The organism is Burkholderia sp. Bp9031 (assembly GCF_003857965.1).
Lineage (GTDB): Bacteria > Pseudomonadota > Gammaproteobacteria > Burkholderiales > Burkholderiaceae > Burkholderia > Burkholderia ambifaria_A.
The window spans coordinates 1-57,671 of the sequence record NZ_QTPW01000038.1; the positions used below are offsets into that span (position 1 = coordinate 1).

Genomic DNA, 57,671 nt, shown 5'->3' on the forward strand with positions numbered 1-57,671 from the left:
GCGCACAGTGCGAACGTGGTGTTGCAGACTTCCGTCCACAGACCGGATACGACCACCTTCTTGCGGCCGTTCGCGGCAAGCGCGTCGCGCACCTTCTGGTCGTCCCACGAGTTCATCGACGTGCGTTCGAGCGTCTTCTGGTTCGGGAACACGTCGAGCAGCTCGGGATAGGTATGACCCGAAAAGCCTTCGCTTTCGACCGTCGTGATCGTGGTCGGGATGTTGAATACCTTCGCGGCCTTCGCGAGGCCAACGACGTTGTTCTTCAGCGTCTGGCGATCGATCGACTGCACGCCGAACGCCATCTGCGGCTGCTGGTCGATGAAGATCAGCTGGCTGTTCTGCGGGGTAAGAACTTCAAGCTTCGGATTGCTCATGGCGGTGATGTCCTTTGACGTGGAGAAAAATAAAGCCTGCCTCGCCGGCAAGGCGGGAGTGAGGGCGCCCGATGCGCCGTGCTGGGAGGTCTTCCTGCCAACGTCCATCATTCAATACGGAAACCTGCAGCAATGCCAATTAATCGTTCTGTTTTAAAACGCCCGCAAAACAGATCCTGAAAAAAACTTAAATCAATTGAATTCTCGCACCGCGCCTGGCGTGGCCTGATAGGCTCTTTTCCAACTTCGTCCGTTCCTCGGCCGTGATTTGTCCGCATCCTTCACACGGTTGTCATTCACTTCAATTTATCTTATGAAACCGTACATTGCCTCGATACTTGCCGGCATTCTCGCTGGCGTCGTCTACACGCTGATCGGCGTGCAATCGCCCGCTCCGCCCACCATAGCGCTGGCCGGCCTGCTGGGCATCCTTGCCGGCGAACAGATCCTGCCGGTCGCTCGCCGGATGCTCGCAGGCATCCACCTGAAGACCGCATGGAGCGAGGCGAAGTGCAGCCAGCACATGTTCGGCTCGCTGCCCGGCGCGCAGCCGTCCGGTGCCGCGACGAAGCGCCACGAATCGACGCCGACGTGACGAACCGTCATTGACTGGACAAAGCGGTTCACGGCGTTGACATGGCAGCGCGACGCCTCGCCTGTGGAATGCATCGGAATGTGCTGCGAGAGACCCGCCATCGATGGCAGGTCATGCTCCGTTGCGGACGTGCATCTTCAAGTGTGAGAATCTTCAGCCTTTAGGCGGGGAAGACGTCAACATGAAGCTGTCATTCGAAGCGCTCGAAGCGCTGGACGCGATCGACCGCACCGGCACGTTCGCCGAAGCCGCGGAACTGCTGCATCGCGTACCGTCGGCCCTGACTTACCTCGTGCAAAAGCTCGAAGGCGACCTCGGCGTCACCCTGTTCGACCGCAGCGGGCGCCGGGCGAAGCTCACGCATGCGGGTCGCGTCGTCGTCGAAGAAGGCCGGCGGCTTCTGCATGCGGCGGAACAGCTCGAACTCAAGGCGCAGCGCGCGCAGCAAGGCTGGGAAACCGAGGTGCGCATCTGCATCGACGAGATCCTGCCGTTCGACGCACTCTGGCCTTACGTGCATGCGTTCGACGGGCTGGAAATGGACACGCGGCTGCGGCTGTCCACCGAAGTCCTCGGTGGCACCTGGGACGCACTGGTTTCGCGCCGCGCGGATCTCGTCGTCGGTGCGGCGGGCGAGCCGCCGGAACTGCCCGGCATCGTTGCGCGGCCGATCGGCACGCTCAGGCACGTGTTCGCAATCGCCCCCACCCATCCGCTCGCGGCGATGCCCGAACCGCTGTCGATGGCGTCGGTCGTCGCGTATCGCGGCGCCGTCATCAGCGATACGTCTCGCGAACTGCAGCCGCGCTCGGTCGCTGTCGATGCTGGGCAGCCGACGCTCGCGGTACCCACCCTCGCGGCAAAACTGGCCGCGCAGTGCGAAGGGCTCGCGGTGGGCACGCTGCCGGATTGCATCGCGGCCCGCGCGATCGCGCAGGGCAAGCTGGTCGCCCGCCAGGTGACCGGCATGCGCGACACCACGCATTGCTACCTGGCGTGGCGCGGCGACGAAGCCGGCCGTGCGTTGCTCTGGTGGGTCGAGCAGCTCGATCGCCCCGATCTCGTCGACCGGTTCCTCGCGCTGGCGTGATCCCGCCGTGACCGCCGGCACCCATCGCGAACGCACCGCATCGCCTTCTCGCGCCGCGCGTCCAGGCCGCGCATCGGTCTGACATAGCGTGATTGCGCCGGCCACGCGCGCCGTTACGGTTCGCGCGGCAGCGGCCCGGCCCCGTCTGCTTCACCGGCTTCACCGGCCTCGCATGCAAGCGCGTTCGCTTCCGGCCACGCATCGTGCACGCCCCACGTCGATCCGGAGGTACGTTCGGGCGCGGCGGCGTACGCGGCCAGCAGGCGAACGCGCGCATCGGCACGGAGCGACGCCGCGTCCCGATCCCGCATCGCATCGAGCGCCGCGCGCGCGCGTTCCCGACACTCGCCGACAAGCGACAGCTCGAACAGGCACGGCACCGCCACGGCCGCCAGCGCGATGCCCGTCCGGGCGTCGCCGTCCGGCGAGAATGCCCAGTCGAGCGCCGCGCGCAGATTGCCGAGTTCGCGACGAACCAGATCGAGCCGCGCGTCGGCCGGCAAACCGCCGCCGCCCGGCGCCCGCGTGAACAACCGATGGAAGTAGTGCGCATGCGCAAGTGCGGCCGCCGCGCATTCGCCGTTGTCCGCGAGTTGCTGCAGGGCGTAGGCGCGCGTCGTCGTCAGCAGCCGGTAGCGCGGCGCGCCGTGCGCATTCTCGACGCTCACGAGCGACTTCGACGCGAGGCCGGCGATCGTGTCGAGCAGATCCGCATCGCCCCCGCCCCTCGTTCCGACGACATCCCGCACCGCCTCGATCGAAAAACCGTCGCGGAACACGCCGAGCCATCGCAGCAGCACACGCTCCGCGTCGCCCAGCAAGCGGTAGCTCCAGTCGTACATGGCCTGCAGTGTCCGGTGGCGCGGCAATGCGGTGCGAAAGCCGCTGGTCAGCAGCCTGAAATGGTCGTCGAGATGCGCGGCCAGCACGTCGATACCGAGCACGGCCGCACGGGCAGCGGCCAGCTCGATGGCGAGCGGCAGGCCGTCGAGACGCCGGCAAACCGACGCCATCAGGGACACGCTGCGTTCGTCGAGCGGAAAGCGCGGGTCGGCGGCGCGCGCGCGTGCCGCGAACAATTGCACGGCGCTCGTGCCCAGCATCTCGGCTGCGCCGGCGCGCTCGTCGGGGACATCGAGCGGGGCAACCGGACACTGCCGCTCCCCGTGGATGCGAAGCGCCTCGCGGCTCGTCGCCAGCACACGCAGCCCGGTATCGGACTCGGTCAACACGGCCGCGATGCGCGCCGCCGTATCGAGCAGATGCTCGCAATTGTCGAGCACGAGCAGCATCCGGCGACGCGCGACGCTCGCCAGCACCGCTTCGAGCGTCGCCGACCGGGCCGGCAGCGCGATGTCCAACGCGTCCGCCAGCGCATCGGGGACGAATTGCGGGCACGCAACCGTCGCCAGCGACACGAACGCCGCGCCATCCGCGAAGCGTGCCTCGGCCCGGATCGCGGCTTCGATCGCGATGCGCGTCTTGCCGGTGCCGCCGGCACCGACCAGCGTCACGACGCGCGACACATCGAGCGCCGCGAGGACTTCGGCGACCATCTGCTCCCGCCCGACGAGCGCCGTCGGCGCGGGCGCGAGCCGCGACGGCGCGGGACGCACGCGGGTGCCGCCTTCGCCTCGGGCTTGTGCCTGGGCTTGTCCGCCGACGAGCCGATAGCCGCGCCCCGGCACCGTGACGATCAGATTCCGGTCGCAGGCGAGCGCCTTGCGCAACGACGCGATATGCACCTGCAGGTTGTTTTCCTCCACGATCGTGTGTGGCCACACACGCCGCATGATCTCGTCTTTCGAGACCAGCGCGCCATTTGCCTGAATCAGGATTTCGAGAATTTCGAAGGCTCGGCTGCCGATGCGCAACAGTTTTCCGTTCGCGCGAATTTCACGTCTGTCGAGAAAAACGTGAAGTGTTCCAATGCGGATCATGGGCGTTTCTAATCGATGGCATTTATCGATGCGCTATCCAGAGCGACTTCGATTTGGCCCCCCATGCTACGGCATCTGCTGCGTATATTGATTCGAATTATCGGAACGATAAGCGCAAATTTTTTGAATCGTCGGAATCCGCGCGCCGCGTGCCCTCTCTACGCGACACGACACGGTGCCATTCATGCGGGACATGAGAAGCCGTAATTCACCGATGAATCGTTTTTTTACGACAGAACGATTACCGATTCGGAATCCGTTTTTTCCCGCGCCGACTGACGCGGGAATCCGTGCGCACGCAGGACGATCGCCGAACGCGCCTCCGCAGCCTCGTGCACGGTTCGAAACGGGCGTGGCGGGCACGCCCGCCCGCCATGTCACGCGCGCACGAACGCCAGCAGTTCGTCGTTCAATCGCTGCGCATGCGTCAGATACAGCGCGTGCGGGCCGCCCTCGTAGACGCTCAGCGTCGCATGCGGCACGCGCGCCGCCGTGGCGGCCCCCGTCAATGCGAGCGGCGCCGTCTGGTCGTCGTCGCCGTGAATCACGCGTGTCGGTACGTCGAACTGGTCGAGATCCGCCCTGAAATCGGTTTCGGAAAATGCCCGGACGCAATCGAGCGTGCCCTTCAATCCGGCCTGCAACGCCATGAACGAAGTCCAGTCGAGCGCGGCGCGCGAGATCGTCGAATCCGCCCGGTTCGAACCGGTGAACAACGGCCAGAATTGCTCGAAGAATGCCGCACGGTCCGCCACGATGGCCGAGCGAATGCCGTCGAACACCGCGACGTCGACGCCGTCCGGATGATCGTCGCGCCGCGCGACCAGCGGCGTCACCGATCCGATCAGCACGGCCTTCGCGACGTGGCGCGCGCCGTGCCGGCCGATGTATCTGGCCACCTCGCCGCCGCCCATCGAAAAACCGACGAGCGTCACGTCGCGCAATCCGAGCGTCTCGATCAGCGTCGCGAGATCGTCCGCCAGCGTATCGTAGTCGTAGCCCGTCCACGGCTGGCCGGACCGGCCGAAACCGCGCCGATCGTACGCGATGCAGCGAAAGCCGTTCGATGCCAGGTGATGCATCTGGACGTCCCACATGTCCGCATTCAGCGGCCAGCCGTGAATGAACACGACGGGGCGCCCCGCGCCCCAGTCCTTGTAGTGAATCGAGACGCCATCGCGTGTCGTGAACGTACTCATGAAGTTTCCTCGGCGATGAAAAGTGTTGCGGCCGCCGCCCGCGGCCGATGAACGGTATGTCCCGCCCCCGGTCAGGAACGGGACATACCGACGATGAACCGGTCCAGTTCGGACGCGAGGATCGCCTCCCGGCAATTCGCGGGACGCTTCGATCCGCGCCACTGCGGCTTGTAGATCGCATCGCCGGTGCGAATCGGCTGGCCGGTCAGCGCGCAACGCCCCAGCGAGCGGGACTTTGCGCTGATCCAGCGCTGCTCGTCGTACCGGCAGTACGTCGGATCGCTCCACGACACGAGTACCGACGAATCGGTCTGCCGCTCGATCGCGACGATCGCGCACCGGCGGCGCGCGGCGCCGCTTGACGCACCTCGTGCATCGTCGCGATGACGGTGGCGCGCGACCTCCCGGTCGCGAAGCGGCGACGACGCGCGGCAGCTTGCACCGGGCGACGGATCGAGCAGCGTCATCACGTGCTCCCAGCGATCGAATGCGTCCATGGCGGCATATCCAGGCAAATGGCGAGAGATTCGGACGTTTCGTACCCGTGCCATCACGATCGTCACCCGCCGATGCGAACCGGCGGCGACCCGCGACGGGACGACTCGATGATGACAATAGCGGGCGGCCGCTGAAGAGTCTTGATGCGCGGCTTAATTCTTCTGGCCGCCCCGCACGCGCGCGCGGCACGACCGGTTCATGACAATTCAGCCGGATTTCAGTACAGGCCGCATGGCCCCGCGATAGGCTCCCGTCGACGTTCGTTCGCTCCCCTCATGCGCCTGCCGGCGCACGAGCGAACGCACGCCGTCTGCCCGCGAGATTGCCGCATGCGGGCAGAGCCGGACCACCCATTCCACGCGGCATCGTTCCACCGCACGTTCAAGGAGCTTCAATGCGACCCGCAGACATCGACGCCGTCCCCTCGGCACGCCGCCGAGACATGCTGCTTGCCGGCGCGACCGCCGTTGCAGCCGCCGCGCTGCCGGCCGCCGCCGCCGCTGCCGCCCCCAAACACGTCTCTTCCGCCCATCAAGGAGCCCATGCGATGAACACCATCACCACGAAAGACGGTACGCAGATCTATTTCAAGGACTGGGGCAGCGGCCGCCCGGTCGTCTTCTCGCACGGCTGGCCGCTGTGCGCCGATGCCTGGGACGCACAGATGCTGTTCCTGGTGCAGCACGGCTACCGCGTGATCGCGCACGATCGCCGCGGTCACGGCCGATCGAGCCAGCCGTCGCAAGGCAATGACATGGATACCTACGCGGACGATCTCGCCGCGCTGATGGATGCGCTCGACCTGCGCGAAGCGACGCTCGTCGGCCACTCCACCGGCGGCGGCGAAGTCGCGCACTACATCGGCCGTCACGGCACGAAGCGCGTGTCGAAGGCCGTGCTGATCGGCGCCGTGCCGCCGCAGATGGTGAAATCCCCGTCCAATCCCGGCGGCCTGCCGATGGACGTGTTCGACGGCATCCGCAAGAACGTCGCCGAGAACCGTTCGCAGTTCTACAAGGATCTCGCCGTGCCGTTCTTCGGCTTCAATCGCGCCGGTGCGAAGGCATCGCAGGGCACGATCGACGCATTCTGGGCACAGGGGATGATGGGCGGCGTGTATGGCCAGTATCTGTGCGTGAAGGAATTCTCGGAGGTCGACTACACCGAGGACCTGAAGAAGATCGACGTCCCGACGCTGATCCTGCATGGCGACGACGATCAGATCGTGCCGATCGACGATTCCGCGCGCCTGTCCGCGAAGATCGTGAAGCACGCGCAACTCAAGATCATCCCCGGCGGCGCGCATGGCATGTGCGTGGTCGACGCCGAGCGGATCAATGCCGAACTGCTCGCATTCCTGAAGGCGTAAACGTCGCCGCACGGCGCGCCGGGCCGGCGCGCCCTTCAGCTCGGTTCAGGATTTTTCAGGCCGGCGCCGGTTTCGCCGTTCCGTTGCCGCGCGCGTCGATACGCCCCTCACCGATCCAGCGCCGCTCGCCCGTGGCCGGCGCGCCGGCTCATTCGGGCGCGCCGCCCGGGCGCACGCCCAGCGCTTCGGCCTGCCGCACGAGGTCGGGCAGCGTGCGCACCTGCATCTTCTTCATGACCTGCGCCCGGTGCACCTTCACCGTGATTTCCTGCAGGCCGAGATGCGACGCGATCTGCTTGTTCATCAGGCCGGCGACCACATGGCTCATCACTTCGCGTTCGCGCGGCGTCAACGACGCATAGGCGTGACGCAGCGTACGCAGTGCGCGATCGCGCGCGAGACGCTCGCGATCCCCGGCCAGCGCGCGGCCGACGGCCTCGAGCATCGCGTCGTCGTCGAACGGCTTCGTCAGGAAGTCGAGCGCGCCGCCCTTCATCGCCTTGACCGTGGTGGCCACGTCACCGTAGCCCGTCATGAACAGGATCGGCACGTTCAGCCCCGTGCGCACCGCTTCCTCCTGAACGGCCAGCCCGCTCTCGTCGGCAAGACGCACGTCGAGGATCAGGCAGCTCGCCACGTCGGGCCGCTCGAACGCGAGAAACGCCCGCGACGACGCGAAGGTCTCGACGTGAAAACCGGCCGAACGCAGCAGCGCGCTCAATGCGCGCCGCAGCGTTTCGTCGTCGTCGACCACATAGACGATCGACGTCATGTCCGGCGTGCTTGCCATTGCGTTCCCTGTGTAGGCGTTCCGTTCATTATCGAATGGTAAACGAGCCGGGAGCCGCGCGAAATGCCGCGCAACCGTGGCGCGGCCGGTCGACGGCGTCAGGCAGGGCGCCCGCCCGCTGCAACCTGGTCGATCAGATCGATCATATCGTCCGATGGAAACGGCTTGCGCAGAAACGCGACCGCGCCTTGCGCGAGCGCGCGACGGACCGATTCGTCGTCGCCGTGCGACGACATGAAGATGACCGGAAGCGTCGCGTTGCGCTGAACCAGCAGGCGCTGAACGTCGAGGCCGCTCATCCCCTTCATCTTCAGGTCGATCAGCACGCAAACCGCATCGTCCGGCGGGCCGCTCGCGAGGAATTCCTCGCCCGATGCAAACGGCAACGCCGAATAGCCAGCCGATTTCAACAGGCTGGCAAGACTTTTGCGGACCGACGCATCGTCATCGATGATGCAAACCATGCCCATGAAATGAGAACCCGAAATCTGTGTCAATCCACAACGTCGCCATACCGCTCGAGCGGTATCGACAGACGTATCACGCCCACCGCCTGAGCTCGGACACCGGTTGCGCGGACGCGACCGCCGCCGGCTGCGGCGCATCCGCGCGCTCCTCCGCCACGAACGACGCATACCGGGCATGAACGCGACCGGCCTCGCCGGACTCCGCCAGCTTCTCGAGCGCATAGGCGCGCACGACCTCGAGCAGCGAGTAGCGCTTCGAAAGCCCGACGGAATGGACGACCAGCAGCGATTTCGACGCCAGGCTGACCACGCAGTCGAGCACCTGATCGGCGGCCGGTTCATCGCAGGCGGCAAGCGTGCACGCCGCGTCGAGCTGGAATGCATCCGGAAACACCGCGAGACGGCAAAGCACGATGCGCTCCGCGTCGTCGAGCAACCGGTAGCTCCACTCGATCGTGGCCCTGAGGGTCTGCTGGCGCGGATGGGCCGTACGCAGGCCGCCGGACAGCGACAGGACGGACTTGTCGAGATCGGTGGCCAGCCCCTGGATCCCGAGCGATGCCACACGGGCCGCGCCGAGCTCGAGGGCGAGCGGCAGGCCGCTCAGGCGGCGGCAGATGGTCGCGATCGCGTCGAGCGTCTGCCTATCCGCGGGAATGTCGGTGCCCATCGCGCGCGCGCGCGCCAGAAACATGCGGACGGCACCGCACGCGAGGATCTCGTCGCCGTTCGCACCGGCCGGTGGCACCGGCAGCGGCCCGACCCGATACACGCGCTCGCTGGCGACCCGCAGCGGTTCGCGACTCGTCACCACGAGCAGCGCGCCGGTATTTCCCGCCGTGATCGCTTCGCAGAGGTCCGCGAGTTCATCAATGTGCTGCTCGGCGTTGTCGAATACCAGCATGACGCGCCGCCCGCCGATCGCGCGCACGACATCCGCCGGCTCGGCGGCCGGGTCGCCCGGCGCGCCGAGTGCGTCCAGCACCGCGGATTCGAGCGTCGCACCGCCCGGCCGGCCGGCGAGATCGATCCGGATCGACTCGATGCCGCAACCCGCCGACCAGGCCGCGACGACCTCCTGCGCGAGATGCGTCTTGCCGACACCGCCGGGCCCGACCAGCGTGACGAGCGCCTCGCGTTCGAGCAGCGTGTGCAGCTCGGCCGCTTCGCGCTCCCGACCGATCAGCGGACATTTGCGCGATACGCCGCCGGCGCGTGCGCCGGGCGCCGTATCGAACCGCTCCGGCTCGCGCTCGGTGCGGGACAGGTCGACCGGCGCCGCCAGGCGATATCCGCGGCCCGGTTCGGTCCGGATCCAGCCGTGCTTGCCGCCGAACAGCTTGCGCAGCGTCGACACGTGCACCTGGATGTTGTTCTCGACGACGATCGTGTGCGGCCACACGACCTGCATGATTTCTTCTTTCGATACGAGCCTGCCGGCCGCCTTCACCAGCAGCTCGAGGATCTCGAACGCGCGGGCACCGATATATCGCGGCTGCCCGTCGACGTAGACTTCGCGGCACTCAAGGGATACCGTCACCCGACCGAACCTGTACATGATCCGCACCCGCCCATGCTGCGTCAAACCGTGCGCCGCCTCGCGAGGCGGCCCCCTCTGCTCTGCCCCTTCGGCCGCATCGCGGCACGTCGAGGCGCATAAACGGATCGTATGGCCCGACAGGCGCGCCGACCATTATCCATAGGTTTAGTGCGGCGCCGGCTTCGGCCGTCGAGCCTGCCGCGGTTACTGCAAATTCTCGCGAGCTGACGGACAATGCACGGGCCGCCGCCACGCGCGCATTCAGCCCGGCCGATGCCGTTCTCGAGCCGCTTACACTCTGCTTCAACCCGCCTGTTACGCCATCGTGAACCCAGCCTTGCGCGCCCCGGACAACGCGAATCGAATGGATGCCGACTGGTTCGCGCGTGCCAGCCTGTCCAATGCGGTCCGCTGCGGCGACATCCTGAAGTTCGACCTGACGGACGCCGATACGGGACGCGTGTGGTCGGCATGCCAGACCCGCTGGGAATTCGATCTGCGCTGCCGGCAATTCGAGCGCGAGTTCGCATTGAACGACGTACTGGACCCGGCGTGGGCGCTGATTCCCGCCGCGCTGATCCGCGCGGCCGACGGCCCGGTGCTCGTTTATCCGCGCGTCGACGTACGGGCGTTCGACACGCTGGCCGACGAGCCGCTGCCGCTCGAGGTCTTTCTCGATACCGCGATCCAGGCCGCGCGCACGCTCGGTGAACTGCATCGGCGCGGCTGGCTGCACGGCGATCTGCAGCCGGCCAGTTTCGTCGTCGCGCCGAACGGCACGGTCATGCTCCGCTCGTTTGCCCATGCCCGCGACCGTCGCGCGGAACACGTCGCCGAACGCACGATCCGCACGGATTTCGCGGCGTTCGCCGCGCCCGAGGTATCGGAAGGCGCGTGCGTCGACGAGCGCTCCGATCTCTATGCGTTCGGCATTACGCTGTTTCGCCTGCTGACGGGCGCGCTGCCGTACCAGGCCACGTCGACGTCCGAATGGGTTTATGCGCACGTCGCCATGCAACCGACGGCGCCCACGGCCTTTCGCGAAGACGTGCCGGCCATCCTGAGCGAGCTGATCCTGAAGCTGATCGCGAAGGAACCTGCCGACCGCTACCCGTCCTGCGAAACGGTGCAGCGCGATCTCGAACGCATCCGGCACGACGGGCTGGCCTCTGGCCTCGTGGAGCCGTTCACGCTCGGCGGCAGCGATCCGCTCGCCGGCTTGCACACGGCCGACCTGCTGGTCGGCCGCGAGCACGAGTCCCGCCGGCTCGATGCGATACGCGCGACCGTCGCGCGGACCGGCGAGGCGGCCATCGTCCTGATCGACGGAGCGGCCGGCATCGGCAAGACCGCGCTGATCGAGGCTTTCACGCGCGACGTGCGTGCCGCGTCGCGCACCGCATGGTGCGCGTCGGCGAAGGTCGACCAGTTCCAGCCCGCCCGGCCCTACGCGCCCGTGCTGCAGGCGTTGCGCGCGCTGTTCGGCAGTACGCTGGCCCGGCACGACGAAATGGCGGCGATCGCCGCGCGGCTGCACGACTGCGTGGGCCGTCAGGCCAGCCTGCTGGCGCGCATCTTCCCGGAGATCACATGGCTGCTCGATGTCGAGCCCGTCGTGTTCGACCATGCCGATGCGATTCCGGCATTCCGGCTCTGCCAGATCGTCGTGAACGCTTTCCGCGCGTTCGCGGCGCCGGCCGAACCGCTGGTCGTGACGCTGGACGACATCCAGTGGGCCGACGACGCGACGCTCGCGCTTCTCGCATCGATCGCGGCCGACCCGCCGGCAAATTTCTGTATCGTCGCCGGTTATCGGAGCGGGCCGCAGCACGATCTCACGCCGGCCTTCCGCCGCTTCCTGCAGCAGCTCGACCGCACGCGCGTGTCGACCCTGACGCTCGCGCCGCTCGGCGCCGCCGAGGTCCCTCACATGCTGGCCGCCATGCTCCGCGACACGCCGGATCGGCTGTCCGGGCTGAGCGACATCGTTCACCGCAACACCGGCGGCAATCCGTTCCACATCCAGCAACTGCTGCGTACGCTGATCGACGAGCGGCTGCTCGACTACGACGCGGCGCGGCAGACATGGCAATGGTCTTCGGTCGATATCGACGCGCGCTCCCTGAGCGAGAACGTCGTCAGCCTGCTCGAGATCCGGATGCGGCGGCTGCCGCACGAATCGAGAATGCTGCTGTCGCTGCTGGCCTGCATCGGCATCGACGCCGACGATGCGCTGCTGTGCGCCGCCGCCGGCAAGACGCGCGCGGAACTCAGTTTCTGGATGGACCCGGCGCGTCAGGCCGGCCTCGTGTCGCATGCCGGCAACCGCTGGCGTTTCGTTCACGACCGCATCCTCGAGGCCGTGTACGCGCTCACCGACCGCGCGGAGCGCGCGCTGCGCCATACCCGGATCGCCGCCGCGATGCTCGCCCGCCTGGACCGTTCGTCGACCGACTGCCTGCTCGCCCTGGCCACCCAGATCGAGCAGGCGAAAGCCGCGCCGCTCGAGCACACGCTCGCGCTCGCGTTCGCGGAGGTGCTGGTCGCGGCCGCGCAGGCGGCAGCGCCGGCCGCCGCGCGCGATCGCGCGCTGTCGTTTCTCGCGTCCGCGCAATCGCTGCTCGGCCCGCAGGCGTGGCCGCAGCATTATGGTCTCGCGAGCCGGATCGGCATCCTTCGCTGCGGCCTGCTCCTCGCCACCGGCGAAACCGCGCAGGCGGCCACCGCGATCGACGAGCTCATGGCGCGTACGCGCACGCCGGCCGACCGTGCCGAGGCCCACCGGCTGAAAGCCGCGCAACTCACGGTGGAGTCGCGCTACCGGCAGGCCGTCGACGTCGCGCTGGCCGGGCTGGCGCTGCTCGGCGTGGAACTGCCCGCCGAACCGGTCGAGGCCGATCTCGCGGCGGCCTGCGACGCGGTGCAGGAGGCGCTCGACGGCCGCGCCATCCGCACCCTCGTCGACTTGCCCGTGATGACCGACACGCGCGTGGAAGCCACGATGGCGCTGTTGACCGCGCTCGAAGCCGCGATGTTCTATCCGAGCGGCGGGCTGATGCTGCTGCATTTCGCGACCATGGTCCGGCTGACCCTGCGCCACGGCGTCACCGCCGCGTCGGTGCAGGGCCTCGCGTGGTACGGCGTCAGCATCGCCCAGCATCGCGATGCGTACGAAGAGGGTTTCGAATTCGCGCAGGTCGCGCTCGCGCTGGTCGACCGCCACGGGTTCGAGCGCTATCGCTCCGCGACGTTGATCGCGCTCGACCAGGTCAGCGTCTGGACCCGGCCGCTGTCGTATGCACTCGAATGCGCGCGCGATGCGAAGGCGGCGGGCAACGCGAGTGCCGAGCTGCGCTGGATGTGCTACAGCTGCAACCACATCGTCAGCGACCTGCTGTCGATGGGCGAAGCGCTGCCCGCGATCCGCGACGAGATCGATCCGCTGCTGAAGATCGCGCGCGGCGCGCGTTACGACGACATCGTCGACCTCGTTTCCACGCAGTCGGAATTCGTCGACGCGCTGCAGCTCGGCTTCGACCGGCCGATCGGCACCTGGCGCACCCGTGCGTCGACCAGGACGCCGATGTCGGTGCTGCAGTTCTGGACCGACGTGCTCGCCGGCCAGGCGGCGTTCATCTTCGGCGACGCGGACGCCGCGCGCGCCTCGCTCGATGCGGCCGCACCTTTCGCGTGGTCGACGCCCGCCCACATCATGCAGTCCGACTTCCAGCTGTTCGGCGTGCTGGCGGGCATCGCGAGCGACGGCGGCACCACGCCGCCCGACCGGCTGCTCGAACGCTTCGCGCCGCAGCGCGCGCGCTTCGCCGCGTGGAGCGAACGGAATCCGGCGACGTTCCGCAACAAGCTCGCGCTGATCGACGCCGAGTTCGCGCGCGTGCGCGGCGAGCATGTCGTCGCGATGCAGCAGTACGAAGCCTCCGCCAGCCTCGCGGCGGAGCGCGGTTTCGTGCATGAACAGGCGCTCGCGCATGAGCTGGCCGCGCGCCACGCCGCGTCGCTCGGGCTGAGCGGTCCGGGCCGCCATCACCTGCGGCTCGCGCATGCGTGCTACCGGCGCTGGGGCGCGACCGGCAAGACGCAGGCGCTGGAGTCGCAGCACCCGTTCCTCGTGATGGATCCGTTGCCGGGCGAGCCGGCCGTGCCCGCGCGCGAGGATCTCGATCTAGCGCTCGCGATGCGCGCCGCGCACTCGCTGTCCGAGGAAATCGTGCTGGAGCGCCTGATCCAGACGCTGATGCGCAACATGATCGTCTATGCGGGCGCGCGCTACGGCCTGCTGCTGCTCGCACGGCACGACCGGCTGACGATCGAGGCAACCGCGCGCATCGCCGGCAGCGATGTCAACGTCGACATTGCGCGCCGCGAACCCACCGACGACGACGTGCCGCTGTCGATCCTGAACACCGCCGTGCGAACCCGCAAGCCGGTCGTGCTCGCGAACGCGCAACGCGAAGGCTCACCCGATCACGTCGACAGCCTGCGCGCGCATCCGACGCGCTCGCTGGTCTGCCTGCCGCTGCTGAAACAGGGCGCGCTGATCGGCGTGCTCTATCTCGAGAATGCGTTGACCAACGGCGTGTTTTCCCCGCGGCGCATCGCGATGCTGGAAGTACTGGCGCCGCAGGCGGCCAACGCGCTCGAATCCGCACGGCTCTATGCGGAACTGATCGACGAGAACGCGCGCCGGCTCGAGACGGAGGCCGCGCTGCGGCACGCGCGGACCGAGCTCGCACGCACCGCGCACGTGACCGTGATGGGTGAACTGGCCGCGTCGATCGCGCACGAGATCAACCAGCCGCTCACCAGCATCGTGACGAGCGTGGGTGCCTGCATGCGCTGGCTGCGCGGCACGCAGCCCGACCTCGGCGAAGCGCTCGCGAGCCTCGAGGACATTCGCGCGTCCGGCGTGCGGGCCGCCGACATCGTCCGCGCGTTGCGATCGCTCGCCCGCCAGGCGCCGCTCGCGCTGGCCCCGCTCGCGATCGACGCGCTGATTCGCGACATGCTGCATCTCACGGCGCCCGAAATCGACGCCAAGCAGGTCGCACTGCGCGTCGACCTGCACTGCGACGACATCCGCGTGATGGCCGATCGCACGCAGATCCAGCAGGTGATCCTGAACCTGGTCACCAACGCGCTCGACGCGATGGACGGCCCGGCCGCGTCGCGCGAACTCGACGTCGCGTCGCACGCCGGAGACGGCCACGTGATCATCCGCATCGCCGATCGCGGTGCCGGCATCGACGCCGGCATCGCCGGCCAGATCTTCGATCCCTTCTTCACGACGAAGTCGCACGGCATGGGGATGGGCCTCGCGATCTGCCGCTCGATCATCGAGGCGCACGGCGGCACGCTCGAGGCCGCGCCGCGCACCGGCGGCGGTACCACACTGACGTTCCGGCTGCCGGTAACCACGACGCGCTAACTTCAGAACGTTTCAGCGCAGCTTCAGGAAATGGTGCCAGCGCACGCGTAGACTGCTTTCACGAGCCGTCGCGCGGGCGTTTGCCTGCGCCTGGCGCCCATCCTGGAGTGACGCATGATTTCAGCCGCACATCGTCCCGCACGTCGAATCAGGCACGAGCAGCCGATTCGCGCGGAGCGCGCATGAAGCACAAACGACTCTGGTCCGGCTTGGCTGGCGTCGCGGTCGCCGGCCTGGCGATCGCGGCAGCCGTCATGATCCGACCGTCGATCGCGCCGATCGATCCGCCCGCCCGTGCGTCGTTCGATCCGCAACTCGTGCGGGCCGGCGCGCGCGTGGTCGCACTCGGCGATTGCGTCGTCTGCCATACGGCGAAGGACGGCAAGCCGTTCGCCGGCGGGCTGCCGCTCGCGACGCCGTTCGGCACGATCTACGCGACCAACATCACGCCGGACGCCGATACCGGCATCGGCCGCTGGTCGCGCGACGCCTTCGCGCGTGCGCTGCGCACCGGGATCGCCCGCGACGGTCATCCGCTCTACCCGGCCTTCCCGTACATTCATTTCACGCGCATGTCCGACGACGACATCACGGCCGCCTACGCGTACCTGATGACGCGCGAGCCGGTTCAGGCAAGGACACCGAAGAACGCGCTGATCTTCCCGCTCAACTTCCGTCCGCTGGTCGCGTTCTGGAACGTCCTGTTCCTGCGCGAAGGTGCGTACGCGCCGGACCCGTCGCAATCCGCGCAGTGGAATCGCGGCAAGATGCTTGTCGACGGTCTCGGCCACTGCGCATCCTGTCATTCGCCGCTGAATGCGATCGGCGGCGAACAGGCGGGCAAGGCGTTCGACGGCGGCATCGTCGACGGCTGGGAAGCGCCGCCGCTCAATACGCTCGCCAATGCGGCACGACCGTGGACGCAGGCGCAACTGGTGACGTACCTGCGCACCGGCCGCGCGAGCGAGCACGGCGCGGCCGCCGGACCGATGCTGCCCGTCACGCGCGATCTCGCGACCGTGCCCGTGGACGACGTCGAGGCGATCGCCGCGTACATCCTGTCGATCCAGAAGCCGGCCAGCCCGCGAGCCAGCGCAGTCGAAGCCGCGCGCCCGCCCGCGACGCCCGCCGGACAACGCGGTGCGGTCCTGTTCCAGGCATCGTGCGCGCAGTGCCACGGGCCGGCGGCGCCGATGCAGTCGATCGGCGAGCGGCCGACGCTCGCGTTCAGCACGGCGGTCGCCGCGGACACGCCGCGCAACGCGATCCAGATGATGTTCAACGGCATCGGCTGGCATGGCGAGGACACGCTCAACTACATGCCGTCGTTCATCGACCAGTACGACGACCGCCAGATCGCGGACCTCGCCGCCTATATCCGCGAAGCGTACTCGGATCGCCCCGCGTGGAACGGCATCGAAGCCATGGCGGCGAAGCTCAGAAAGGAGGACAGCACGCGATGATCACCCTCACCGTCAACGGTGCGCGGCACACGCTCGACATCGATCCGTCCACGCCGCTTCTCTATGCGCTGCGCAACGACCTGCACCTGCACGGCGCAAAGTTCGGCTGCGGCCTCGGACAGTGCGGCGCCTGTACCGTGATCGTCGACGACAAGCCGACGTTCTCGTGCCTGCTCCCGGTCTCCGCGGTCGGCGCGCGCAGCGTCAGAACCCTCGAGAGCCTCGGCACCGCCGAGCGGCCGGGCAAGCTTCAGCAGGCGTTCATCGATCACCAGGCGGCGCAGTGCGGCTATTGCATCGCCGGCATGATCATGCGCGCGCAGGCACTGCTCGAACGCAACCCGAAACCGACCGAACGCGAACTGCGTACCCACATGGAACCGAATCTGTGCCGCTGCGGCACCCACCTGCGGATCCTGGCGGCCGTGCGCCAGGTCGCGGGCCTGCCGGATCCGCAACCGGCCGGCGCTCCGGTCACGATCACCAAAGGGCTCTGATGAACGCACCCGACGACATCGACGAAAGCCGCCGGCACTTCATGGTCTCGGGCGCGCTGTTCGTCGCGTTCAGTCTCGCGCCGGCCGCTCGCGCCGCCGCCGAGGTCGTGATCGCGGACGAAGGCGCGGCCGTCCACGTAGCCAAAGCCACCGAAACGCTGGCCGGCAGCCTGAAGACGAACCCGCTGCTCGATGCGTGGATCAAGATCGCGCCCGATGGCAAGGTCACCGTATTCACGGGCAAGGTCGAGCTGGGCACCGGCGTGCGCACCGCGCTGCTGCAGGTGGCGGCCGAGGAGCTGAACATGAAGCCCTCGCTGATCACGTTCCTGACCGCCGACACCGGCGCATCGCCGGACGAAGGCCTGACCGCCGGCAGCCATACGATGGCGGACAGCGGCTCCGCGCTGCTGAACGCCGCCGCGCAGGTGCGCGCGCTGCTGGTCGACGGCGCGGCGAAGCAGTTCGGCGTCGATCCGCGCTCGCTCACGGTCGCCGACGCGCTCATCAAGGCGCCGGACGGCCGCACGATGCGCTATGGCGACGCGGTCCGCATCGTCGACCTGCACCGCAACGCGACGCCGACGTCGCCGCTCAAGCCGCCGTCGACGTTCGCCGTGATCGGCACGTCGCTGCCGCGCGTCGACATCCCGAACAAGGTCACGGGCGGCGTCAGCTATGTGCAGGACATCGAACTGCCCGGCATGCTGCATGCGCGCGTCGTGATGCCGCCGGTGTACGACGCGAAGCTGCAGTCGTTCGACGAAGCCGCGATCCTGAAGATGCCGGGCGTCGTGCGGATCGTGCGCAACGGCAGCATGCTTGCCGTCGTCGCACAGGGCGAATGGCAGGCGGTCGTCGCGCAGCGCGCGCTGGCCGCCGGCAGCCGCTGGTCGGCGGGCCGCGCGTTGCCGGATCGCGCAACCGTCCATGAAGACCTGAAGCGCATCGCCACGCAAAACATCGAGATCGCCAATACGCGTGCGGCCGCCGCGCCCGCGGCGAAGACGCTGAGCGCCACGTTCCGGAAGAACTACCTGCTGCACGGCTCGATCGGGCCGTCCTGTTCGGTCGCGCATCTCGAGAACGGCATGCTGACCGTGTGGACCCACTCGCAAGGCGTCTATCCGCTGCGCGACGCGCTCGCCGAGATGCTGTCGATGCCGAAGGCGGCGATCCGCTGCATTCACACCGAGGGCTCCGGCTGCTACGGGCACAACGGCGCGGACGATGCCGCCGCGCATGCGGCGCTGATCGCGGCCGCGATGCCCGGCAAGCCGATCCGCGTTCAATGGATGCGCGAGCAGGAGCACACGTGGGATCACTTCACGCCGGCCATGGTCACCGAAATCAGCGCGTCGCTCGACGCCGGCGGCCGTATCGTCGACTGGAAGTACGCGCTGTGGAGCAGCTCGCACAACGAACGCATCGTCAATGCCGGCCGGCTGCTGCCCGCGCGGATGCTCGAGCCGCCGTTCGTCCCCGCGCCGTCGACGCCGATGCTGCAGCCCGAGGGCGGCGGCGATCGCAATGCGATCCCGCTGTATGCGCTCCCGAACATGCATATCGTGAATCACTTCTCGCCGACGATGCCGCTGCAGACGTCGGCCATGCGCTCGCTCGGCGCGCATACGAACGTCTGGTCGATCGAAAGCTTCATGGACGAGCTCGCGCACGCGGCCGGCATCGATCCCGTCGAATTCCGGCTGCGCCACATGCAGGACCACCGCGCGCAGCAGGTGATCCGGCTCGTCGCGTCGCACTTCGGATGGCCGCGGCCGCCGCGCGCACGCAACCGCGGCGTCGGGTTCGCGTTCGGCAAGTACAAGAACCTGATGGCCTATGTCGCAATGGCGGTTGAAATCACCGTTGTGCCAGAAACCGGACAGGTTATTCTCGATCGCGCGGAGGTCGCCGTCGATGCCGGTCAGATCGTGTCGCCGGACGGCATCCGCAACCAGATCGAGGGCGGCATCGTGCAGGCCGCCAGCTGGACACTGTACGAGGCGCTGAACTACGACACGCAGCGCATCCGCAGCTTCGACTGGAGCAGCTATCCGATCCTGCGTTTCCAGGCCGCGCCGCAAAGCGTGAAGGTGCACCTGATCAACCGTCCCGGCGCACCGTTTCTCGGCGCGGCCGAAGCGTCGATGGGGCCGACCGCCGGCGCGCTCGCCAACGCGATCTTCGACGCGACCGGCCAGCGCCCGCGCGACATGCCGTTTGCCGGCGAAGGACTCAGGAAGCGTATCGACGCATAGCGGCATCACATAACCGATCGCGCCGGCACGAACCGGCGCCGACTCTCGACAGGCTGGAGATTTCTGAACGATGGATACCTTGCTTTCGATGCGCGTGTTTACGCGCATCGTCGAAACGGGCAGCTTCACGCGCGCGTCGGATACGACCGGGCTCACCACGCCGCGCGTGTCCGCCCTGCTGAGCACGCTCGAACAGCACCTCGGCTGCCGGCTGCTGAACCGCACGACCCGCCGCATCTCGCTGACCGAGGACGGGCAGGCCTACTACGAACGCTGCGTCGGGGTGCTGCGCGAAATCGACGACATGGAAGCGGCGGTATCGCAGGCGCGCAACGTGCCGCGCGGCCGCCTGAAAGTGAACCTGCCGCCCGCCATGGCCAAGCAGATCATGGTGCCGGCGCTGCCCGCGTTTCTCGCCGCCCATCCGAACATCTCGATCGAACTCGGCGTGACCGATCGCCAGATCGACCTCGTCGGCGAGGGCGTTGACTGCGTGGTGCGCATCGGGGCGCTCGACGACTCGGGCATGATCGCGAAGCGGATCGGCAGCCTGACCACCTGCACGTGCGCGGCCCCCGCGTATCTCGATCGATGCGGCGCGCCCGAAACGGTCGACGATCTCGCGCAGCATGTCGCGGTCACCCACATCTCGGCCGACACCGGCCGGCCGCGGCCGTGGGACTACGTCGTCGACGGCGAAACGCGCATCGTGCAGATGTGCGGCACAGTCGCGGTCAACGATGCCGATACCTACATCGAATGCGGCGTCGCGGGCATCGGCCTGATCAAGACGTCGCTGTACCTGGTCGAGCCGTACCTGAAATCGGGACGGTTGCGCGAGGTGCTGACCGATTTCAACGCGCCGCCCCGGCCGATCTCGATCCTGTATCCGCCCAATCGGCATACGCCCGTCAAGCTCAAGATCTTCGTCGACTGGCTGGCGACCCTGTTCGCGCAGATTCCGACGCTGCAGGGCCAGCGCGGCTGAACGCGGCCGCGGCCGCGGCCCGGCGGCCCGGCGCAATGCCCGGCCGGACATGCCGGCTGCGGCCAAAGCCGCCCGCCTCTTCGCAACGGCCCCTTCAGGCGTCGTTCCAGCGCGCGCCCAGCACGCGTCCGCAGAAATTCGGCCGGTGAAAGTCCGGATCGGCCCGCTCGAGCACGTCGGCGCTCCAGGTGCCGAACGTCGATGCCGGCCGGTGCGCGACCCCGCGCGCGACCGCGTCGAGGAACGCGGCGCCGAACCCGTCGCCGCGCGGGTACGCGGCGAGCAGCGCACGGCGCGCGTCGGCGGAATACGCCTCGAAGCCGGTGGCCATCAGGTCCGTCGCGACCGCGGACGACAATGCGCGCGCCAGCGGCGACACGCGGGCGGCCACGCCGGGCGTCGTATGCAGCGCGATTGCGCGCCATACGTCGTCGCACATGGGCTGCGGCGACCCGTGCCGCAGCAGGAACGCGTGCGCGGCATCGGCACTGTCGAGTTCGTAGCGCGCGGTCGAGCGGCAATACGCGGGACTCAAGCCCATGTTCGCGTACATCGCGGCCACGTACAGCGCCTCGGCATCGCACCTTTCGCTCGCATCGCGAGCATCGCGCGCGGCGAGCGATGCGAGCACGAATACCCGGCAAGCGTGATCGGCAATCGCGCGCGGCAGCGACGCGCGCGCGGCTTCCGCGGCCTCGATCGCGACCGTCGTCCTCGGAATGCGGACGCCCGCGACTTCGTCATCTGCCGGCGCGCACGTGTGCGCAGCACTCATCTCGTCTCCTTCTTCTGCCCCGTGCCGGGGCCGGAAAGTTGCTTATTCTTCGCTCGGCACGGGTCGAGCTGGCCGTCGCACGTGCCGGCATCCATCGCCTAAAAGGCCGCGCCGAGGCAACCGAATGCGTCGTACGGCTCGACGCGTTCCGTTGCGGCCGCATGCAGGCGCCGCACGAAACGGCGTCCGTATGCGCGCACGAAACCGGTCTCGCGGCCGGTATCGGCCGCGGCGCGCGGCTGCGCCGACGCGGCCGGACGCCGCCCGCCGGTGCCGCCGAACTCGGCCACGGGCGACCACGCGGGACTCACCGGCAGCGGCGGCGGCGCCAGCGGCGCGAATTCGTCGTCCGCGTGCACGACCTTGCCGTCGACGATCGTCAGGACCGACGACAGATGCTTGATGCGCGGCTCGTCGATCGTGAAGTAGTCGTCCGTCAGCACCGCGAAATCCGCATACCGGCCGGGTACCAGCGCACCCTTGCGATCGTCTTCGTTCGAGAACCACGCGCTGCCGACCGTATAGCGGCGCAGCGCCTCCATCCGGCTCAGCCGGTTCTCTTCCGGGTAAAGCACGGTACCGCCGACCGTGCGCCCGGACACCATCCAGTACAACGACACGAACGGGTTGTAGCTCGCGATGCGCGTCGCATCGGAGCCGGCGCCGACCGGCAGGCCGGCCTGCAGCATCGCGCGGATCGGCGGTGTGCGCGTGGCGGCTTGCGCGCCATAGCGCGCGACGAAGTACTCGCCCTGAAACGCCATCCGGTGCTGGACCGTCACGCCGCCGCCGAGCGCCGCGATGCGCGCGATGTTCGCATCCGAAATCGTCTCGCAATGATCGAAGAACCAGCGCAGGCCGTCGAACGGAACGTCGCGGTTCACGGCTTCGAGCACGTTCAGGAAGCGGCCGATCGACTCGTCGTACGTCGCATGCAGCCTGAACGGCCAGCGGCGCCCGACCAGCAGCCGGACGACCGCGGTCAGTTCCGCCTCGAGCGCGTCGGGCAGCTCCGGACGCGGTTCGAGGAAATTGCCGAAATCGGCCGCGGAATACACCAGCAGTTCGCCGGCGCCGTTCATCCGCAGAAACGCATCGCCGTCGCCGGGCTTCGCCAGCGTCATCCAGCGCGCGTAGTCGTCGGTTTCGTGCCCCGGGTGCTGCGCGAACAGGCTGTATGCGATGCGCACCGTCATCTCCCCGCGCTCGGCGAGCGCCATGATCGCGGCGTAATCGTCCGGATAGGCCTGCAAATCGCCGCCGGCGTCGATCGCGCTGGTCACGCCGAGGCGGTTGAGTTCGCGCATGAAGTGCCGCATCGAATTCATCTGCTCGTCGAAACCGAGCCTGGGGCCCTTCTCGAGCGCCGCGTGCAGGACGGCCATGTCCGGGCGGGCGATCAGCATGCCGGTCGGCCGGCCGGCACGATCGCGCTGGATCTCGCCGCCGGGCGGATCGGACGTGTCGCGGCCATAGCCGATCGCGCGCAGCGCGGCGGCGTTCAGCAGCGCGCTGTCGCCCAGATGCATCACGAAGACCGGCGTATCGGGCGCGATCGCGTTGAGTTCGGCGGCCGTCGGCCCGCGCTTTTCCGCGAACTGGAATTCGGTCCAGCCGCCGACGACGCGCACCCACTGCGGCGCCGGCGTGCGCAGTACCTGGCGACGCAGCATGCAGAGCGCCTCGGCCAGTGTCGGCACGCCGTCCCAGCGCAGTTCCAGGTTGAAATTCAGGCCGCCGCGGATCACGTGCAAGTGCGAGTCGTTCAGCCCCGGGATCACGGTGCGGCCGTTCAGGTCGATGTGAAGCGTGTGCTCGCGTGCATGGCGCATGACCTCGTGTCCGCTGCCGGCTGCGAGAATCCGGCCGTCCTTCACCGCGAGCGCGGTCACGAACGACTGCGTGTCGTCCTGCGTCGCGATCTTGCCGTTGTAGACGATGAGGTCCGCCGATTCCGCGCATTGCGTCGCCCTAAGCACCGTCAGCCTCCCCGCTCGCGCCGCAGGCCGGCATGCGACCGCGCGCGGCATGCCTGCGGTTTGACGTTACACGGACCATCCACCCTCCCTTGAATATTGAACGATCGGCCGGCCGCGGTGCGCGGGCGTGTCCCGTGCGGTCCGCACGCGCCGTCATGCCGCCGATTGCATTGCGTCGGCGGTCTCGTGCCGCATGCGCGCATCGCCCGCCGGCTGCGTCGTCTCCGGGCGGATGAAGCTCTTCACCCGCGCCAGGCGGCGCACGTCGAACGCGCGCGATTGCGGGTCGACGTGCCCGGACAGGTTGGCCACCAGCGACGACGCCTGCGCGATATGCCCGCGCTCGATCAGGTGATCGGCGAGATCGAGCGTGCCGCGCAGCGCCCACATTGCCGCGCCCTGCGCGTTCGCGGCCTGGATCGCCATCCGCAGATGCCGGTGCCCGTCCGCCTCGCACGCGATCGCGCGCTCCGCGTCGGCCGTGCGCGCCTGTTCGAGCATCACCAGCCCCCTGACCCGCAGCAGTTCCGGCACGAACAGATGCTCGCCTCGCGCGCGACAGCACGCGAGCGTCGCGTCGAGCTTCGCGCCGGCCTCGGCGGCGCGACCCGTGCGCGTCAGCCCTTCCGCATACGCGACCACCAGCGGCGCGAGCAGGCGCCGGCATCCGCTCGCCTCGATGCGTCGCAGCGCGGGCTCGAGCCGCGCCAGCCCGGCGCCGGGATGGCCGGCCTGCATGTCGAACTGCCCGGCAAGGCATTCCGCGTGGCTGAGCCAGATGTCGAACCCGTTCGCCTCGGCGGCCGATCGCAGCGCCGCGAGATAGTCGGAGATCACGTCGTGATCGCCGTAACGCAACGCGATCGGCACGGCCGCGGCGCCGAGCACGATGCACGACGCCAGCGCCGACCCGCTGCGCCGCGCGGATTCGACCGCCTGCGCACAGAGCCGCATCGCATATTCCGGCTCGCCCTGCATCCAGACGAGCCGCGCCAGCATCGTCCGGCCGAGCGTCGCAACGTCGACGCCGAGCGCCGCTACCGCGCAAGACGCCTCGCCCGCCTCGGCCAGCTCGGCCGTTGCCGCCTCCAGCCGCTCGCGCGCCTGCGCATGCTCGCCGAAGTAATGCAGCGAAGTCGCGACCATCGCGTTCGCCAGCACCCGTTGCGATCGGTCGCCGCGCCGCTCGGCGGCCCGCTCGAAGCGCATCGCATAGCGCAGCGATTCGGGAATGTCGGCGCGCGCCAGCATCGTGTTCCACAGCCCGACCAGCGCACATGCGTCGAATGCGTCGTCGCCGACCCGCCCGGCGAGACCGAGCGTGCGCTCCCACATCGCGGCGACCGTCTGCGTATCGCCGTCCGTATGCAGCAGCGCCGACGCGTAGGCGGCGCGCAACCGCATCTCGCGCGCCGCATCGACGGCTCCGAGCGCGCCGGCGTCGATTGCATCGAGCGCGCGCCGCGCCGGTATCGACGCGTCGCGCATCCGCGCCGGCTCCCGCAACGCGAGCGCCAATGCGTCGGCTTCCGGGACGGGCGGCTCGAGCGCCGCGGGCGTATCGGCCACGCGCGTGGCTTGCGCGTGAGCCGACGCGCGGGCTTCCGCTTGCGCGTGTTCATGGCGCGCATGACGCTCGGCGATGCGCTCGAACTCGCCCTCGTTGTGCAATTTCTCGAGTGCGTACGCGCGCGTGGATTCGGTCAGGCGATAGCGCGCCTGCGCGCCGTTGAACTCGACGGTCACGAGCGACTTCGCGACCAGTTCGCCGAGCACCGCGGTCATGTCGGCGGGCGACATGTCGGGATCCATCGCGACTTCGCGGGCGGCATCGAACGTGAACGGGCCGACGAAGCACGCCATCCGGCGAAACAGCGCACGCGCGGCAGGATCCAGCAGCACGTAGCTCCAGTCGAACGTCGCGCGCAGCGTCTGATGGCGCGGCAATGCGGAGCGCAGCCCGCCCGTCAGCAGGTTCAGCCGGTCGTCGAGACGCGATGCAACGATCTCGAGCCCGAGCGTCGCCACGCGCGCGGCAGCCAGTTCGATGGCGAGCGGAAGCCCGTCGAGCCGCCGGCAGATATCGCCGACCAGCCTGATGCCGGCTGCGTCGACCACGCAATCGGGCGTGGCCGCGCGAATGCGCGCCAGAAACAACTCGACGGCCGCATGACGCACGATCTCGTCGGCCGTTGCCGCGCCGTCGGGCACCGCCAGCGGACTCACGCGAAACACGGCTTCGATCGAGATATGCAGGGGTTCGCGACTCGTCACGAGCACCCGCAACGGCGCGGCACGCGCCGTCAGCGACTCGACGAGGTCGGCAACCAGGTCGACGACGTGCTCCGCGTTGTCGAGCACGAGCAGGCAGCGCGAGACGGCCAATGCATCGCCGATCCGGCCGACGGCCGGCACGCGGTCCGTTTCGAGCCCCAGTTCCGCGGCAATCGCGAGCAGCACGTCGTCGTGCGTCGCGGCGCGCGCCAGTTCCACGAACAGCACGCGCTCGCCGGCCCGGCTGCGCAGCACGTGCGCCACCCGGTCGGCCAGGCTCGTCTTGCCGATGCCGCCCGCGCCGACGAGCGTGACGACCGGCACGCGGTCGATCATGTCGACGATCTGCTCGATCTCGGCCCGGCGCCCGACGAACGGAGTCGGGTGCGCCGCTTCGGCGTCCGGTGCCGCGTCAGCCGGGCGCGGCGCCACCGCGTGCGCGACGGGCGGATTCGCGATCAGCAGGTACCCGCGGCCCGGGACGGTCTTGATCAGGTCGCGGCTCGCGCCGAGCGCCTTGCGCAACGTCGCGACATGCACCTGCAGCCGGTTTTCCTCGACGATCAGGCCGGGCCAGACGGCATCCATGATGTCGTCCTTCGACACGACGGAACCGTTGGCGCGATGCAGTACTTCAAGTATGTCGAGCGCGCGCGCGCCAATACGCAGCGACGCGCCGTGACGGCGAATGTCCCGCTGCTCGAAATCCACCGATAAAGCGCCGATCTGGATCATGGCCGCCTCCAGGTTCCCCACGATGACCGCCATGTGAACGCAGCAGATCACCGGGGCGGGAGTCCGCACCCGGCCTGCCCTTCAGGGCGGGTTCAAAGTCTCGAAAAAAAGTAGGCCAAGTGTAAACCCGGTATTTTCAGAAATCTTGAAGGAAAATGCGCTGATGCCCCGCGCCGGCGGCGGCGGCCGATCAGGCGCCGCGAAAATGCGGATCGGGCGATATCATTGCGATATCGCGCGTTTGCGTGCCGATCGTGCCCCGGCACCGCGCGCAGCAGTCCGCTGCAAGCATTTCGTCAAGCAGTGGACATTTGTTCAAGTTATCTTCGGCCTATCCGGCCCGCAGTATGTACCGGACGCAAGGACGCTCGCCCGCCGTCCCACTCCGAAGGATTTTCCGACATGCCCAATCCCCTCGTCATGCCACCGGCGGCACCGCCGAAAGACACGCTCGGATGCGTGTCGAACCTGCTGTCCAAGGATATTGAAAGGTCCGCAGGCGGCCTGACGCTTCACCGCAAATGCATGCGCGGCGAACAGTTCGAGCGCATCGAGATGGCGGCCAGCGATCGCGGCTTCCTGGTCGGCGTGTCGCTGAATGGCGGTCACCGGCGAACGATCTATCGCGGCTCCGACAAATCCGAGCGGTGGTTTCAGCACAACTCGATCTACGTTCGCGACTTTTCGCGGAATTTCCGCGCCGACCTGTACGGCAAGTTCGACTTCGTCCTCGTCGAGCTTTCGCATCGCTACCTGGACGACCTCGGCCGCGAGCACGACGGCCTCGAAATCGGCGGCCTGAGTTGCGCGCCCGACGTGCAGGACGCGGTGCTGGGCCACCTCGCGCACGCGGTCGCCGACAGCCTCGATGGGTCCGGCGCGCTGAACGCGTTGTTCGTCGAGCAGATGGGGCTCGCGATGGGCACGCACCTGGCCCGCCGTTACGGCAATGCGCGCGCGCGCGACCTGCAGCGCAAGGGCGTGCTGTCGCCGGCCAAGGTCGCGCTCGCGAAAGAGCTTCTGATGGAGAAAGCGGATCTCGGCGTGTCGATCGAGGAAGTCGCGAACGAATGCGAGCTGTCGCGCGGGTATTTCATTCGCGCGTTCTCGCGAACGACCGGGCGCACACCGCATCAATGGCTGCTCGAACAGCGCGTGGCCCATGCCCGCCAGCTGATCGAGACAACCGACATGACGCTCGCGGAAATCGCGGTGGTCTGCGGCTTCGCGGATCAGAGCCACCTGAACCGCGTCTTCGCGCGCATCGTCGGCCATCCGCCCGGCGCATGGCGGCGCGGCGTGTCGCGCTGAGCCGCCCGTGCCGGAGGCACGCTCACACGCTGTTTCTCTCGCTGTTTCTCTCGCTATTTCTCACGCTATTGCAGCGGCGTCGCATCGTAGTTGAGCGGCACCCGGTCGTACCGTTCGCCGTCCTTGCGCAAGTGCCCGAGCCCGGGAAACGCGATGTGCGCGGCGCCGACCCTATACCGCCTGTTCGCGACGCGCTCGAGCACGTTGCTTAGTCGACGTCATGCCGTGACACCGAGCTTACCCGTCGGGATCCGGAATAATCCTGAGCGACACATGAATCGTTCCGAAGGCGGCCACCCGGCGCGCTCCATGCCGTCGGTCGGCAGATGGAATGCGAGCGGCATGCGGCGCATCGTTGCGATACGCACGAAGACGACGACACGAACGCGCCGCGCCGCGCGCGTTCACGGATGCCGCCGAAGCGCCGGCTCGCGCGCCGCACTGAATCGCACGGCGCGCCGCGTTACCAGCCGAACTTGGCTTCCATGCCCACGTAGTCGGCATTGCGCGCGCCGAGCGCGCGAATCGAGTCGGCAAGCTGGAAGTGCACGGCCTCGACGGCCAGCGCCACGTTCGCGTTCACGAGCCAGTCCACGCGCGCCTGCGCATACATGCCCGTCCATCCGCCGCCCTTTCCAGCCGTGCCGGGCACGGCCGACATCCCCTGTCCGTAGATCGCGTCGGCCGTCGTCGCGCGCCACTGGAAACCGACCGCGGTCAGCACCGTCACGTTGCTGGCCGGCTTGAACGTCAGCGACGGCTTCACGTGAATCAGGTTGCTGTAGCCCGTGTAGCCGGCAAGCGTGAAGTAGTAGCCGTTCGGGAACAGCGGGTTGAAGGTGCCCATGCGCCCGTCGCCGGGATGCCTGTCGCCCGACGCGCCGTCGACCTGAATGCCGATGCGCGGCGTGCCCGGCGTCTGCGTGAACGTGTAGCCGCCCAGCGTACCGAACGCCCATGCGCCGATCGTGTCCGGCCCGATGTGCCCCGTCTGCAGCATCGCCTCGGCGTCCCAGTCCAGTTGCCCCGACTTGCCCGCGTAGCGCACGTCGAACACGTCGCGCCGTTCGGTGCCGGCCCCGGCGAGATAGCGTGCGTTATCGCGCGTATAGCGCGACCAGTAGGCCGACAGGTCGCCGGGCCCCACGCCGGATCGCTCGACGCGAACGCCGTCGAATCTCAGGTGACGGTTCGACACGTCATCGAACACGGCGTCGTTGCGATATTGCACCGGGCGCGTCACATAGCCGATCAGCCGCCATTTGCCGATTTCGTAATCGGCCCACAGTGCGTCGAATGCCTGGCGCACGTTGGGCCCGTCGCGCACCGACACGAACCGCTGCAAGTCGAACGCCATCTCCTGACGGCCGATGCGGGTCTTGAACGTGCCGCCGCCCAGCTGGTCGACGTACGCGACGAACGCCTGTTCGATATCGAGCTGGTTGCGATCGACCGTCCCGACCGTATCCTTGCCGAACGGCCGCGCATCCTCGAACTGCACGAACGCCTGGAAATGCCCGGCAACGCGCAGGTCCGCGTGCACGTTCGCGCGCTGGATCACGTAATTGTCGTCGTGCGCGGCGCCGAGCCCGAACAGCGGCGCGTTGTTCAGCTCGAAGCGCTCGCGCAGGTTCGCGCCGAGCGACAGGTACGTCGACGGGTCGCCGCCCAGCGGAATGTACTTCAGCGCATCGAGCGGCTTGCGCGGCACGCACGGATTCGCGAGTACCGACCAGTCTTCCTGCCAGCGGTTGAACAGCACGGTGGGCCGCTTCGCGGTGCACGACGTGCCGTCGGCCGAGGGCGGCGCCGACGACGCGTCGGCGCCGGCTGCCGTACCGGCATACGTCGCGGCGCCCGCCGCCAGTACGGCGGCCGGCAGCATGCCGCGCCACGCGCCTTTCCTCGACCGGGGTCCCATCACTTCGACCGCGCGTGGATCTCGGCGACATAGCCGCCGGGGAACTGTACGAGCGCCGCGTCGCGACCGTCCGACGTGAACGTCGGCACGAGCACGGTCACGCCGGCCGCCTGCGCCTGCTTCAGCGTCGCGGCGAGATCGGACACTTCGTAGCCCGTCATCTCGCGGCCGAACGGGTAGGGCAGATGGCCATCCGTCGCGAGCACGGTCATCTTGCCGAAGCCCGATTCGATGCGGATACGGCGGTACGTGTCGTTCGGCCGGCCGATCTCGACGCCCGGCGCGTGGCGCACGTCCGACACGACCTTGCCGCGCGAGAACGCGACGAAATCGTGCACCAGCTTGTTCGCGCTTTCCGGCGACACGTACACGCGGTTTTCCGGCACCGTCTGCAGCGCATCGTAGTGCGGCGCTTCGGTATGCCAGTACAGTTGCATGTTCACGCCGCCCGGCCAGCGAACGATCGCGTCGCGGCCGATCGGGTCCGGGAACGTGTCGACGATCACGTCCGCGCCGTGCGCGCGCGCCGACTTCACCGCGACGTCCATGTCGGTGACGAGATAGCCGGTGCGCTCGTCGCAGAACGGATACGGGATCGGCGTCTTGAAGCCGAACACCGAAACCGTGCCGACCGGCGTCAGCACGAGCTGCGACATCGTCTGGCTCGGCGTCGGCGTGACCTGGAACACGCCCTGCTTCGACTTCTTGCCGCCGAACGTCGCGACGAAGCTGTCGGTAAAGCGGTCGAAATCTTCCGGCGCGACGCAGACGTGCGTCGTATCGTATTGCGGGCCGACCGCGACGGCCGGTACACGCCCGGACGTGGACTCGACCAGATGCGTCGTATCGGCATGGGCCGGCACGCTCGCCAGCAATGCGCCGAACACGGCGGTCGTCAGCAATACCTGTCGCAACTTCGGGGCAATCATCGAGTTCTCCTTGAGCTTGCCGACGGGCGCGCGGCCCGTGCGGCGATTCGAAAGCAAGACTAGTGAAGATGCGCCTTAAAGTCATGGCGGCATCCTGAATTTTTCTGAATATGCGGCCCGGGGCATGAGGCGCCGGTGCGAGCGCCGTCCTGCACAGGACCGTCCCGCAACGGATTTCGCGGCGCGACAGGTGCCGCGTCGCGCGCCCTATCCGGGGCGCCGATCGTGCTATTTTTCAATCGATAGCATGGGCATGCGCGCAATCGGGAGCTGTCAAATGACAGCAAGAAAACGCAGCACGCCGGCCCGCGAGCGCGGGACGAACGTCGGCGGCAATGCCGTCGCGTCGGGTCGCCGGCTCACGCCGGAAGCGCGTGAGCGGCAGATCGTCGAGAAGGCGATCGATCACTTCGCGACGCACGGCTTTTCCGGCAGCTCGCGCGGCAGATCGGTATTACCCAGCCACTGCTGTACCGATACTTTCCGAGCAAGGACGCGCTGATCGATCGCGTGTACGACGAAATCTACACGTGGAATGCCAACTGGGAAGAACTGATCGCCGATCGCGCGCGCTCGCTGCACGATCGGCTCGTCGCGTTCTACCGCGCGTACGCGAAAACCGTACTGCGACGCGAAGGGGTCCGCACGTTCATCTTCGCCGGGCTCAGCCGCGAGGGCTGCAACACGCGCTACCTGTCGCGGCTGCGCGACCGCGTATTCCTGCCGGTGCTGCGCGAGCTGCGGCATGAATACGACCTCGCCGAGCCGACGACCGAAGCGCGACGCAATGCGGAAATCGAGCGGGTCCGGAGCCTGCACGCGAGCATCGTCTATTTCGGTATCCGCAAGTGGATCTACGGGCTGCCGGTGCCGGACGATCTCGACACCGAAATCGCACGACTGGTCGACGCGTTCCTGAACTGGTCGACGCGTTCCTGAACGGCGTGCCCGCCACGCTGGCGCAGCTCGCCGCCGGCACGAACGGCCGCCGCCGGCGCGGCCGACGCTGCGGGCGTGCCGCGCCCATCGGGGTCGCGCGGTGCGATCCGTGCCGGAACGTGCCGGTGCCGTCACGCCGGAATCGGCAAGCCGAGCCGCCAGCTCAGATTTCTGCGTGCCGGCGCCTCGCAGCGCGTGTAGAAGAAATCCGTCAGATAAATGCGCGGGCGTTCGAGCAGTCCGCGCAGAATCTTCCGTTCGTGACGATCGTAAGCTTGGTCGTCGAGATCGGGGCGCTCCGCGCGCAGGCGCCGGCCATCCTCGCGGAATCGGCTGCGGGACGCGCCAAGCACGGCCAGGTCGATGTCGCACACGAAACGGGTATCCGGGTCCGCGGCGATGCCCTGGTGGGTCGTCGCGAGAATCATCGCGCAGATCGGGTCGCACGCGCGGATTCGCCCGTCTGCCTGGTATCGGAACCAGTCCGCGCTGCGCTGTTCGTTGTCCTGCGCGCCAGGAACGAAAATCACGTCGTGGAACCAGAGCGCGAGTTCGACGGCGTCCGGTTCGGGAATCGAGCCGCGCGCCAGGTCGAGATGACGCAGGCATCGCCGGACATGCACGAGCGTATGGTAGTGGCGCGCCGGCTCCGTATAGCATCGCGCGAGCATGCGATAGACATCCTCGGCATGTGTCCCGCCGCAGTACGACCACAACGCGACGAACCGCGCCTGCGTCCGGTTCACGTTCGCTCCTTGGCCCGGGGCGCCCGCGCACGCTCGCCCCATGCCGACATTACCGCGATGCACTCAGAGAAATTCCCTGCGAATGTCGATGCTCGACCGCTGCCCGATGTGGCCGTAGTGATGCGCGAGCCACGCATCCGCTTCGCGTCGCCCGTGGTCGCACAGTTCGCTCAGGAATCCCCAGTCGGCGTTGTACTTGCTCGATACGCTCAACGCGCTCAGCGCGTCGTCCGCGCGAATGGAATGGATCAGCATTTCCTTCATCTCGCCGCGCTTGATCGTGCCTTGCTGGATCAGGTCGGTGACGAACGCGATGGCGCGCATCTCGCGCATCAGCGACGAGTTGAAACTGATCTCGCTGATACGGTTGAGAATCTCCGCCGCCGTGATGGGTATACCGCGGCGCACGAGCGGATTGATGTGCACGATCACGACGTCGCGCGTCGCGCAGTTGTAGATCAGCGGATAGATGGCCGGATTGCCCATGTAGCCGCCATCCCAGAAATACTCGCCATCGATCGAGACCGCCTGGAACAGCGTCGGCACGCATGCCGATGCCAGTACCGCGTCGGCACTGACATCCTCGCCCGTGAAGATGCGTATCTTCCCCGTCTCGACGTTGGTCGCGCACAGGTACAACCGGATCGGACAGTGCTTGCGCAGCGCGTCGAAGTCGACCCGGCGCTCGAGCACTTCGCGCAGCGGATTCAGGTTGTTCGGATTGAATTGATACGGCGAAAAGACGCGCAGCATCATGTCGGCGAATGCGTACAGCGGCGAATGATCGAGCCCGAAGCTGTGCGTGCCCTTCAGCCAGGGCATCCAGCGCAGCGGGTTGTAGTGCTCGGCCGATTGCGCGACGGCCTGCCAGAAGTCGTGCAGCGCCTCGCGCGCACCGTCCTCGCCGCCCTTCAGCAGCCCGTAGGCGAGTACGGTGGCGTTCATCGCGCCCGCGCTGGTGGCACTGACGCCATCGATTTCGAGCCTGCCGTCCTCGAGCAGCCGGTCGAGCACGCCCCAGGTGAATGCGCCGTGCATCCCGCCCCCCTGCAAGGCCAGCGCGATCGGTTTGCGCGGGACATCGTTGCGGCGTCTCGTGTGCGTGGTTGTCATGCCCGTCTCCTCAAGCAGCGGCAGGTCGTGGACGGCACGCGGTCACACGACGGGTCGTCGTGCGCCGCAGGTCCACTCATTCTGTTCGCGCGTCCCCCAATGCATCCAGCAGCGTTTTCGCCTCTCGCAGGTCGCTCGTGTCGAAGCCTTCCGTGAAGCAGGCGTACACCTCGGAGAGTGCTTGCCGCGCTTCCACGGTCTTCCCCTGCCGTTGCAGCAGCCGGGCGAGGTCCGACGCCGCCCGCAGTTCCAGCGCCCGGGCACCCTGCCGGCGCGCTCGCTCGATCGCTCCGTGAAAGCAGTCGACAGCCTCGTCGTCGCATTCCTGTGCCGTGCCTTCCTTGCCCGCGCCGCCAGCCAGATAGCGTCCCGCGAGCCGGTACAGCTCGGCCTCGTAGCAATGCTCGCCGGTTTTCTCGACGATCGCCATGGCCTCTTCCAGCAAGCCCCGTGCCGCGCTCTCGTCACCCGCGCGCCAGTAGCTGTCGGCGAGCAGCGCGAGCGAAAAAGGACGCTGGTCTTCGCCGCCGGCTGCCCGCTGCGCGTCGAGGCCCTGCCGCATCTGCGCGATGCCGTCCTGGATGTTGCCTTGCGCGCTCGTCGCCCAGCCTCGCAGAATCGTCCCCCACGCGAGCCAGTACGGCAAGCCGTGCTCGGTCGATACGGCAATGACCGCTTCCGCGCGCTCGGCGGCCAGCACCGGCTCCCGCCGCAGTTGATGCAAGTGCGCCGTATAGGTCAGACTGAACGCCAGAGAGGGTCCATACGCAAGGTTCTGGGCGAGCGCAAGCGCTTCGGCGCTGCGTTTGAGCGCCTGGTCGGGATACCCCTGGATCCACAGGATCAGCACAAGGAAACTGAGTGCCCGGATGCCGGGATCCACTCCGTGCGTGAAGACGTGTGCCTGATGCCGCTCCGGATCGTAGAGCGCCAGGGCCTGTTCCATGTTTGTGCGCGCCGCGCCGAAATCGCCCTGCAGAAACAAGCACGCCCCCAGTGCGCTCTGTGCTTCGATGAGGAGGCCTGAATCGTTCGCATCCTGGGCCGTACGGAGCATCTGCATGCCCAGCTCCATGCCGAGCGCATGGTCGCCGCGCACCCCGTGATGTATCCGCAAGCCCAACTGCGTCGCGAAGCGTTGCGATGCCTCTCCGGTGCGCTCGCACAACTCGAGCGCGCGCCTGTAGGTCGCGCCCACCTCGGTCGCGCCATACCCGCGCACATCCATCAACACCGGCCCGAGGGAAAGCAGCAGCGTCAGCTCCCAATGCGCACGCGCGGGTGTGTCGGGCAAGCCCTTCAGTAACGCCAGCGCCGCGCCGAGGTGATTCATGGCATCGTGATGGGCGGCATGGCGCAACGCCTGCTGGGCCGCACGATGCAGGTATTCGACCGCCTTGGGAATGTTGCCGCTCTGACTGTAGTGGTGCGCAAGCTCGCTGCAGTAATCGGCGATGCGCGTCGGGAACAGCACCTCGATCGCCTGCGCGGTGCGCTCGTGCAGCGTGGTGCGCCGCTCCGTGAGCAACGAGCGCCCGGCCACCTCCTGGGTCAGCGCGTGCTTGAACGAATAATTGACTTCGGGAAACGCGGGACGCTCGTAGATGAATTCCGCCGCTTCCAGATGCGCGAGCAGACGCCGCAGTTCGTCGTCCCGTGCCGTCTCGTTGCCGCAGATTCGCCGGATCAGGCTGAACGGAAACTCGTGGCCGATCACCGCGAGCGCCTGCAGCAGTTCCTTTTCTTCGATCGGAAGCCGGTCGATACGAGCGGCGAGCACGCCCTGCACGGTGGTCGGAATGTGCAGCGTCGCCGGCGTCTCGACGATGCGATAGCGCCCCGCATCGCCGAGCAGCGACTGCTCCTCGACGAGCGTCTGGACCACTTCCTCCATGAAGAACGGGTTGCCCTCCGTCTTCTCCAGAATGAGCTGCTTCAGCGGCACGAGCGAGCGATCCTCGCCGAGCAGCGCCGCGAGCAGCCCCTGCGCGTCGGAGGGGCCCAGCGGTTCGAGCCGCAGCGTGCTCCAATGCGCGGCGTGCGCCCACGCGGGCCGATACTCGGGGCGGTAGTTCACCAGCAGCAGGATGCGCGCGTCCGGCACATGGTCGATCAGGTAGGTGAGAAAGGCTTCCGTTTCACGGTCCAGCCATTGCAGGTCCTCGAACAGCAAATGGACGGGCTGATTCTGGCTCTCTCGCACGAGAAGCTGCCTGATCGCGTCGAAGGTGCGCTCGCGCCGGATCTGCGGATCCATCTCGACGAGTACCGGCCCGCCTTCGCCGATGCCAAGCAGATACAGGATGTACGGCACGAGGTCCTCGAAACTGCGCTCGAGCGCGAGCGCCTTGCCGATGACCTTTTCCCGGCAGCGCCGCTCGTCGTCCTGTGTCGTGATCTGGAAATAATTCTTCAGGAGTTCGATGAGCGGCAAGTTGGGAAACGCCTTGCCGTGCGATACCGAAAACGTCTCCAGCACCAGCACGCCACGCCGCGAACGCTCCTTGAACTCGTGGAACAGGCGAGACTTGCCGACGCCGGCCTCCCCCACCACGCCGACCACGCGCCCCTGCCCGGCCCTCATGGTCTCCAGGGCCCGGTTCAGGTGTTCCATTTCCGTTTCGCGGCCGACAAAGCGCGCGAGACCGCGGTGCGCCGACAGTTGCAAGCGCGTGCGCAACGCGCCCAGGCCGAGCACCTCGTACACGCAGAGCGGCGCGGGAATGCCCTTGAGCTGCGTCGCCCCGAGCGCCTTGAACTCGAAATAGCCTTCGGCCAGCTTGTGGGTGGACTCGCTGACGAGAATCGACGTGGGCGTGGCGATGCCCTCGATCCGCGACGCGATGTGGATCGTATGCCCGAGCGGATCGTACTCGGTGTGCAAGTCGTCGGTACGGATCGAACGGACGACGACCTCGCCCGTGTGGACGCCGACGCGAATCTGCAGAGGAATGCCTTCCTGCAGACGAATGCGATCGCCGTGCTGCCGCATCGCCTGCTGCATGCGCAACGCGGCGAAAAGCGCTCGCTGTGCATGGTCTTCGTGGGCGATCGGCGCGCCGAACAGCGCGAGGATGCCGTCGCCGAGCGATTTTGCCACGTACCCTTCGTAGTAATGAACCGCTTCCATCATCAGCTCGACCACGGGCACGATCAAGCGATGCGCGACTTCGGGATCGAGATCGTGGATCAACGCGGTCGACCCGGCCATGTCGGCAAACAGCGCGGTAACGGTCTTGCGTTCGCCGGCGGGCTCGCCGCGTGCTTCCATGGCCGCGTGTTCGGCACGGATCCGCTCGGCGAGATGATCGGGCGTGTAATGAACGGGGGGCGGTGGCGGCTCCCGCCCCGATGATCGGGCAGGCGGCGGCGCAGCCGCGGGCGTAGCCAGCGACGTCCCGCAATGGCTGCAGAAGCGGGCCGCAGGCTCCGTGTCATGCCCGCAATGCGGACACGTGCGGGCCAGCACGGCCTGGCATTCCTGGCAGAACCTCGCACCGGGAGGATTCTCGGATCCGCATATCGTGCAGCGCATAAAACCCTCTTCCTGCCAAGGGTCGACATCAAAATATTATGCGCCACTCTCTGCCGGGATTCAGGCCGACTCGCGTCATGACGGATGCCGACCGGCGTGGCGTGCGCCGCTTCGGATTCGTGTCGGTGCCGATCGGGTCGCCGACGAGATGACGGTCTCCTTGACTCGAGTCAATCGTAGCGGCGATATGTTCCGTGCTTTGAACAGCGGTCGAATGTGGAAATGGTCCCGCATCGTTGTGCGGTTCTGCTGCACGGTGCTCTCCCGCCCCTTTCGAGACGAAGCGCATGCGGCTCGGACCACCAAAGTACGGAACATGGATCCCGATGCAGCCGCGTGCGCACGTGCAAGCTCGTGCGCGGCGGCTGCGCCGTCGACCATCATTCGACGCGACGCCAGGCCATCGCATCGCGACACGCTGCGCCGCGATGCCGCCCCATCTGCGTGTCAGGCCTCGCCCTTCAGCTCGATCAGCAGATCCTTCGCCGCCACCCGTTCGCCGGGCTTCACGTGCACGGCCGCGATCTCGCAGTCGCGCTCCGCCGCGATGTGCGTTTCCATCTTCATCGCCTCGAGCGCGATCAGCGTCGTGCCGGCCGCCACGCGCTGCCCCGGCTGCACGGCCACCGTCACCACCGAGCCCGGCATCGGCGCCGCGATGTGCAGCGGATTGCCCGGATCGGCGCGCTGCAGGCCATGCCGCTCCTTGCCCGCCTGCACGACCGTCTTCTGCTCGACCAGCGCGGAACGCGACTGGCCGTTCAGCTCGAACAGCACCTTCACGATGCCGTCCTGCGCATCGGCGTGCTGCCCCTGCAGCGACACGAGCAGCGTCTTGCCCGGCTCGATGTCGATCGCCACCTCCTCCTGCGGCTGCAGCCCGTACAGGAACGCCGACGTTGGCACGACTGACGTATCGCTGTATGCGCGAACGTGCGCGTAGTAGTCGACCGTCTGCTTCGGATACATCAGGTAGGACGCGAGCTGCCGATCGTCGAGCGGCTGCTCGCACGCGGCCTCGGCCTGCTTGCGCGCCGCGTCGAGATCGACCGGCGGAATCTGGTCGCCGGGACGATACGGCGCCGGCGGGTCGCTCTTGAGCACCTTGCGCGACAGTTCGGCCGGGAAGCCGTCGGGCGGGAAGCCCAGTTCGCCCTTGAACAGCGATACGACCGACTCGGGGAACGCGAGGTCCTTGTCCGGGCTGCGCACGTCGTCCACGCTCAGGTCGTTCGCGACCATCATCAGCGCCATGTCGCCGACCACCTTCGACGTCGGCGTGACCTTCACGATGTCGCCGAACAGTCGGTTGACGTCCGCATACGCGCGCGATACCTCGGTCCAGCGATGATCGATGCCGAGCGAGCGCGCCTGCTCGCGCAGGTTCGTGTACTGGCCGCCGGGCATCTCGTGACGGTAGACGTCGGCCGTGCCCGCGCGGATCTCCGACTCGAACGGCGCGTAATAGCGGCGCACGCCTTCCCAGTACATCGACGCTTCGTGCAGGCGATCCTGATCCAGCCCCGGATCCCGTTCGCTGCCGGCCAGCGCCGCCGCGATGCTCGACAGGTTCGGCTGCGACGTGAGCCCGCTCATCGCGTCGAGCGCGCCGTCCACCGCGTCGCAGCCCGCACCGACTGCCGCGAGCACCGACGCCGCGGCGATCCCGCTCGTGTCGTGCGTATGGAAATGCACCGGCAGCCCGGTTTCTTCCTTGAGCGCCTTCACGAGCGTCGCGACGGCCTGCGGACGGCAGATGCCGGCCATGTCCTTGATGCCGAGCACGTGCACGCCGGCCTGCTGAAGCTCGCGCGCGATGCCAACGTAATACTTGAGGTCGTACTTCGAGCGCGACGTGTCAAACAGGTCCCCTGTGTAGCAGATCGCGCCTTCGCACAGCATCCCGCTCTCGCCCACCGCATCGATCGCCACGCGCATGTTGCGCACCCAGTTCAACGAGTCGAACACGCGGAACACGTCGACGCCGGCACTGGCGGCCTGCTGCACGAAGAAACGCACGACGTTGTCCGCGTAGTTCGTATAACCGACCGCGTTCGAGCCGCGCAACAGCATCTGGAACAGGATGTTCGGCACACGCTCGCGCAGCAGCGCGAGCCGCTCCCACGGGTCTTCCTTCAGGAAGCGCAGCGCGACGTCGAAGGTCGCGCCGCCCCAGCATTCGAGCGAGAACAGCTGCGACAGCTCGCGCGCATAGAACGGCGCGATCGGCAGCATGTCGGCCGTGCGCATGCGCGTCGCGAACAGCGACTGGTGCGCGTCGCGCATCGTCGTGTCGGTCAGCAGCACCTGCTTCTGGTCGAGCATCCAGCTCGCGAATTTCTCCGGGCCGAGCTCGCGCAGGCGATCGCGTGTGCCGGCCGGGATCGCCACGGCCGTATCGATCTTCGGCAGCACGGGTTTCGACAACGGCAGTGCCGGCAGCGTGCGGCCGCTCATCTCGGCGTTGCCGTTCACGTTCAGCTCGCCGAGATAGCGCAGCAGCTTCGTCGCGCGATCGCCGCGCTTCGCGAATGCGAGCAACTCCGGCGTCTTGTCGATGAAGCGCGTCGTCACGTCGCCCGCGATGAAGGACGGGTGGTTGATCACGTTCTCGAGGAACTGCAGGTTCGACGTGACGCCGCGAATGCGGAACTCGCGCAGCGCGCGATCCATCCGATGAATCGATTCGGCCGCCGTCGGCGCCCAGGTCGTCACCTTCACGAGCAGCGAGTCGTAGTACGGCGTGATCACCGCGCCGCCATAGGCGGTGCCGGCGTCGAGACGCACGCCGAAGCCCGCCGCGCTGCGATAGGCGGTAAGTCGCCCGTAGTCAGGCAGGAAGTCGTTCTCCGGATCCTCGGTGGTGATCCGGCATTGCAGCGCGTTGCCGTTCAGCGGAATCGCCTGCTGTTCCGGCACGCCGGCCGCGCGCGCGACGAGCGCGCCGTCGCCGTCCGTCGCGTCCTCGGCCAACCCGATCCGGCCGCCTTCGGTGATGCGGATCTGCGCCTTCACGATGTCGATCCCGGTGATCATCTCGGTCACCGTGTGCTCGACCTGGATCCGCGGATTCACCTCGATGAAGTAGAACTGGCCGGTGTCGGCATCCATCAGGAATTCGACGGTGCCCGCATGCGTATAGCCAACGGCGCGCATCAGGCGCAGCGCCGCTTCGCACAGCGCGTGACGGCCGTCGCGATCGAGATACGGCGCCGGTGCGCGTTCGACCACCTTCTGGTTGCGCCGCTGCACCGTGCAGTCGCGCTCGTACAAATGCACGACCGTGCCGTGCAGGTCGCCGAGCACCTGCACCTCGACGTGCCGCGCATTGCGCACGAGTTTTTCGACGTACACCTCGTCGTTGCCGAATGCGGCCAGCGCCTCGCGCCGCGCGACGGGCAGCAGGGTCTCGAGATCGCGCTCGTTCTCAAGCACGCGCATCCCGCGTCCGCCGCCGCCCCAGCTCGCCTTCAGCATCAGCGGATAGCCGACTTCCGCGGCCAGCGCGCGGCACGCGTCGAGATCGTCCGGCAGCGGCGCGGTCGCGGGCATCACCGGCACGCCGGCCGCGATCGCCGCATTGCGCGCGGCCACCTTGTTGCCGAGCGTGCGCATCACGTCCGGCGACGGGCCGATCCAGCGGATGCCAGCGTCGATCACGGCCTGCGCGAAATCGGGATTCTCGGACAGGAAGCCGTAGCCCGGATGGATCGCATCGACTTTCGCCAGCCGCGCGACGCGCAGGATGTCGTCGATGTCGAGGTAGGCCGCGAGCGGCTTCTTGCCCTCGCCGATCAGGTAGCTCTCGTCCGCCTTGAAGCGATGCAGTGCGAGCCGGTCTTCCTTCGAATAGATCGCCACCGTACGCATGTTCAGCTCGGCGGCGGCACGCATCACGCGAATCGAGATTTCCGAGCGGTTCGCGATCAGGATGGACTGGATGGGGGTAGGAGTCACGGCTGCCATGGATCGTTGGGGTTGAAGAAAGCTGTCGGCGCGACCTGTCCGCCGCCGGATCGGGTGGCCGGCACGCGGATCGCGTCGTCGCGCACAGCTGCATCGGGCCGGCTGCCGGCCATCAGCATTCTTGCCACACTTTGCGCAAACGGCAATCGACATCGCGACAGCAAATGGTATCCAGCCGACCGGGCGCGAGACTCCGCCTGCGGGCCGTCGGCCGACGCATGTCGGATGAAAGGCCGGCGGCCGATCAGTCGCGAATATCGAAAGGCGGCGCGTGATCCATCCAGTCGTAATGGGGGGCGCCTTTCACCCATGCCCGGTTCGCATCGTCGCGGCGCGCGCCGTTCGAGCCCGGCCGCGCCGGCGCCCGCCGGCCATTCGCCGCGCTGTCGTTCGGCGTGCCGGCTCCATCCCGCCGCGGCACTGCGGCACCTTTTCCGACGCCCGTCATCGCGCATCACGGATCATGATGCGCGCGATCACCAGTTGCTGGATCCGGGTCGTGCCCTCGTAGAGGCGGAACAGGGCGCACGTCGCGATAGAAGCGCGCGATACCGTACTCGGCCATATAGCCCGCGCCGCCGAAAATCTGCACGGCGCGATCGGCCACGCGCCCGCACATCCCGGACGCGAACAGCTTCGCGCACGACGCCTCGGTGCTCACCGGCAGCTTCGCGTCGCGCCGGCGCGCGGCATCCACCACCATGCAGCGCGCCGCATAGATTTCGGCCTTGCTGTCGGCGAGCATCACCTGCACGAGCTGGAAATCGGCGATCGGCTTGCCGAACTGCTTGCGCTCCATCGCATACGTCAACGCCATCGACAGCATGCGCTCGGCCACGGCCACGCAGCATCAGGCGCGCACGAGCGCCGCGCAAGATCGTGACGCCATTGCGGCAGCCGGCTCGGCAATCGAGGCCGAGCATCCCGTGGGGAAGGTACGCAGCGCGGCCGCCGATCTTTCGTCCGCCGCCGGCTGCGGCAGGCGCGTCGAGCAAGTGCCCGACTGCGACATCCCGGGCATCTCGACCCATACGCAAACGGCTGCACGCCGACGGCGCCGATACCCTACATCCTCCCCGCCAGATGAAACCGCGACGCCGGATGCCACAGCCTGACCGACGTGGCGACGTGCTCGCCGACCCATGTGCGGCGGCTCAATAACAGACACGGTTCGCCGATTTCCATGACGAGATGCCGACGCACCTGCGCATTCGGCTTCTCCGCATAGATCCGGAACTCCGCGCGCTGGATCGGCGCCAGCCGCACCATGTAATGGTTCGGCGTCTCGATCGTGAAATCCTGCTCCAGGTAGTCGGGAAACAATGCCGGGTTGACGTAGCGATCCTCGAACTGGATCGGCTCGTCTTCCTCGTAGTGCACGATGCGCGAATGAAACACGGGACCCGACCGCAGCCCCAGCGCATCGATCGCTTCCGGCTCGACGCTGCGCTCGATCAGCAGCACGCGTGCGCTGTGCCGGTGACCGCGCTCCGCGATCTCGTCCGCGATGTTGCGGATTTCCAGCACCGTCGATTCGTAATGCCGGCGCTCGACGAACGTGCCGGCGCCCTGGATGCGCGTCAGCACGCGCTCGGCGGTCAGCTCGCGCAGCGCGCGCGACACCGTCATCCGGGCAACGCCGAACTCCTTGACCAGTTCGGCCTCGGTCGGAATCGCGCCGCCCGGCTTCCAGTCGCCGTTCGCGATCCGCTCGACGACGTAGCGCTTGATCTGCTGGTACGCCGGCAGCGCGCGTGCCGGCACGTCGTCGCCCGATGCGACCGCCCGCCGCGCCGGTATGTATCGTTCCGTTTCGTTCATGCGCCCTCGACCGAATGAAGGTTGGATGCCCCGCCGCGCGTCACGCGTCGCGCGTCGTGCCGCTACAGCACGGACGGCGGCTCGCCCGCGACGATCCCGGCCGCGATCGCGATGTCGTCGGCAAGCGGCCGGTCGTCGTGATACGCGCTCACCCGTTCGCGCACCTGTCGCCACAGCGCATCGGTCGACGCCGCCCGCTCCGTTTCGCTCGCCTGCAGATCGTACGCCTGCGCGGCGGCCAGCAACTCGATCGCGAGCACGCGCGTCGCGTTCTCGATGATGTCGAGCGCCTTCAGCGCGGCCGGCGTCGCATGACACAGGTGATCTTCCTGCAGCCCCGACGTAATGCCGCCGTCGAGGCTCGCCGGCGCCGCCAGTCGCTGATTCTGCGCGACGAGCGCGACCGCCGTGTACTGCGCGATCATGAACCCCGAACACGTGCCGCCGGGCGCCGCGAGAAACGCCGGCAGCCCGCTCACGAGCGGATTGACGAGACGGTCCAGCCGCCGCTCGGCGATGGCCGCCACCTGCGCCATGGCCGCCGCGAGGCTGTCCATCGCCAGCGCGATGCCCGCGCCGACCGCATGCGCCTGCGAATGAACGACCGGCGCGTCGCGCGTACCGGCGACGATCGGATTGTCGGTGACGGACGCGAGCTCGCGGTCGACGACTTCCGCCGTCACCGCGAACACGTCGCGCGCCGCGCCGTGCACGTGCGGGATCGTGCGCAGGCTAAGCGGATCCTGCGTATGCCGCCCGCTTGCCGCGGCGAGCATCGGGCTGCCCGCGAGCATCGCCCGCAGGCGCGCGCCGACGTGCCCGATGCCGGGCGAGATCCGCAGCGCGAGCGACGCCGGGTCGAACGCGGCAAGCTGCCCGCCGAGATTCTCGAAACTCGCCGCCGCGATCCAGTCGGCCCAGTCGAGCAGCCGCTCCGCGCGCGCCAGCGCGAGCGCGGCGAGCCCCGTGACGCAGGGCGTGCCGTTGACCAGGCTCAGGCCTTCCTTCGCACCGAGCGCGAGCGGTTCGCGACCGATGCGGCGCAGCGCCTCGTCGCCGCGCACGCGCTCGCCGCGATGGCGCGCATGACCGTGCCCGATGCATACGAGCCCGACGTGCGCCATGTGGGTCAGGTAGCCGACCGAGCCGTGCGCCGGCACCTCCGGCAGGCAATCGTGTTCGAGCAGCGCGACGAGCTGTTCGACGACATCGGCATGCACGCCCGAATGCCCGTGTGCGAAGTTGTTGATCGCGGCCGCGATGATCGCGCGCGTTTCGGCCGCGCCGAGCGGCATGCCGACGCCGACCGCGTGGCTCATCAGGATGTTGCGCGACAGCGTGCTCTGCTGCGCCGGCGACACGATCACGTCGCACAGCGCACCGACGCCGGTATTGACGCCATAGGCGCGAATCCCGCGCGCGACGATCTCGTCGACGAGCCCGCGCGCCGCGGCGATCCGCTCGCGCGCGGCGTCGGTCAACCCCAGCGGTTCGCCGGCCGCGACGGCCGCAATCTGCCGCCAGTCGAGCGGCCGTGCAGAACGGAATACGGTCATGACGTCCTCAGTTCGCGGCGCGGTCGTGATGGCTCGACACGAACTGGCGGAAGCGCTCGGAACACTGGCCGCCGAACAACGCGTCAGGCGGCCCGTCCGAATCGACCTCGCCCTGATGCAGGAACATCACGCGATTCGACACGTGCCGCGCGAAGCCCATTTCGTGCGTAACGACCAGCATGGTGCGCCCTTCCTCCGCGAGCGAGCGCATCACGCGCAGCACTTCGCCGACCAGCTCCGGGTCGAGCGCCGACGTCGGTTCGTCGAACAGCATTACCTTCGGATGCATCGCGAGCGCCCGCGCGATCGCGACGCGCTGCTGCTGGCCGCCCGACAGGTGTGCCGGATAGTAGCCGCGCTTGTCCGCGAGGCCGACGCGCGCGAGCAGCGCCTCGGCTTCCTCGACCGCTTCCGCGCGGCTGCGCTTCAGCACGCGCAACGGCCCTTCGACGAGATTGTCGAGCACGGTCATGTGCGACCACAGATTGAAGTTCTGGAACACCATCCCGAGCTGCGAGCGGATGCGATCGACCTGCCGCCGGTCGCCCGGCTGCAGCTTGCCGTCGCGCGCGCGCTTCATCTTCAGTTCCTCGCCGGCCAGCGCGACGGAGCCGTCGTCGGGCGTTTCGAGCAGGTTCAGGCAGCGCAGGAAGGTGCTCTTGCCCGAGCCGCTCGCGCCGAGGATCGAGATGACGTCGCCTTCGTGCGCGTCGAGCGAGATGCCCTTCAGCACGTGGTGATCGCCGAACGACTTGTGGATGTTCTTGACCGACAGCGCAACGGGAGCAGCGGTGTTCATCGGATTCTCCTGGAAAGGACGGGGACGCTCAGGACGCCACGCGCCGGGGATTGCGTGTCGTCGCGGCGGGTGCGGCGGACGGCTTCGGCGCGCGCAGGTGACCGGAGAGCCGCCATTCGAGCGCACCGAGCAGGCGCACGACGATGAAGTTCAGGCCCAGATAGATGAACGCCGCGCACACGAACACTTCGGTCGTCCTGTAGGTCTGCTGGATGATCTGCTGCGCGACGCCCGTCACTTCCCACACGGTCACGAGGCTGGCGAGCGCGGTCGACTTGACCAGCAGCACGGCTTCGGTCGAATACGCGGGCAGGCACTGGCGCAACGCGATCGGGCCGATCACGCGGCGCAGCAGCGCGAAGCCCGACAGGCCGATCGAGTAACCGGCCTCGATCTGCCCGACCGGCACGGCCATCAGCCCGCCGCGCACGATCTCGGCCGTGTAGCCGGCCGTGCACAGTGCGAGCGACAGCACCGCGCAGACGTACGGCTCGCGCAGCAGCGGCCACATGAAGCTTTCGCGAATCACGCCGAACTGGCCGAGCCCGTAATACACGAGAAACATCTGGATCAGCAGCGGCGAGCCGCGGAACACGAGGATGTACGCACGCGCGAAGCGGTTCGGCAGCCAGTGCGGCGACACGCGCATCGTGACGATCACGAGCGACAGCAGGCCGCCGAGCACGAGCGACGCGAAGAACAGGCCCAGCGTGGTCGGCACGGCCGCGAGCAGCTGGCGCAGCGTGTCGAGGATGAAGTCGAAATCGATTGACATGCGTGCTCTCCGTCAGTTGCGCGCGAAATTGCGGCGGAACGAGCGACCGACGATCGCTTCGGCCCGGTTGAACACGCGGTTCGACAGGCCCGTCATGACCAGATAGAGCGCGCCGCCCGCGACGAAGAACACGAAGTACTGATGCGTCGAGTTCGCCGCGATCTGGCTCGTGCGCAGCAGCTCGGCGAGCCCGGTGACCGAGATCAGTGCCGAATCCTTCAGGCTCAGCTGCCATACGTTGCCGATGCCGGGCAGCGCGAAGCGCAGCACCTGCGGAATCAGGATGCGGCGCAGGACCATGCTGCGCGGCATGCCGATCGAGCGCGCCGCTTCGAGCTCGCCCTTCGACACCGCGAGCACGGCCGCGCGATACACCTCGGCCTGGTACGCGCCGGAAATCATCCCTACCGCGAGCGCACCGATCACGAACGGCGGCACGCCGATGAAGCCTTCCGCGCCGAACCACTGGCCGACGGTCGTGACAAGCGTCGAACCGCCGAAATAGAACAGGTAGATGACGAGCAGTTCGGGCACGCCGCGAAACACCGTCGTGTACAGGTCGCCGAGCAGGCGTGCGCTGCGGTGGCGTGACAGCTTCGCCGCCGCGATCGCCGCGCCGATCACGGCACCGACCGCGAGCGCGGCGAGCGTCAGCGCGACCGTCATCAGCGCGGCGAGCAACAGCACGCCGCCCCAGCCCTCGGTTCCGAAGCCGAGCATTTCAAGAATCGCCATGCGTGCCTCCCGGCAAGCGTTGAATGAATCCGCAGGATGCGTGCCGCCGCGCGTCGTTCGAGCCGCTCACGCGGCGGCAACCGGATACGCGCTTACGGCGTGACGTCGGTCTTGAACCACTTGTCGGCAAGTTTCTTCACGGTGCCGTCCGCGAGCGCGGCACCGATCGCCGTATCGAACTTCGTCTTCAGGTCGGCATCCTGCTTGCGGAACGCGAGCCCTTCACCCGGGCCCCAGATCGGCCCGCCGAGCTTCGGGCCCGCGAGCACGATCGATGCGTTGTCCTTCTTCGCGTTGTTCGCCGCGTAGTACGTGACGTCGTCGAACGATGCGTCGATGCGGCCCGCGACGAGGTCGAGATCACGCTCGGGCGAGGTCTTGTACACGCGGATCGACGCGATGTCCTTGAAGCTTTCGTTGATGAACTTCGTATAGACGGTGCCCGACTGGATGCCGATCGTCTTGCCCTTGAGCTGCTTGCGCAGCGCGTCGACGGTCGGCTTGTCGGCATTCGCGTCGCCGGTCAGCTTGACGATCGGCGCGCCGGGCGCGGCCTTCGGCAGGATCTTGGTATCGGTGACGGCGAAGGTCGCAGGTGTAGCCGCATACGGGCGCGAGAACAGCAGGATCTTCTCGCGCTCCGGCGTGATCGAGATCGCATCCATCAGGATGTCGAACTTGCCGGCCTGCAGGCCCGGAATCATGCCGTCCCAGTCCTGCGCGACCATGTTGCATTGCACCTTGATGCGTTCGCACACGTTGGCGAGCAGCTCCGGCTCGAAACCGCCGAGCTTGCCGCCCGGCAGCGTGAGGTTCCACGGCGCATAGCCGCCTTCGAGCGCGACCGTCACCGTCTTCCATTCCTTTGCCTGCACCGGTGCGGCGAGCGTTGCCGCCGCAGCCGCGATGACGCCGATTGCCCTGACTGCCCAGTTGATGCGCTTGCCGTTCACGAGATTTCTCCTTGCGTTGAAGTTCGCCATCCCTTCGGTGCCAGCAAGCCGCCTCAGGAATTTGTCTATACAAGCATGCAAGAAGAAAAACGGCGAGACAAGCAGCGATCAAAAAAAACCGCGTAAACGCGGGAAATCCCCTAATTTCAGGCCTCTGACGTGCCTCATCGAGGGGAATCCGGGCACGGATTTGGTGCAACCCGGGCAATCCAATCGCAAGGATGACTAGACAAATTCCGGATTCGATCGCGACGGCCGGCTGCCCGGCGTGTGAAGACGGGAAGGTCGAGCTGGCTTGCACGAAGACCGGCCGCCGCCTCGCCGCACAGCGGCGCCGCCATGCAGGCCGCTCATGCCGCGCATGAAAACTAATCGATTGTTGGCACCCCGGATCGACGCCGACAATCCGCGTCATGCCCCTCGTTCGCGGTACGGGCCACTCACCCTCCCAATCGGCACACCACGATCCATGAACCATCCAGCCACCGTCTCCTCCATCGCCGCGGCCCGCAAGGCCACGACGGCACCCTGCCAGGCCCGCCCCCGCACCTGCGGCGAAGCGCTCGTCGACCTCCTCGAACGCCACGGTGTCGAATGCGTGTTCGGCATTCCCGGCGTGCATACCGTCGAGCTCTATCGCGGCCTGGCCGCATCGTCGATCCGCCATGTGACGCCGCGCCACGAACAGGGGGCCGGCTTCATGGCCGACGGCTATGCGCGCGTCACGGGCCGGCCGGGCGTCTGCTTCATCATCACCGGGCCGGGGATGACCAACATCGCGACCGCGATGGCCCAGGCCTACGCGGATTCGATCCCGATGCTGGTGATCTCCAGCGTCAACGCACGACGCGAGCTCGGCAACGGCGACGGCCGCCTGCACGAGCTGCCGTCGCAGCGCGACGTGTTCGCGGGACTCACCGCGTTCTCGCACACGCTGCTCGACGCGGCCGACCTGCCGCAAGTCCTCGCGCGCGCATTCGCGGTCTTCGCCAGCGCGCGGCCGCGGCCCGTGCATATCGAGATTCCGCTCGACGTGATCGTGATGCCGGCGCCCGCGCTGTCCGACGCCCCGCCCGCGCCGCCCGCGCGCCCGGCACCGGACGCGAACGCGCTGGCGGCGGCCGCCGACCTGCTCGCGCACGCGCGCCGGCCGCTGATCCTGGCAGGCGGCGGCGCCATCCACGCGGCCGCGGAATTGCGCGAACTCGCCGAACGCCTGCAGGCACCCGTCGCGCTGACCATCAACGCGAAGGGCCTGCTGCCGGCCGGCCATCCGTTGCTGATCGGCTCGACACAGTCGCTGCCGGCCACCCGCGCGGCGATCCGCGACGCCGACGTGGTCCTCGCCGTCGGCACCGAGCTTGGCGAAACCGATTACGACGTCGTGTTCGACGGCGGCTTCGCGATCGACGGCCGGCTGATCCGCATCGACATCGACACGCAACAGCTGATGCGCAACGCCCGCGCCGAAATCGCCATCGCCGGCGATTCGCGGCTCGCGCTCGGCGCGCTGTCGACCCGCCTGCATGAACGGCCGGCACCGACACCCGAGGCCGACTGGGGCGCGCCGCGGGTCGCCGCCGTGCGCGCCGCGATCGCATCCAGCCACGACGGCGCCGCACAAGCGCAGGCGCTGCTGATCGACACGATCGTCGCCACGCTGCCCGGCGCGATCATCGCCGGCGATTCGACCAGCCCCGTCTACGTCGGCAATTTCACCCACGATGCGCCGGCACCGCGCAGCTGGTTCAACTCGTCGACCGGCTACGGCACGCTCGGCTACGGGCTGCCCGCCGCGATCGGCGCAAAGCTCGCCGCACCCGCGCGCCCGGTCGTGTGCCTGATCGGCGACGGTGGCCTGCAGTTCACGCTGCCGGAGCTCGCGAGCGCGGTCGAGGCGCGGCTCCCGGTGATCGTGATCGTCTGGAACAACCGCGGCTATGGCGAGATTCGCAAATACATGGTTGCGCGCGACATCACGCCGGTCGGCGTCGATCCGTATGCGCCCGATTTCCAGGCGCTCGCACGCGGCTTCGGCTGCGCGGCGCACACGGCCGCCACACCCGGCGCGCTGGCCGCCGCGCTGCGCGACGCCACCGCGCGCGCAATCCCGACCGTGATCGAAATCGACGAGGCAACCTGGTTCGGACAGGTGCAGCGATGAGCACGACACCCGATCTCGCATTCGATCCGCCGCTGCACACGCGCCACTTCATCGACGGTACGTGGCGCACGAGCGTCGACGGCGCGACGTTGCCCGTCGTCGATCCGTCGACGGAAGCCGTCCTCGCCGACGTCAGCGCAGGCGCTGAAGCAGACGTCGAGCACGCGGTGCAAGCCGCGTCGCGCGCGTTTCCCGGCTGGAAGCGCACGACGGGCGCCACGCGCGCGGCCCTGCTGCGCGCAATCGCGCGCGGCGTCGACGCGCGTCGCACGCGGCTCGCCACACTGCAGTCGCTCAACAATGGCAAGCCGTTCGCCGAAGCCGAAATCGACGTCGCGGACGTGATCGCCACCTTCGACTACTACGCGAGCCTCGCGGAGCGCCTCGACACGGACGGCGAAATCGAGATCGCGCTGCCCGGCGACGACCATCGCGCGTGGATCCGGCGCGAACCGGCCGGCGTCGCCGCGCTGATCGTGCCGTGGAACTTCCCGATGGTCACGACCGCGTGGAAGCTCGCGCCCGCCCTCGCGGCCGGCTGCACCGTCGTGCTGAAGCCGTCCGAGATCACGCCGCTGCCCGAGCTCGAACTCGCCGCGATCGCCGCCGAAGCGGGCTTGCCGCCCGGCGTGCTGAACGTGGTGACCGGCACCGGCCACGACGTCGGCGCCCGGCTGTGCGCGCATCCGCTCGTCGCGAAGGTGTCGTTTACCGGCAGCACCGCGGTCGGCGCGCAGGTCATGAAGACGGCCGCGGACACGATCAAGGGCGTCGGCCTCGAGCTCGGCGGCAAGTCGTCGATCATCGTGTTCGACGACGCCGACCTCGATCACGCGGTCGAGCTCATCGCGGGCGGCGGGCTGTTCAACGCCGGGCAAATGTGTTCGGCGACTTCGCGCGTGCTCGTCGCTGCGCCGCTTGCCGACGACCTGATCGCGCGCGTCGCGCGGCGAATCGACGCGACCGTCGTCGGCCCGCCGTTCGCCCCCGGCGTGCAGATGGGGCCGCTGACGAATCGCGCGCAATACGAACGCGTGAAGCGTCACATCGCGCAAGGCCAGGCCGACGGCGCGCGGCTCGTGACGGGCGGCGGCACGCTCGACGGCCCCGGCTTCTTCATCCGGCCCGCGCTGTTCGCCGACGTGCCGGCCGACAGCGCGCTATGGTGTGAAGAAATCTTCGGGCCGGTGCTGTGCATCCGCCGATTCGACACCGAAGACGACGCGATCGCGGCCGCCAACGATACCGAATACGGGCTCGTCGCGACCGTCGTCACGCGCGACGCGGCACGCGGCAAGCGGGTTGCCGACGCGCTCGAGGCGGGCGTCGTGTGGATCAACACGCCCCAACTGATCTATCCGCAAACCTCATGGGGCGGCTACAAGCGCAGCAGCATCGGACGCGAGCTCGGTCCTTTCGGGCTGGCCGCGTTCCAGGAGATCAAGCAGGTCATGATGCCGGCCCGCTGAGGCCGCCGGCCCATGCGTTTATGTCATGCCGCGCATGCGGATATTTCGTTTGTTGCGGAAATTTGACCTCCCTACAGTTCATCCACACCCCACGCCGCAGTTCGGCGACCGGCATCGAACCACACGGCATCGTTCATCAGGAGACGGCCATGCAACACTTCAAGGCGGGAAGAAGGCAGGTGATCAAAACCCTCGGCACGGCACTCGCCGCATCCGCCCTTCCGATGCCGTTCATCAGTACTGCGAAGGCACAATCGAAGAGCTTCGCGGGCAAGACGCTGCGCCTGCTCACGTGGTCCGACGATACCGGCGCGGCCGCGCTGCGCAACATCGCGGAAAGCTTCAGCAAGCAGACCGGCGCACGCGTGATCGCCGATCGCGCGGACGGCACGTCGGGGATGGTCGCGAAGGTCAAGGCCGCGGGCGAGCGGCCGACCTACGACGTCATCACGCTCGCCGGCGTCGGCGCGGCAGGGCTCGCGGATGCGGGCCTGCTCGCGAAGCCGGACCTGAACCGGCTGCCGAACCTGAAGGACGTCGCGCCGCAATACCGCACGGGCGCGAACGGCTTCGGCATCGGCTACCTGCTGTGGTCGGACGGACTGATCTACAACACGGCGACCGTGAAGAGCGCACCGTCGAGCTACGAGGCACTGTGGGATCCGAAGTATGCGGGCCGCCTGTTCCTGCCGCCGCCCGAGTGGGCCGAAGCGGTCGACCTCGCGATCATCGCGGCGAAGCTGGCCGGCGGTTCGCAGCAGAACATCGATCCGGGTTTCAGGAAGCTCGCGCAACTGAAGGACCGCGTGATGACCCTCGGCGAAAACCCGAACCAGGTTGCCGACCTGTTCCGCACCGGCTCGCTCGACATCGGCGGCATCTATTCGCCCGCGTTCTTCCCGGACCAGATCCGCAAGCCGGACTACAAGATGGGCGTGACGTACGGGATGAAGGAAGGCTTCGCGACGCAGCTGATGTTCACCGTGATCCCGAAGGCACACCCGGGCGACCTCGACCTGATCCACGCGTTCATCAACCATTCGCTCGACGCGGACGTGCAGGGCCGAATGGCGGCCGACGTCCTGAATGGCCCGGTGAACGGCAAGGCCGTGATTCCCGCGGCAAGCCGCGCGTTCGTGCCGTCACCGCAGCAGATCGCGGAGAAGGCCGTGCTGCATGACGACAAGGCGCTCGCGGCCGTCCAGCCGGCATGGATCAAGCGCTACACCGGCCTCTTCGCGGCGTAACGCCATGACTTCCCTGTCCTCCTCCCACGACGCCGCGCCGGCCGTTACTGGCGCGGCCGGCGCGGGCGCCGACGCCGGGCCCGCGCTGCCCGGCGTGCCGCCCTGGCTGCTGCTCGCGCCGATCCTCGCGTTCCTCGCGGTGCTCGCCGCCGCGACGCTCACGGTGTTGCGGATGAGCGTGGGCGTGTCCGGCGACGAATGGCGGACCTTCACGCTGCAGAACTACCTCGACCTCGCGGACCCGTACTTCACGACCTCGTTGTGGCTCACGCTGCGCCTCGCGTTCCAGAGCATGGTGTGCGCGGTGCTGCTTGCGATCCCGGTGGCGCTCGCGATGGCACGGACCGAATCGCGGCTCGCGCGCCGGTTGCTGCTCGCCGGCGTCCTGTTGCCGCTGCTCGTGAACCTGCTGCTGCAAGGCTATGGCTGGCTCGTGATGCTCGGCCCGGCCGGCTTGCTCAACCGCGGGCTGCTGGCCACCGGCGTGATCGGGCGGCCGCTGCAGTTGCTGTACCGCGAGCACGGCGTGCTGCTCGGACTGATCCAGACCGCCTTCCCGCTCGCCGTGCTGCCGCTGTCGAGCGCGCTGCGCGCGGTGTCCCGCGCGTACGACGAAGCCGCCGCGACGCTCGGCGCGAGCCGGTGGCAGACGCTGCGGCATGTGACGCTGCCGCTCGCGATGCCCGGCCTCGTCTCCGGCGCGCTGCTCGTGTTCGCGTACAACGCCAGCGCGTTTGCGGTGCCGCTGCTGCTCGGCGGTCGACGCGTGCCGATGCTCGCCGTGCTCGTGCACGACCAGGTCGCGCCGCTGCTCAACTGGCCCGCCGCCTCGGCATCCGGCATCGTGCTGATGGGCGCGACGCTCGTCGTGATGGCGGTTTCGCAGCGCCTCGTGCGCACCCTGCAACGTACCGACGAGGTGCCCCGATGAATGCCCTGCTCCTGCGCGCGCCCATGCCCGGCCGCCTCGGACGCGTGACCGGCGCGCTCGCGACGCTCGTGCTGTTTCTCGCCGCGCTGCCCATCCTGACGATGATCACGATGTCGTTCGGCGCGGCGGGCACGCTCGAATTCCCGCCGCGCGAGTTCAGCCTGCACTGGTATCGCGCCGCCTGGCAGACGTTCGTGTCGTCCGATGCGGGCAGCGCGCAATCGATGGGCGCCGCGTTGACGACGAGCCTCGTCGTCGCGGTCGCGACGATGCTGATCGCGACCGCCGTGTCGGTGCCCGCAGCCTACGCGCTGTCTCGCTACCGCTTCCGCGGCAAGACGCTCGTCGAGCAGTTCGTCGCGTTGCCGATCGTCTATCCGCTCGTGATGCTCGGCCTCGCGCTGCTGATCGTGTTCAACGCGCTGCCGGTCGAACTCGGCATCGTGCGGCTCGTCGTCGCGCACGTGATCCTGACGCTGCCGTTCACGGTGAAGAACTGCGCGGCATCGGTCGCATCGATCGGCCCCGATTTCGAGGAAGCCGCGTGCGTGATGGGCGCAAGCCCGCGCCGCGCGCTCATCGACGTCGTGCTGCCGCTGATGCGGCCCGGCATCCTCGCCGGGATGCTGTTCGCGTTCATTGTGTCATTCAACGAATTCACGGTGACGTTCTTCCTGTACAGCATCGACACGATGACCCTGCCGGTCTGGCTCTACAGCCGCACCGTTTCGTCGCTCGACCCGACCGTGTTCTGCTTCGCCGTGTTCACGGTCGCGATCGACTTCGCGCTGATCTGGATGCTCGAAAAACTCGTCGGCGACAAGGGCGTCGCGCTCTGACGCGCGCACCGTCACCGTCTCGCCCTCGCCCGTGCAAGGAACCCTCATGACCCAGCTCATTCTCCAGAACGTGACGAAGCGCTTCCATCAGGCGTATGCGGTCGATCACGTCGATCTGTCGGTACCGGACGGCAAGCTCGTCTGCTTTCTCGGCCCGTCCGGCTGCGGCAAGACCACGCTGATGCGGATCATCGCCGGCCTCGAAACGCCGACCTCCGGCACCCTGACGTTCGCCGGCCGCGACCTCACGCACGTGAGCGCCAACCGGCGCGACTTCGGCATGGTGTTCCAGTCGCTCGCGCTGTTTCCGCACATGACGGTCGCGCAGAACATCGCGTATCCGCTGCGGCTGCGCAAGACGGACAAGGCCGCGCAGGCACGGCGCGTCACCGAGCTGCTCGAGCTGATCCAGCTGCCGCACATGGCCGACCGGCTCGTCACGCAACTGTCGGGCGGGCAGCGCCAGCGCGTCGCAATCGCGCGCGCCATCGCGTCGTCGCCGCGCCTGCTGCTGCTCGACGAGCCGCTGTCGGCGCTCGACGCGAAGCTGCGCGAGGCAATGCAGGTCGAGATCCGGTTGCTCCAGCAACGGCTCGGCATCACGACGATCATGGTCACGCACGACCAGCGCGAAGCGATGACGATGGCCGACGAGATCGTCGTGATGGAGAAAGGCCGGATCCAGCAGGTCGGCCGGCCGCTCGACATCTATCGCGATCCGGTCAACGAATTCGTCGCCGACTTCATCGGCCTCGGCAACATCCTGCCGGTCGCGTGCGACGGCGACGACGCGATCGTCCTGCCGGGCGGACAGCGGCTCGCGATCCGGCGCGCGCCGGACACGCCGCGCGCAACCGACGCCGTGCGCCTGCTGATTCGCCCCGAGGACGTCTGCGTGCGCCCTGGCCACGCGGCGGCGGCCGCGCCGAATACGCTGGCCGGCACGATCTCGTTCGTGCGCGACGTCGGCGCGTCGATCGAAGCGACGATCGACTGCCGCGGCTTCACGCTGACGGCCGCGACGACGCCGCGCGAGACGCCCGACCTGCACGTCGGCATGCCGGTGCTCGCGGAACTGCCCGCCCATGCATGCAAGCTCATCGCCGCCCGCGGCGCCTGATCCCTTTTTCTTTCTCCCGCGCAGTCCAGTCCAGCAACGAGGATCTCACCATGAACACAACGACCCAAGCCACCCGTCACGTGCAGCGCCTGCTCGCCCGTACCGTCCTCCTCTGCGCCTGTGCCGGCACGGCGGGCCTTGCCGCCTTCGCGCCGCTCGCGCATGCCGACGCGCTCGATACGATCGCGAAAGCGGGCGTCGTGCGCATCGGCGTGTTCGAGGACTACCCGCCGTTCGGCTCGATCGGTCCCGACATGAAACCGCAAGGCTATGACATCGACATGGCGAACCTGATCGGCAAGGCCCTCAACGCGAAAGTCGAACTCGTGCAGGTCACCGGCGACAACCGCATGGCCTATCTCGCCGACCGCAAGGCCGACATGCTGCTGTCGGTCGGACAGACGCCGGAGCGCGCGAAGGTGATCGACTTCTCGAACGCGTATGCACCGTACTACCTCGCGGTGTTCGGCCCGAAGTCGCTGGCCGTGAAGGGCAACGCCGATCTCGCCGGCAAATCGATCGCGGTCGCGCGCGGCACACTCGAGGATCTGAGCGTCAGCAAGGTCGCGCCGCCGAGCGCGACGATCAAGCGCTTCGACGACCCGAACGGCGCGATCGCGGCGTTCCTGTCGGGACAGGCGCAACTGCTCGTGGTCGGCAACGACGTCGGCGCGACGATCATCGCGCGCCATCCGTCGATCGATCCGGAGCAGAAGTTCTCGCTGTTCAGTTCACCCGATCACGTCGGCCTGAACAAGAACGAGCCGCGCCTGATGCAGAAGGTCAACGACGCGATCGCCGGCGCGAGGAAGAGCGGCACGCTGAATGCGTTGTCGCAGAAGTGGCTGCACGCGGCATTGCCGGCCGACCTGTGATGCGCACCGCCCACGCCCCGCACTCACGACGAAAGGCATCGCGATGACCTACGTGTTCGACTTCAGCGATTTCGGCCTCTACGCCGGCATGCTCGCGCGCGGCATCGGCGTGACGCTCGGCCTCACCGCGGCCTCCACCGTGCTGGGCGGCCTGATCGGCACAGCCGGTGCGTGGATCGCGCTCGCCGGCCCGCGCTGGGCGCGCGCGCTCGTCGCGGCCTACGTCGAGTTGATCCGCAATACGCCGTTCCTGGTCCAGCTGTTCTTCATCTTCTTCGGGCTGCCCGGGATCGGCGTGCATATCGACGAGGCGCAGGCGGCCGTGCTGGCCATGACGGTCAACCTCGGTGCGTATGCGGTCGAGATCCTGCGCGCCGGCATCGAATCGGTGCCGCACGGGCAGGTGCAGGCCGCGCGCGCGCTCGGGCTGCACGGCCGGCAGGTGTTCGGTCACGTCGTGCTGCCGCAAGCGCTCGCGAACGTGTACCCCGCGCTGCTCGGGCAGGTGCTGATCGTGATGCTCAGCTCCGCGGTCGTCTCGCAGATCTCGGTGCCCGACCTCACCTATGCGGCGAACTTCATCCAGTCGCGCAATTTCCGGGCGTTCGAGATCTACATCGTCGTGACCGCGATCTACCTGCTGCTGTCGATCGCGCTGCGCATGCTGCTCAATCGCGTCGGCCGGCGGCTGTTCTCGGGCCGCGCGGCGCGCGGCGCGGCTGCCGCGCCGCGGCGCACCCGGGTTGCCCGCTTCACGTGGCGCGCCCGCTCCCCTGAAACCCGCCTTCCCACGGAGCGTGCACGATGATCGAATTCACCTTCCAGGATATTGCATGGAACCTGCTGCTCGCCGCGCGCTGGACCGTGCTGCTGTCGCTGATCACGTTCGTCGGCGGCAGCGTCGCCGGGTTCGCGCTGCTGGCGATGCGCATCTCGGCGTCGGCGGCGCTGCGCCGCTTCGTGATCCTCTACGTCGAGGTGTTTCAGGGCACGCCGTTGCTGATGCAGCTGTTCCTCGGCTTCTTCGGACTGCCGCTCGTCGGTATCGACGTGACGCCGTGGGTCGCCGCGTCGGTCGTGCTGACGCTGAACGCCAGCGCCTATCTGGCCGACATCTGGCGCGGCTGCGTCGACGCGGTACCGCGCGGCCAGTGGAACGCGGCGGCCAGCCTCGGCATGACGTGGACCCAGCAATTGCGCTACGTGGTGTGGCCGCAGGCATGGAAGATCGCGCTGCCGCCGACCGTCGGCTTCCTCGTGCAGGCGGTGAAGAGCACCGCGCTCACGTCGATCATCGGGCTGACCGAACTGACCAAGACGGGCAACATCATCACCAACGCGGTGTTCAAGCCGTTTCCGATCTACGCGATGGTCGCGCTGCTCTACTTCGCGATGTGCTTCCCGCTGACGTGGTACGCCCGCGCGCTCGAACGCCGCTACCGCGTCGCGAAGGCACGCTGAACCGGCGCCGCGAGCGCCTCATTACGATCCAGGTATCTCCATGATTTCCATCAGCAACGTTTCGAAGTGGTACGGCCAGTTTCAGGTCCTCGCCGATTGCACGACCGAGGTCAGGAAAGGCGAAGTGGTCGTCGTGTGCGGCCCGTCGGGTTCGGGCAAGTCGACGCTGATCAAGACCGTCAA

Annotated in this window: 43 protein-coding genes and 3 pseudogenes (1 of these 46 running past the window's edge); 21 read left to right on the forward strand and 25 right to left on the reverse strand. The window is 68.0% G+C overall.

All coding sequences use genetic code 11. The annotated features are described in order from the left end of the window. Nucleotides 1–377, reverse strand: a 377-nt coding sequence (locus tag DIE15_RS32100; RefSeq protein ID WP_124835371.1) for an isochorismatase family protein, incomplete at its 3' end; no start/stop codon positions are given. On the opposite strand from DIE15_RS32100, the gene DIE15_RS37250 reads away from it, so the two are divergent. The 3 genes from DIE15_RS37250 (at nt 376) to DIE15_RS32110 (ending at nt 2,062) form a co-directional block, all read left to right on the forward strand. After that, entirely contained in the window at nt 376–534 is a 159-nt protein-coding gene (locus DIE15_RS37250; RefSeq protein WP_160327427.1) for a hypothetical protein, read from the forward strand. The two genes, DIE15_RS32100 and DIE15_RS37250, sit on opposite strands and share 2 nt — an antisense overlap. Before the next feature lie 156 nt (nt 535–690). Next, nucleotides 691–972, forward strand: a complete 282-nt coding sequence (locus tag DIE15_RS32105; protein WP_057924228.1) for a XapX domain-containing protein — start codon at nt 691–693, stop codon at nt 970–972. Nucleotides 973–1,153: 181 nt separating this feature from the next. Next, nucleotides 1,154–2,062 carry a LysR family transcriptional regulator gene (locus tag DIE15_RS32110; RefSeq protein WP_124835373.1) on the forward strand — a complete coding sequence of 303 codons (909 nt, stop codon included), beginning with the start codon at nt 1,154–1,156 and terminating at the stop codon, nt 2,060–2,062. A gap of 113 nt (nt 2,063–2,175) precedes the next feature. On the opposite strand, the gene DIE15_RS32115 is transcribed toward DIE15_RS32110, so the two are convergent. The 3 genes from DIE15_RS32115 to DIE15_RS32125 form a co-directional block, all read right to left on the reverse strand. After that, nucleotides 2,176–4,002, reverse strand: coding sequence for a winged helix-turn-helix domain-containing protein (locus DIE15_RS32115; RefSeq protein ID WP_124835375.1), 1,827 nt, complete (start codon nt 4,000–4,002; stop codon nt 2,176–2,178). Between the two features lie 377 nt (nt 4,003–4,379). Then, nucleotides 4,380–5,201: an alpha/beta fold hydrolase gene (locus tag DIE15_RS32120; protein WP_124835377.1), complete on the reverse strand. Its 822-nt coding sequence runs from the start codon at nt 5,199–5,201 to the stop codon at nt 4,380–4,382. A gap of 71 nt (nt 5,202–5,272) precedes the next feature. Then, nucleotides 5,273–5,698 (reverse strand): DUF3331 domain-containing protein, encoded by a 426-nt coding sequence (locus DIE15_RS32125; RefSeq protein ID WP_057924225.1) that lies wholly within the window; start codon nt 5,696–5,698, stop codon nt 5,273–5,275. A gap of 548 nt (nt 5,699–6,246) precedes the next feature. On the opposite strand from DIE15_RS32125, the gene DIE15_RS32130 reads away from it, so the two are divergent. Then, nucleotides 6,247–7,068, forward strand: a complete 822-nt coding sequence (locus tag DIE15_RS32130) for an alpha/beta fold hydrolase (RefSeq protein ID WP_057924224.1) — start codon at nt 6,247–6,249, stop codon at nt 7,066–7,068. A 148-nt stretch (nt 7,069–7,216) separates the two neighbouring features. Here DIE15_RS32130 and DIE15_RS32135 read toward each other — a convergent pair whose 3' ends face one another. From DIE15_RS32135 to DIE15_RS32145, 3 genes are all read right to left on the reverse strand, one after another. Then, nucleotides 7,217–7,858 (reverse strand): response regulator transcription factor, encoded by a 642-nt coding sequence (locus tag DIE15_RS32135; RefSeq protein WP_057924223.1) that lies wholly within the window; start codon nt 7,856–7,858, stop codon nt 7,217–7,219. A 98-nt stretch (nt 7,859–7,956) separates the two neighbouring features. Next, on the reverse strand, nt 7,957–8,328 hold the full coding sequence (locus DIE15_RS32140) for a response regulator transcription factor (protein WP_057924222.1): 372 nt from the start codon (nt 8,326–8,328) through the stop codon (nt 7,957–7,959). 70 nt (nt 8,329–8,398) lie between these two features. Continuing rightward, nucleotides 8,399–9,865: a winged helix-turn-helix domain-containing protein gene (locus tag DIE15_RS32145; RefSeq protein WP_260428399.1), complete on the reverse strand. Its 1,467-nt coding sequence runs from the start codon at nt 9,863–9,865 to the stop codon at nt 8,399–8,401. A 364-nt stretch (nt 9,866–10,229) separates the two neighbouring features. On the opposite strand from DIE15_RS32145, the gene DIE15_RS32150 reads away from it, so the two are divergent. From DIE15_RS32150 to DIE15_RS32170, 5 genes are all read left to right on the forward strand, one after another. Beyond that, nucleotides 10,230–15,311 carry an ATP-binding sensor histidine kinase gene (locus tag DIE15_RS32150; protein ID WP_124835381.1) on the forward strand — a complete coding sequence of 1,694 codons (5,082 nt, stop codon included), beginning with the start codon at nt 10,230–10,232 and terminating at the stop codon, nt 15,309–15,311. 182 nt (nt 15,312–15,493) lie between these two features. Beyond that, complete coding sequence (locus DIE15_RS32155; protein WP_124835383.1) at nt 15,494–16,774, forward strand: c-type cytochrome; 1,281 nt, start codon at nt 15,494–15,496, stop codon at nt 16,772–16,774. Further along, nucleotides 16,771–17,271, forward strand: coding sequence for a (2Fe-2S)-binding protein (locus tag DIE15_RS32160; protein ID WP_124835385.1), 501 nt, complete (start codon nt 16,771–16,773; stop codon nt 17,269–17,271). The genes DIE15_RS32155 and DIE15_RS32160 overlap by 4 nt, the downstream gene beginning before the upstream one ends. After that, nucleotides 17,271–19,532 carry a molybdopterin cofactor-binding domain-containing protein gene (locus tag DIE15_RS32165; RefSeq protein WP_124835387.1) on the forward strand — a complete coding sequence of 754 codons (2,262 nt, stop codon included), beginning with the start codon at nt 17,271–17,273 and terminating at the stop codon, nt 19,530–19,532. The genes DIE15_RS32160 and DIE15_RS32165 overlap by 1 nt, the downstream gene beginning before the upstream one ends. Nucleotides 19,533–19,602: 70 nt before the next feature. Next, a complete protein-coding gene (locus tag DIE15_RS32170) occupies nt 19,603–20,520 on the forward strand; it encodes a LysR family transcriptional regulator (protein ID WP_057924216.1) in 918 nt (305 codons plus the stop codon). Nucleotides 20,521–20,614: 94 nt separating this feature from the next. On the opposite strand, the gene DIE15_RS32175 is transcribed toward DIE15_RS32170, so the two are convergent. From DIE15_RS32175 to DIE15_RS32185, 3 genes are all read right to left on the reverse strand, one after another. Beyond that, complete coding sequence (locus tag DIE15_RS32175; protein ID WP_124835389.1) at nt 20,615–21,295, reverse strand: phosphohydrolase; 681 nt, start codon at nt 21,293–21,295, stop codon at nt 20,615–20,617. A 98-nt stretch (nt 21,296–21,393) separates the two neighbouring features. Continuing rightward, on the reverse strand, nt 21,394–23,325 hold the full coding sequence (locus DIE15_RS32180; protein ID WP_260428400.1) for an amidohydrolase: 1,932 nt from the start codon (nt 23,323–23,325) through the stop codon (nt 21,394–21,396). Between the two features lie 102 nt (nt 23,326–23,427). Continuing rightward, nucleotides 23,428–26,283: a winged helix-turn-helix domain-containing protein gene (locus tag DIE15_RS32185; protein ID WP_124835391.1), complete on the reverse strand. Its 2,856-nt coding sequence runs from the start codon at nt 26,281–26,283 to the stop codon at nt 23,428–23,430. Between the two features lie 402 nt (nt 26,284–26,685). Here DIE15_RS32185 and DIE15_RS32190 point away from each other — a divergent pair, with 402 nt between their 5' ends. Continuing rightward, nucleotides 26,686–27,594, forward strand: coding sequence for an AraC family transcriptional regulator (locus DIE15_RS32190; protein WP_124835393.1), 909 nt, complete (start codon nt 26,686–26,688; stop codon nt 27,592–27,594). A gap of 65 nt (nt 27,595–27,659) precedes the next feature. On the opposite strand, the pseudogene DIE15_RS37890 reads toward DIE15_RS32190, so the two are convergent. The 3 genes and pseudogenes from DIE15_RS37890 to DIE15_RS32205 form a co-directional block, all read right to left on the reverse strand. After that, nucleotides 27,660–27,794 (reverse strand): annotated as a pseudogene (locus DIE15_RS37890) (MBL fold metallo-hydrolase); the annotation flags it as partial. A gap of 263 nt (nt 27,795–28,057) precedes the next feature. After that, on the reverse strand, nt 28,058–29,515 hold the full coding sequence (locus tag DIE15_RS32200) for an alginate export family protein (RefSeq protein WP_124835395.1): 1,458 nt from the start codon (nt 29,513–29,515) through the stop codon (nt 28,058–28,060). Further along, on the reverse strand, nt 29,515–30,444 hold the full coding sequence (locus DIE15_RS32205) for a hypothetical protein (protein WP_057924489.1): 930 nt from the start codon (nt 30,442–30,444) through the stop codon (nt 29,515–29,517). Before DIE15_RS32205 ends, DIE15_RS32200 begins: the two co-directional genes overlap by 1 nt. Nucleotides 30,445–30,721: 277 nt before the next feature. Between DIE15_RS32205 and DIE15_RS32210 the strand changes: the two are divergent. Further along, nucleotides 30,722–31,365 (forward strand): annotated as a pseudogene (locus DIE15_RS32210) (TetR/AcrR family transcriptional regulator); the annotation flags it as partial. A gap of 149 nt (nt 31,366–31,514) precedes the next feature. Here the strand turns inward: DIE15_RS32210 and DIE15_RS32215 are convergent. The 12 genes and pseudogenes from DIE15_RS32215 to DIE15_RS32275 form a co-directional block, all read right to left on the reverse strand. Next, nucleotides 31,515–32,054, reverse strand: a complete 540-nt coding sequence (locus DIE15_RS32215) for a hypothetical protein (protein ID WP_173938480.1) — start codon at nt 32,052–32,054, stop codon at nt 31,515–31,517. Nucleotides 32,055–32,192: 138 nt separating this feature from the next. Beyond that, on the reverse strand, nt 32,193–33,242 hold the full coding sequence (locus DIE15_RS32220; RefSeq protein ID WP_124835397.1) for a patatin-like phospholipase family protein: 1,050 nt from the start codon (nt 33,240–33,242) through the stop codon (nt 32,193–32,195). A 76-nt stretch (nt 33,243–33,318) separates the two neighbouring features. Next, entirely contained in the window at nt 33,319–36,777 is a 3,459-nt protein-coding gene (locus DIE15_RS32225) for an adenylate/guanylate cyclase domain-containing protein (protein WP_124835399.1), read from the reverse strand. A gap of 447 nt (nt 36,778–37,224) precedes the next feature. Beyond that, entirely contained in the window at nt 37,225–40,743 is a 3,519-nt protein-coding gene (locus DIE15_RS32230) for a pyruvate carboxylase (RefSeq protein ID WP_124835401.1), read from the reverse strand. A 244-nt stretch (nt 40,744–40,987) separates the two neighbouring features. Then, nucleotides 40,988–41,191 (reverse strand): hypothetical protein, encoded by a 204-nt coding sequence (locus DIE15_RS32235; protein WP_124835403.1) that lies wholly within the window; start codon nt 41,189–41,191, stop codon nt 40,988–40,990. Then, a pseudogene (locus tag DIE15_RS32240) lies at nt 41,188–41,587 on the reverse strand (acyl-CoA dehydrogenase family protein); the annotation flags it as partial. The gene DIE15_RS32235 and the pseudogene DIE15_RS32240, both read right to left, overlap by 4 nt. Nucleotides 41,588–41,808: 221 nt before the next feature. Further along, nucleotides 41,809–42,564 (reverse strand): histidine utilization repressor, encoded by a 756-nt coding sequence (hutC, locus tag DIE15_RS32250; RefSeq protein ID WP_057924207.1) that lies wholly within the window; start codon nt 42,562–42,564, stop codon nt 41,809–41,811. A 62-nt stretch (nt 42,565–42,626) separates the two neighbouring features. Next, nucleotides 42,627–44,120 carry a histidine ammonia-lyase gene (hutH, locus tag DIE15_RS32255; RefSeq protein ID WP_057924206.1) on the reverse strand — a complete coding sequence of 498 codons (1,494 nt, stop codon included), beginning with the start codon at nt 44,118–44,120 and terminating at the stop codon, nt 42,627–42,629. Nucleotides 44,121–44,127: 7 nt separating this feature from the next. Next, the gene (locus tag DIE15_RS32260; RefSeq protein WP_011660730.1) at nt 44,128–44,919 is read right to left on the reverse strand and encodes an ABC transporter ATP-binding protein; all 792 of its coding nucleotides are present in this window, start codon (nt 44,917–44,919) and stop codon (nt 44,128–44,130) included. 28 nt (nt 44,920–44,947) lie between these two features. Beyond that, nucleotides 44,948–45,694: an ABC transporter permease gene (locus tag DIE15_RS32265; RefSeq protein WP_124835405.1), complete on the reverse strand. Its 747-nt coding sequence runs from the start codon at nt 45,692–45,694 to the stop codon at nt 44,948–44,950. A 12-nt stretch (nt 45,695–45,706) separates the two neighbouring features. Continuing rightward, nucleotides 45,707–46,429, reverse strand: coding sequence for an ABC transporter permease (locus tag DIE15_RS32270; RefSeq protein WP_057924204.1), 723 nt, complete (start codon nt 46,427–46,429; stop codon nt 45,707–45,709). A 92-nt stretch (nt 46,430–46,521) separates the two neighbouring features. Further along, entirely contained in the window at nt 46,522–47,382 is an 861-nt protein-coding gene (locus tag DIE15_RS32275; RefSeq protein ID WP_124835407.1) for a transporter substrate-binding domain-containing protein, read from the reverse strand. A gap of 469 nt (nt 47,383–47,851) precedes the next feature. On the opposite strand from DIE15_RS32275, the gene DIE15_RS32280 reads away from it, so the two are divergent. The 10 genes from DIE15_RS32280 to DIE15_RS32325 form a co-directional block, all read left to right on the forward strand. After that, nucleotides 47,852–49,546, forward strand: a complete 1,695-nt coding sequence (locus tag DIE15_RS32280; RefSeq protein WP_124835409.1) for a 5-guanidino-2-oxopentanoate decarboxylase — start codon at nt 47,852–47,854, stop codon at nt 49,544–49,546. Beyond that, nucleotides 49,543–51,015, forward strand: a complete 1,473-nt coding sequence (locus DIE15_RS32285; RefSeq protein WP_124835411.1) for an aldehyde dehydrogenase family protein — start codon at nt 49,543–49,545, stop codon at nt 51,013–51,015. Before DIE15_RS32280 ends, DIE15_RS32285 begins: the two co-directional genes overlap by 4 nt. 149 nt (nt 51,016–51,164) lie before the next feature. Then, nucleotides 51,165–52,262, forward strand: coding sequence for a PotD/PotF family extracellular solute-binding protein (locus tag DIE15_RS32290; RefSeq protein ID WP_057924202.1), 1,098 nt, complete (start codon nt 51,165–51,167; stop codon nt 52,260–52,262). Nucleotides 52,263–52,266: 4 nt separating this feature from the next. Further along, nucleotides 52,267–53,193, forward strand: a complete 927-nt coding sequence (locus DIE15_RS32295; RefSeq protein ID WP_175827194.1) for an ABC transporter permease — start codon at nt 52,267–52,269, stop codon at nt 53,191–53,193. Then, on the forward strand, nt 53,190–54,032 hold the full coding sequence (locus DIE15_RS32300; RefSeq protein WP_124835415.1) for an ABC transporter permease: 843 nt from the start codon (nt 53,190–53,192) through the stop codon (nt 54,030–54,032). Before DIE15_RS32295 ends, DIE15_RS32300 begins: the two co-directional genes overlap by 4 nt. Nucleotides 54,033–54,078: 46 nt before the next feature. Continuing rightward, complete coding sequence (locus tag DIE15_RS32305) at nt 54,079–55,152, forward strand: ABC transporter ATP-binding protein (RefSeq protein ID WP_057924199.1); 1,074 nt, start codon at nt 54,079–54,081, stop codon at nt 55,150–55,152. A 50-nt stretch (nt 55,153–55,202) separates the two neighbouring features. Next, a complete protein-coding gene (locus DIE15_RS32310; RefSeq protein ID WP_124835417.1) occupies nt 55,203–56,027 on the forward strand; it encodes a transporter substrate-binding domain-containing protein in 825 nt (274 codons plus the stop codon). A 43-nt stretch (nt 56,028–56,070) separates the two neighbouring features. Then, on the forward strand, nt 56,071–56,835 hold the full coding sequence (locus tag DIE15_RS32315; RefSeq protein ID WP_124835419.1) for an amino acid ABC transporter permease: 765 nt from the start codon (nt 56,071–56,073) through the stop codon (nt 56,833–56,835). Further along, entirely contained in the window at nt 56,832–57,488 is a 657-nt protein-coding gene (locus DIE15_RS32320; RefSeq protein ID WP_057924197.1) for an amino acid ABC transporter permease, read from the forward strand. Before DIE15_RS32315 ends, DIE15_RS32320 begins: the two co-directional genes overlap by 4 nt. A 40-nt stretch (nt 57,489–57,528) precedes the next feature. Then, on the forward strand, nt 57,529–57,671 hold part of the coding region annotated (locus DIE15_RS32325) for an ATP-binding cassette domain-containing protein (RefSeq protein WP_148095694.1) (this coding region is incomplete at its 3' end). 45 nt of the annotated region lie beyond the right edge of the window; 143 of 188 annotated nt are visible.

What these genes read in the sequence shown, in the direction of transcription:
- DIE15_RS37250 (WP_160327427.1), top strand. Translation starts at nt 376, where the DNA reads ATGGCGGTGATGTCCTTTGACGTGGAGAAAAATAAAGCCTGCCTCGCC.
- DIE15_RS32105 (WP_057924228.1), top strand. Translation starts at nt 691, where the DNA reads ATGAAACCGTACATTGCCTCGATACTTGCCGGCATTCTCGCTGGCGTC.
- DIE15_RS32110 (WP_124835373.1), top strand. Translation starts at nt 1,154, where the DNA reads ATGAAGCTGTCATTCGAAGCGCTCGAAGCGCTGGACGCGATCGACCGC.
- DIE15_RS32115 (WP_124835375.1), bottom strand. Translation starts at nt 4,002, where the DNA reads ATGATCCGCATTGGAACACTTCACGTTTTTCTCGACAGACGTGAAATT.
- DIE15_RS32120 (WP_124835377.1), bottom strand. Translation starts at nt 5,201, where the DNA reads ATGAGTACGTTCACGACACGCGATGGCGTCTCGATTCACTACAAGGAC.
- DIE15_RS32125 (WP_057924225.1), bottom strand. Translation starts at nt 5,698, where the DNA reads ATGGACGCATTCGATCGCTGGGAGCACGTGATGACGCTGCTCGATCCG.
- DIE15_RS32130 (WP_057924224.1), top strand. Translation starts at nt 6,247, where the DNA reads ATGAACACCATCACCACGAAAGACGGTACGCAGATCTATTTCAAGGAC.
- DIE15_RS32135 (WP_057924223.1), bottom strand. Translation starts at nt 7,858, where the DNA reads ATGGCAAGCACGCCGGACATGACGTCGATCGTCTATGTGGTCGACGAC.
- DIE15_RS32140 (WP_057924222.1), bottom strand. Translation starts at nt 8,328, where the DNA reads ATGGGCATGGTTTGCATCATCGATGACGATGCGTCGGTCCGCAAAAGT.
- DIE15_RS32150 (WP_124835381.1), top strand. Translation starts at nt 10,230, where the DNA reads ATGGATGCCGACTGGTTCGCGCGTGCCAGCCTGTCCAATGCGGTCCGC.
- DIE15_RS32155 (WP_124835383.1), top strand. Translation starts at nt 15,494, where the DNA reads ATGAAGCACAAACGACTCTGGTCCGGCTTGGCTGGCGTCGCGGTCGCC.
- DIE15_RS32160 (WP_124835385.1), top strand. Translation starts at nt 16,771, where the DNA reads ATGATCACCCTCACCGTCAACGGTGCGCGGCACACGCTCGACATCGAT.
- DIE15_RS32165 (WP_124835387.1), top strand. Translation starts at nt 17,271, where the DNA reads ATGAACGCACCCGACGACATCGACGAAAGCCGCCGGCACTTCATGGTC.
- DIE15_RS32170 (WP_057924216.1), top strand. Translation starts at nt 19,603, where the DNA reads ATGGATACCTTGCTTTCGATGCGCGTGTTTACGCGCATCGTCGAAACG.
- DIE15_RS32175 (WP_124835389.1), bottom strand. Translation starts at nt 21,295, where the DNA reads ATGAGTGCTGCGCACACGTGCGCGCCGGCAGATGACGAAGTCGCGGGC.
- DIE15_RS32180 (WP_260428400.1), bottom strand. Translation starts at nt 23,325, where the DNA reads ATGCCGCGCGCGGTCGCATGCCGGCCTGCGGCGCGAGCGGGGAGGCTG.
- DIE15_RS32185 (WP_124835391.1), bottom strand. Translation starts at nt 26,283, where the DNA reads ATGATCCAGATCGGCGCTTTATCGGTGGATTTCGAGCAGCGGGACATT.
- DIE15_RS32190 (WP_124835393.1), top strand. Translation starts at nt 26,686, where the DNA reads ATGCCCAATCCCCTCGTCATGCCACCGGCGGCACCGCCGAAAGACACG.
- DIE15_RS32200 (WP_124835395.1), bottom strand. Translation starts at nt 29,515, where the DNA reads ATGGGACCCCGGTCGAGGAAAGGCGCGTGGCGCGGCATGCTGCCGGCC.
- DIE15_RS32205 (WP_057924489.1), bottom strand. Translation starts at nt 30,444, where the DNA reads ATGATTGCCCCGAAGTTGCGACAGGTATTGCTGACGACCGCCGTGTTC.
- DIE15_RS32215 (WP_173938480.1), bottom strand. Translation starts at nt 32,054, where the DNA reads ATGCTCGCGCGATGCTATACGGAGCCGGCGCGCCACTACCATACGCTC.
- DIE15_RS32220 (WP_124835397.1), bottom strand. Translation starts at nt 33,242, where the DNA reads ATGACAACCACGCACACGAGACGCCGCAACGATGTCCCGCGCAAACCG.
- DIE15_RS32225 (WP_124835399.1), bottom strand. Translation starts at nt 36,777, where the DNA reads ATGCGCTGCACGATATGCGGATCCGAGAATCCTCCCGGTGCGAGGTTC.
- DIE15_RS32230 (WP_124835401.1), bottom strand. Translation starts at nt 40,743, where the DNA reads ATGGCAGCCGTGACTCCTACCCCCATCCAGTCCATCCTGATCGCGAAC.
- DIE15_RS32235 (WP_124835403.1), bottom strand. Translation starts at nt 41,191, where the DNA reads ATGACGGGCGTCGGAAAAGGTGCCGCAGTGCCGCGGCGGGATGGAGCC.
- hutC (WP_057924207.1), bottom strand. Translation starts at nt 42,564, where the DNA reads ATGAACGAAACGGAACGATACATACCGGCGCGGCGGGCGGTCGCATCG.
- hutH (WP_057924206.1), bottom strand. Translation starts at nt 44,120, where the DNA reads ATGACCGTATTCCGTTCTGCACGGCCGCTCGACTGGCGGCAGATTGCG.
- DIE15_RS32260 (WP_011660730.1), bottom strand. Translation starts at nt 44,919, where the DNA reads ATGAACACCGCTGCTCCCGTTGCGCTGTCGGTCAAGAACATCCACAAG.
- DIE15_RS32265 (WP_124835405.1), bottom strand. Translation starts at nt 45,694, where the DNA reads ATGTCAATCGATTTCGACTTCATCCTCGACACGCTGCGCCAGCTGCTC.
- DIE15_RS32270 (WP_057924204.1), bottom strand. Translation starts at nt 46,429, where the DNA reads ATGGCGATTCTTGAAATGCTCGGCTTCGGAACCGAGGGCTGGGGCGGC.
- DIE15_RS32280 (WP_124835409.1), top strand. Translation starts at nt 47,852, where the DNA reads ATGAACCATCCAGCCACCGTCTCCTCCATCGCCGCGGCCCGCAAGGCC.
- DIE15_RS32285 (WP_124835411.1), top strand. Translation starts at nt 49,543, where the DNA reads ATGAGCACGACACCCGATCTCGCATTCGATCCGCCGCTGCACACGCGC.
- DIE15_RS32290 (WP_057924202.1), top strand. Translation starts at nt 51,165, where the DNA reads ATGCAACACTTCAAGGCGGGAAGAAGGCAGGTGATCAAAACCCTCGGC.
- DIE15_RS32295 (WP_175827194.1), top strand. Translation starts at nt 52,267, where the DNA reads ATGACTTCCCTGTCCTCCTCCCACGACGCCGCGCCGGCCGTTACTGGC.
- DIE15_RS32300 (WP_124835415.1), top strand. Translation starts at nt 53,190, where the DNA reads ATGAATGCCCTGCTCCTGCGCGCGCCCATGCCCGGCCGCCTCGGACGC.
- DIE15_RS32305 (WP_057924199.1), top strand. Translation starts at nt 54,079, where the DNA reads ATGACCCAGCTCATTCTCCAGAACGTGACGAAGCGCTTCCATCAGGCG.
- DIE15_RS32310 (WP_124835417.1), top strand. Translation starts at nt 55,203, where the DNA reads ATGAACACAACGACCCAAGCCACCCGTCACGTGCAGCGCCTGCTCGCC.
- DIE15_RS32315 (WP_124835419.1), top strand. Translation starts at nt 56,071, where the DNA reads ATGACCTACGTGTTCGACTTCAGCGATTTCGGCCTCTACGCCGGCATG.
- DIE15_RS32320 (WP_057924197.1), top strand. Translation starts at nt 56,832, where the DNA reads ATGATCGAATTCACCTTCCAGGATATTGCATGGAACCTGCTGCTCGCC.